Genomic DNA, 57,671 nt, shown 5'->3' with positions numbered 1-57,671 from the left:
TTTTTTGCTGATTGATGACATCATCGATCACCATTCCTCCCAAGTACGGATTAACAATGATCAGCGCTGCATTGATCACTAAAAACAGGACTGCCAATATGATTTTTCCCCGGTTCTTTTTGGCATAGCGCCAGATCCATTGTGTATTACTCATCTAATTCCCCCTCTCGTTGTTAAGCTTAGCGTTTTGAAAAGCGATTTGAATGGTTTTTCTTACTCATTTTGATGTAAAATATTAGTAAGAAGCACCATTCCCTTTTTTTACAGGAAATAAGCACCCAATTGGAGTGAATCAGCCATGAATTTAGTTAACCCTCGCACGTTTAATCCAGAAATCATCTATCTCTTTGACCCATGGACGCAATCAGAAAGTCATGGAGAAATGCACCATCATGACTTTTTAGAAATCAGCGTCTTATTAGAAGGAGAAAGTACCTATTATTTTGAAAAAGAACCAGCGAAAAAAATCCGTGCTGGCAGCGTCATGCTTTTCAATCCTGGCGTCGATCACTGCGAATTGCAGCCTAAGGGCACTCGCTCCCATCAGCTGCATATTGGTTTAAAAAATATTTCTTTGGAAGGGTTTAAACGGAATTTTTTCCCTAACAAACACCCCTTGTTGGAGCTAGGCAAATACCATCATCAAGTTTTGGAAAAAGCCTGGCAGTTGGTGAGAGAAAGCAGTGAAGAGCGGGATGAGTTTCAATTGATGCAAAAGGCTGTTTTGATGGAGATGCTCGTCTACATTTTACGTGGACTAAATGAAGACCATATCAATGTCGTGCCTTACCTTTCCAAAAGCCAACGACGACAACAACAGATCGTCAACTATACGGTCTATTACTTGGAAAATCATTACAAAGAAGAAATCACGTTAGAGAAGCTCGCACAGGATCAATTTCTCAGCCCGACGTACCTTTCAAAGATTTTTAAAGAGGCGACGGGTGTCAGTCCCATCAACTACTTGATTGAGATTCGCTTAAAGCGTGCCAAAGACATGTTAAAAAATGAAAACCTCACGATCAAAGAAGTCGCCTCTGCTGTGGGCTATCAGGATGCTTATCACTTTAGCAAGTCTTTTAAAAAACTTTATGGTGTCTCTCCTTCTGGGGTATTGCCAAAACCAAAAAATTAAAGAGCAAGCCGATGACCTTCCTTCGAATGAAGAATCATCGGCTTGCTCTTTTTTATTCATTGAATAAAATAGTTCATAAAAAGACTGGCAATGTTGAAGTAGATCAAAACACTAGTCAAATCGCTAAGGGTCGTGATAAACGGACCACTTGCCACTGCTGGATCAAAACCCAGCTTGTCCATCAGCATCGGGATCAAACTTCCCGCTAAGTTGGCTACTGTGATGGCACACATCATCGCCATCCCAATCACAAACCCTAGAATCGGATTTTGTTTCCAGACAGCTACGATAGCAAAAATCGTCAACCCCGTGATGGCACCTGTGAACAGTCCTGTCAGCACTTCACCGACCACCGTCTTCATAAAGCTGTTTTCTTTGTCGTCATTGATCGCCAGACGACGAACGGCTACGGCTAAGGATTGGGTACCAGCATTACCGGCAGTTCCGGTGATCAGTGAGATAAAGACGGCGAGAATACTTGCTTCGCTGACCAACTCTTCATAATGACTGATCAGACTGGCGGTTGCCATTCCGAGAAAGAGTAACGTGATAAGCCAAGGCAAGCGTCTCGAAGATGCTTTGATTGGGTTCTCACTGACTTCTTCCACATTGACCCCTGCCAAACCAGAGTAGTCACTGGCTGCTTCATCATCGATAACGTCGATGATATCATCGACGGTCACGATCCCTAATAGGTGATCGTCATAATCGGTGACTGGCAATGCGAGAAAGTCATAATCTCGGAAGGTCTGAGCGACATCCTCTTGGTCATCTCCAACATGGACCGACATCACCCGCTCGTTCAAAATATCCGCGATCATGGTATCTTCATCATTGATGATCAAGTCTCTTAAAGAAATAACGCCCACAAGCTTATTATCAGTATCCACGACGTAAATATAGTAAATCGTCTCGGCAACATCTGCGGCATTTTTTAAGACATACATCGCTGAACGAACCGTTTGGTTGGCAACAATGGAAACAAACTCGGTAGTCATCAGCGATCCAGCAGTTTCATCTTCATAATGCAGCAGCTCTTTGATTTCGCTAGCAGCTTCAGCGGTCATCAAACTCAAATATTTTGCTGTTTGTTTTTTATCCAAAGTATTCAGCAGGTCAACCGCATTATCGGTATACATTTGCGCCAACATATCAGCCGCATAGGCGGGGCGCATCTCTGAAAGATAGTCTACCATGTGTTCATCATCTTCTTCAATGACGTCAAACATGTCTGCCAATTCTTTCGGGGAAAGATACGTATAGACGATTTGTCGATCGGCTGCTTCTAGAGATTGGTAGAACTGACCCTGCTCGTAGATATGCAGATCCAAGAACGCCTCACGAAATCCCTGGATATCATTGTCTTTTAATGCTTGATTCAGTTGATCAAACCGTTCAGTTAATTCTTGATTTTCATCCAATCTCTTCACCTCATTTGTTATTGCCTATCCATGGCTGAGCAAACAGCGGCCATGTCTGCTGGTAAGGGCAGCTTAAAAGCCAACGGTTCATTCGTAAAGGGATGCTGAAATTGCAGCTGACAGCAGTGTAATGCTTGTCGTTTGATCCCAAGAGCCATTGTACCGCCATACATCTCGTCTCCTAATAAGGGACAACCGATTGCAGAAAAATGGACCCTTATTTGATGTGTCCTGCCTGTGTGTAACTGAATATCAACTAAAGCGCAATCTGAATTGCGTTGTTTTAGCCAATACTCCGTCCGTGCTTCTTTTCCTTCGTCACTGACCTTGCGTTTCAATAGTGACGTCAGGTCCCTAGCAATCGGCAGCTCAATCTCACCATGGGCAGAAAGTGCGGGCAGTTCACCAGCAACGAGGGCTTGATATTTTTTTACGACCTGCTTCTTTCGCAACTGGCTATCCAGCTTCGCATGGGCAAACCCATGTTTTGCAAAAAGCATCAGTCCTGATGTGTCACGGTCTAACCGCGTGACTACATGAATCACTTGATCTTCATAGTGCTGCGCTTGATAGTAGGCCTTGACGCGATTGGCCATCGTGCCAGTCGGATGATATTGCGCAGGGATCGATGAGATGCCTGCTGGCTTATTCACGACTAACAGATGGGCATCTTCATACACGACCTCAATCGGTGTCGGGTCAGCCAGCATCGTCTCATGTTCCCCTTCAGGAGGAATTACAATAGTTACCCTATCATTTTGCGCCAAAGAAAACAAGACGTTTTGCTCGTGATCGTTGACAAATATCTTTCCGCCTTGAAATTTGATTTTTGCTAACAGTCCTTTGGACACCCCTTGTTCCTTCAAAAAGTATTTGACTTGCTGTCCTTGTCCAGTATAGTGATACGTAAATTCCATGGGTTTATTCTTCTCCAATAAAGGAATCTTTGACCCGATTCCAAAAATGCATATGCCGATAAGACGCAAAATGAATCCGTTCATCGGCAATACGGTAATAGATAGCATCGATTTCTTCTTGTTCGATGGTAAACTGATCGATCGTCACTAAATAGTCGGTGCTTTGCTGCAGTTGTACTTTGACCCATTCATGGTGACCCACGACGATCGGCGAACCAAGGGTCCGAAAGACACGATTGTTCAACGAAGCAATCTCTGCCAATTGAAAGGCATTGATACTTGGGTGCAAGACTGCCCCACCAACACTCTTGTTATAAGCAGTGGAGCCGGTGGGCGTTGAGATCGATAAGCCATCGCCGCGAAACTTTTCAAAGAGGTCTTCTTTAATAGAAATATCGGCAACCATCGTTCGATTGCCGCGCTTGATCGTTGATTCATTCAATGCTAGGAAATGCTTGTCTGATTTTCCATTCGCATACGTGATACGGACATCTAATAACGGATAGCTGACGCTTTTTTGATGGTCATTGCATAATGACTCGACTAGTTCTTCCAATTCATAATCTCGCCAGTCCGTGTAAAAGCCGAGATGACCCGTATGGACGCCTAAAAACTGTACTTGATCCAACTTATGATTGTACAAGTGAAAAGCAGAAAGGAGCGTGCCGTCTCCCCCAACAGAAATCACTAATTCAGGATTGTCTTGATCGATCTTATTTTCTGATTGTTCTAAAAGCGTAGTTAAACGCTTTGTCACTTCTACCGACTTGCTTTCTTGATTATGGACGATTGCCACGCGGATACCTTTCATTCCGTTTCCCCCTTTGGCAACGGGTTCTGATCATGTCCGCCTCGCTTGCCTTTCCCATGTGAAAATAACCGTTGTGCCTCTTGGATCTCTTCACGGATATTGGACATTTCTTCGTCTAGCTGATAGGCGGCTTCTGCCGACCGACGTAGCCGTTCACTGATTTCAGCGGGAAATTCCCCTTGGTATTTGTAGTTTAATGAATGTTCGATCGTTGCCCAAAAATTCATCGCTAGTGTCCGAATTTGAATCTCAGCCAAAATAATTTTTTCCCCGTCGATCAGTTGAACGGGATATTCGATCACTAGATGGTACGAACGGTAACCACTGGCTTTTTTATTGGTGATATAGTCCCGTTCAATGATCACTTTCATGTCTTTACGTGTACGCAACAGTTCAACGACTTGGTGAATGTCTTCCACAAATTGACACATGATTCGCAAGCCAGCGATATCAGACATCTCTTCTTCTAGCCGATCCAAAGCAATCCCACGTAATTTACTTTTCGTTAAAATGCTATCCACTGGCTTGACCCGCCCAGTGACAAATTCAATGGGAACATGCTTGTTTTGTTCCCGATATTGTTTTCGTATGCCTCTTAATTTTACTTTTAATTCTGAAACCGCCTGTTCATAAGGCGCTAAGAATTCTTCCCAATCTCGAATCATTCTTCTCCCTCGATTCTGTTCATAACATACCTCTTATTCTACCATACTCTTGGAATAAAACTGAATGAACAGAAGAGCAGAAACAAAAGATTTTTTGTCTCTCCCCCAACGTCTCAGCTTTTCTTTGTTTGGTTTCTTTGACGGAATAGCTGAAACAGCGTACACTATGGTTGCAATAGAAAGAGAGTGAGAAACGATGGTCGAACAAGTAGAGATTGAATATAAAACAATGTTGACGGAAAAAGAATACCACCAGCTGCTTGCTTATTACAATTTGTCAGAAGAAGCATTTAAGATACAAACCAACTACTATTTTGATACGGTAGATCATAAGCTGCAGGAAAAGCAGTTCGGCTTGCGTATTCGCACGACTGCTACCAATGCGGAATTAACGCTAAAAACCCCCATTGAGCACGGTCTGCTAGAAACGACTGATCCTTTGACAATCGAAACCGCAGCGTCATTGATCGCGTCAGAAAAAATTTTAAAAACAGGTGTGGTTGCTCAACGTTTAAAAGCAGCGGATATCGAACCTGATTCATTACACATGATCGCAGCATTAAAAACGAAACGGGCGGAATTTCCAATCAATGAAGGATTACTTGCTTTGGATGAAAGCTGGTATGGTCAACAGCATGATTATGAGTTGGAGTTAGAAGTCAACGAGCCGATTAAAGGAAAAGATGCCTTTCACTCCTTGTTACGTCTCTTTGGCGTTCCTTACCGACCAGCGAAAAACAAGATCATCCGAGCCGTTGAAGAAAAATCATAGTAAGCTGTCCTTTTGCTTACTTTTTTCGCGTTTTTTTGCTATATTTAATAAAACATACTTATTTTGTTTTTCAAGGTACAAAAGAATCTTAATTGGGGAGAGATTCAAATGATCGAACTGTTTTTATTTATTAATCCGATTGGGCCTATTTGTTATGATATCGAAAAAGAGATTCTCAATAAATTAAACACCAGCCGCAAAAAAATCCATTTGCAGATCCTACCTTTCGTTAACTTGTTTTCCGTAGGTGTCTCAATGGACTATTTGTCCATGAATAAGACGGATTTGGTCTTGCGAAATGAACAGACCAACCAAATCTATGCTGCATCACTGGACTATAAGGCCGCTCAGTTGCAAGGGAAAAAAATTGCGCGGGATTTCTTGTTGAAACTGCAACAACGGATAGGGATCGAAAGACAAGAATATAGCGATGCCTTAGTGAAAGAATTATTTTCTGAAACGAATGGTGATTTAGAGATGTTCCTAGAAGATCGATCCTCTGAGCTAGTGAAAAAGAACTTTGCCACCGATCAGCGTGTAGCCAAAGATATGGGCATCACGATCACACCCTCTGCTGTGGTGTATGATTTTTCAAGTGAAGAAGAATATGGGGTCCTTTTAGAAGGATCAGAGGAACTGAGAAGTCTTCCGCTCGTCTGTGGTACAGCAACAGAACTCGATACATTCTTGCAAAAAGCTCAGTCTTTGAAAGCACCAAAACTTTCCACTATTCATGAAATTGATCGCGGGTTGATTCTTTTATGAAACCCTATTCAATAGCGACGCTGCGCAGCGAGCCAAACGATGATCTTGTGTTTGGCTCGCTGCGCAGCGTTTTTTATTGTGGACAAACAAAAAAACAAACCAATCCTTTACGGATTGGTTCGCTTTTCAATTATGCTTCAATTTCTTTGACGAGTTCTTCCAATTCATTCAAGCGTTGCTCAAATACTTTCATCGCGTCTTCAATATAATCTGCTTTTGTCATATCGACGCCCGCTTTTTTCATGACTTCGATTGGATAATCACTGCGTCCAGCTTTCAAATAGTTCAAATAGTTGGTTAAGGCATCTGGTTCACCTGCTAAGATTTTCTTCGCTAAAGCAGAAGCTGCCGAAAATCCGGTTGAATACTGGTAAACATAGTAATTGTAATAGAAATGCGGAATGCGTGACCACTCAAGACGAATCTCAGGATCTTTTTCAACAGAAGGTCCGTAGTATTTTGCATTTAACTCGGCATAGTTCTCGCTTAAGAACTCACTGGTCAATGGCGTTCCTTTCGCATCTTCCACGTGCATGAAGTGTTCAAACTCGGCAAATTGCGTTTGACGGAAAATCGTTCCTTTGAAGCCATCGAGAAAATGATTCAAGACATAAGCTTTGACCCGTGGATCTGTTTCAGTCTGCAGCATATACTCTGTCAAAATATTTTCATTGGTGGTTGAAGCGATTTCCGCTAAAAAGATCGAATAATCCCCATAGGCGTAAGGCTGGTTATTACGTGTAAAGTAACTATGCACACTGTGTCCCATTTCATGAACAAGAGTAAAGAGTTGATCCAATCGATCATTCCAGTTCATCAGGATATATGGCAGCGTATCATAGGCACCAGAAGAATACGCGCCACTGCGTTTGCCTTTGTTTTCAACGACATCGATCCACCGATTGCTGAAGGCTTCTTCAACCACTGCAAGGTATTCTTCACCTAATGGTTTTAACGCTTCTTTCGCTTTTTCGACCGCTTCTTCATAGGTATAACGAATAGGCGCTTCCCCTAAAATTGGCGTATAAACATCATACATATGCAACGTATCGACAGCCAATAGGCGTTTTCTTAATGCCATATAACGATGCAACAATGGCAGGTGCTGATTGACGACGTCCACTAATGTATCGTAGACACTTTCAGGAATATGGTTGGCACTCAAAGCGGCTTGCCGTGCCGAATCAAATTTGCGGGCTTTTGCTTTAAAGTTATGAGCTTTGATATTGGTGCTTAATGTTTGGGCAAAGGTATTGCGGAATTGCTCATAGACACCATAAAGACCTTTAAAGGCTGCTTCACGGACAGATCGATCCGTGCTTTCCATCAACTCACCGTATACACCATGAGATAACTGTACTTTTTCCCCGTTTTCGTCTTCAACTACTGGAAAATCCAAATCAGCATTGTTTAAAACAGAAAAAATGTTGCCAGGTGCCCCAAAAATTTCGCCAGCACCAGCTAATAACGCTTCTTGCTCCGCTGGCAAGACATGTGGACGCTCGTTGATGGTTTTTTCGATCATATGACGATAAACAGCTAGTTTCGGCTCTTGATCGAAATAGCCCCAAATCGTTTCATCAGACATTGTCAATAGCTCAGGATCAAACCAAGCAACGGCTTCACTTACTTGCGCAACCAAGTTACTTGCTTTTGCATACAAGCCTTGATACGTCGTATTGGCAGTATCTTGGTCGTTTTTCAAATGACTGTATACATAGAGTTTCTCTAAACGACGAGAAAGCGCTAAAACAAATTCTAATGCGGATAAGAAGGCTTGCGGCCCATCGGCTAAAGTGCCTTGGTAACGACTTGCTTCTTTGACTTGTGCTTGGATCTCTTGAAATTCTATGTCAAAAGCCGCATCATCGGCATAGATTTTCGTTAAGTCCCACGTTTTTTCGACTGGAATCGATTCACGTGCTGGTAATTGTTTTGTTTCTGACATTCCCTTCACTCCTTGTTCATTGGTTAAAATTATCTTATCATACTTTTCAGTGAAACCAAATCATTGGCTTAAAAAGAAACCGAATTTTCTAAATATTGGCATTCTTGAAAGAGTCCGCGCAAAATTTCCCGTTGATCCAGTAACGGGAATTGCCATTGCCAATCCAGCTGCCGTAGCCGTGCCACCCATTGATCAAAACGAAGTGGACAGTCACTTAAATAAAGAAAGCGAAAAACCAATATTCAATGCTCAAATAAAATGCCAAAGCTGCTTGCACAATAGCACCACATAGGCAGCTGGGAGACATTGCCTTTTAACGGATACAATATTTCTTGGATCATACGGATTTTTGGCAGGTTCTTTCGCAGTTTTTGTATCAACCAGACCTGATAGTCTGCAGCAAGCCACTCAGGAGGACGGTGATGGTTTGATCTTTGTCCTTTGCACAAAGGGCGAAGTGTTTCTTTATGGTAAGGCGCCCCTTTTCGAGCATCGCTTTGTTGACTGCTGACTCCTTCTTGATAGTGCCAGTTGATTTGTTCTAACTTCATTAAGGATTGATTTTGCGTATCAATCAGCCACAAACAAAAACCAGTTGCCTGATAACTACAGCAGGCTCTTGTCAAAAGTGACCATTGGCGTTTCGGATGCAATTTCTCCCCTAAGATCCACCATGGTCGATAGCCGTTTGCTAAATACGTGCTGGTTCTTTCAAGAAATCGTGAAAACTTTAGGGAAGAACACTGTACTTCAATGGCGATATTCTTATAACAAAGGTCAGGACGCTGTTGGAGTTTAGGCAAAAAAGCTTCGATCTCAATCCCTGTATCTTGAAACCATTCAAACAATAGTTGTTTGGCTTCCAAGTGTTCCTTCGTCTCCCCTTCGCTGTAAGTCTGACAATCAGCAGTTGCTTGATGGGCAAAGTGGGGCTGTCGCTTGGTTCCTTGCCGCAAAGTCACTTCTTGGTGACACCCTGGGCAATAAAAAGGACCTGATGCTTTCTTTCTCCCTTTCGCTGCAATGACTTCTTTTCTTTGGTTCAATGCTTTCAGCATCTAACTCACCTCAATAAAAGATACGCCATTTTCATCAAACACAATTGAAAAAGCCAAGAACATTAGCAACATGTTCTTGGCTGGAAATGAATTTCATTCATTAATCATTCTTGAAGTAGAAACGAGTCAATTCAAGTGCATCGTTTTCCATGATCAACTGACCATATTCAGATAAAACCTCTGGCGTCACTGATGTCCGTTGGGCAAATTCCATCAAATAAGAAAGTGCGTTCTCCACTTCAATATCAGTAACCTCTGCATCCATGAATCGAATTTCAATATAATAATGGTTACCCATTTGGTAAAGATTGGTTGCAACGGAATCCAAATATACTTCGGATGCCAATTGAATCATATCTTCGAATCGCAACAACTCGAATACAAAACGATTGCCGATGTCTTCTGCTTGCTCCGACTCTTGTAATTGAGCCGCCACATGCTTTTTCAACATGTCGGTAATGTCTTCATTCGCTTCATCGTTCATCTCATCAAAATTTTCCATTCCTTCTGGTGGAAGATTTTTGCTAATAAACAATTCTAACCCATCGCCTTTAGGCAAGACTTGGAAAGTTACAGCTTCACTGCCCTTAAATTCTTCGTCAATATCAACTTCTTCAAGAATACTGTAAAAGAAGTTTTCAATTTCATTGTGATTTCCTAGAAGGTCAAGAAAAGTGATGCCTCTCGCAGCTAAGTCTTCACTTTTGATCAATACACGAATGGTGTTCTCATTGATATGTTCCATTTCCATATTAGCTACACCTCACTTTTGCTACTCACTATAGGTTCATTGTATCGAAACCTGATAAAAAGTAAAGAGAAAACGAATATCCTCTTAAGAAAAACGTAAAAACTCAAAAAAAGACTCACTTTCAAAGAGAAAGCGAGTCGATGAAGTCAAATTTATAATCCTGCCATTAATTGCGCTTGTCTTAGTTCCAGTTGGCGAACATCCCTAGGTAAGAACCGACGAATTTCATCTTCGTTGAACCCAACTTGCAATCGTTTTTCATCAATCATGATCGGACGACGCAATAATCCTGGGTTTTCTTGAACAAGTGTCAATAAATCTTTTAGGGGCAGGTCATCTAGATCCATATTCAACTTTTGGAATACTTTGGATCTGGTGGAAATAATTTCTTCTGTGCCATCTTCTGTCATTTGTAGAATTGCCTTAAGCTCAGAAATATTTAACGGTTCTGAAAAAATATTTCTTTCAACAAAAGGGATTTCGTGCTCTTGTAACCACGCACGAGCTTTGCGACAAGATGTGCAACTTGGGGAAGTGTATAGTGTCAACAACGTGCATCTCTCCTTTTTAATTTTCAATCAAGCAAGTCCTGTTCCCTCGCTTGATTTCAATTATACAGGTTTAACTAAAAAAAATCTAGTCTAAATCTCATATTTTTTAATAAAACTCGAAAGTTATATTAAAAGCGAAACCTTTAAGGCAAAAGGTTTCCTTCAAAAAGTTTATTTTTAAATGAGAAAACTCAAATTTTTTTTTAATATTACTCCTTTTATACAACAGTGTGTCAAAGGTTTATCAAAAAGATGTCAGAATATTAAAATATTCTTTTAACAGAAGGCAACGTTTTTTAATTTTCCTCCGAAAATTACAGATGTAATCAAAAACTGAGCGAAAAACCAAGGCAGTCGCTCAATCGTTTTCAAAAGAACTTTTTCACGATCCTTCCTTTGCCGAGAAACGATCGCGCTACAAGGAAAATGATTGTTATTTTTTTGTGCTAGTAATCGCAATCACTCTCTTTCTTCTTGGTTTTATTGTATCACATTCCTTTTTAATCAGAAAACCATAGAAGCATTTCTGTCATAATCTGCTATAAAACAGCAGCAGAAATGAACATCTGCTTATAAATGAAAAGGGTTTCTCACAAAAAACTCAGTAAAAAACGATCAATCCAAGAAGCCAGCCAATTTGTTACTTGGTCACTGACAAAGCATAATAGACTGTACTATTCTTGAACTGATCGTTTACCATGTCTTTCTTCTAAGCGAGTGTTGGTTCTCGGTCACGAGCGAATTGAGCATCATGCAATGCACGATAATGCCCTCTTCTCGCCATCAACTCTTCATGGGTTCCTTCTTCTAAGATGCCCTTCTCACTAACGACAATGATTCGTGTCGCATGTTTGATCGTTGCGAGGCGATGGGCAATGATCAAGGTTGTACGCCCATCTGCCAAAGAATTCAATGATTCTTGGATCACTTGTTCCGTTTCGGTATCTAACGCTGAAGTTGCTTCATCTAAAATCAGAATCGGCGGATTTTTCAAGAACATCCGAGCAATCGCTACTCGCTGCTTTTGGCCACCGGATAATTTGACGCCTCGTTCACCGATGACCGTATCCAAGCCATCCGTCATTTGATCAATGACTTTTTCTAAGTGTGCCAATTTGACTGCCTTTAAAATCTCCTCTTCTGTTGCATCAAGTTTGCCATAAGCAATATTTTCTCGAATCGTTCCTGGGAAAAGAAAAACATCTTGCTGCACCGTACCAATCTGCTGACGTAAAGATGCCAAGGTCATCTCCTGAATATTGATGCCATCAATCGTAATGGCGCCTTCCGTGACTTCATAAAACCGCGGCAACAAGTTGCATAACGTTGTTTTCCCTGAACCACTTTGCCCAACGAAGGCGATCGTCTCACCCGCTTTGATCGACAAGTCGATGTGATTCAAGACTTTCGTCGCATCCGCATAGGAAAAAGAAACATCATGGTACACGATGTCTCCCTTTAAGGAAGTTACTGCCCGTGCGCCTGGCTTGTCTTTGATCGTCGGTTCTTTATCCAACTCTTCGGTCAAGCGTTTGAAGCCAGCGATGCCTTTCGGATAGCTTTCGATCATCGTATTAACCTTCTCGATTGGTCTAACAAAGACATTTGACAATAAAATAAACCCTACGAACTGACCGTTCGTCAGTTCACCACGAATCACGTAGTAGGCACCAAAGATCAGAGCAAACAAGTTGATCAACCGAATCAAGAAATAATTGTACGCTGAACTGATTGCCATTACCTTATAAAAAAGGATTTTAGACTGCCGATAAATCTCACTTAACCCGTCAAAACGTTTATGTTCAAACGTTTCATTGGCAAATGATTGTGTCACTCGAATGCCACTGACAGATGCTTCCACTCCGGCGTTGAACTCACCGAGATTATCATAGATCTGTGTGTTGACTTTGGTCATTTTCTTATTGAAAAAAACCAAGGCGATCGTAATCAAGGGAATCAACGCAAATGTTGCCACAGCTAATTGAACATGCATATTTAACATCAATAGGAATGAACCGACCAAAGTCATAATGGTAATAAAAACATCCTCTGGACCATGGTGAGCGACTTCAGAAATCTCAAAGAGATCCGTAGTCAATCGACTGATCAGCTTGCCAGTCTTTTGATTATCATAATATTCAAAAGATTGCGTTTGCAGATGTCGAAATAACTCTTGACGCATATCAGTTTCAATATTGACCCCAAGTTTATGACCATAAAAAACCACGATATATTGCAACACAGTATTGATCACATAAAACAAGAACAAGCCTAAGCATGCCAACAGTATTAGGCGAAAGTTGTTCTGAGGCATGATCTTATCGATTACTTGGTTGACGGCAACTGGAAAGGCTAGTTCCAATAAACCAGCAAATACCGCACAAGTAAAGTCGAGTATAAATAGTGACCGATACGGTCGATAATAACGAAAAAAACTTTTTAACACATTTCCCCCTCCTCAATAGCTTTCATTATAAGCAACTCTCAGTAGAAATGCAAAATGAGAAACATGTGAAAATGGGTAAAATTCACTATAATTTTGAAAACCTATGAAGACGCGGATTTCTAAAAACAGTAAATAAAACCTTTATTTTGCAGGGATTTTCCTCTTTTTTTTACAGAAATAATGGCTTATGATTGATTCGAAAACAAACTGAAAATTTTCACTAACTCTGAAAGGCGTGTCTTTTTTGATCACTAGTATTCTTTTTGATGTCGATGATACCTTATATGACCAGCAACAACCATTTCGTAATGCCGTAACCTCATGTTTCCCACAAATAGCCCACAAAGATTTAACTGCTCTTTACTTACGGTTTCGGGTGCACAGTGATGAGCAGTTTGGACGGGTATTGGCAAATGAATGGACGCTAGATCATTTTCGTTATTTTCGACTGACCCATTCATTAACGGATTTAGGGTACTTACCTATTACAATAGAAGAAAGCTGTAAGTTTCAGCTGTGTTATGAACAAGAACTAGATGCCATCACACTGCATCCTGAAGTTGAGTCAACTTTGAACTATTTGTCCACATTGCCAGTCAAACTAGGAATTATTACCAATGGTCCCACTGACCACCAGCAAAAAAAATTGGATCAGTTGCAACTGACTCGATGGATCAAACCAGAGCATATGATCATTTCACAAGCAACTGGTTATCAAAAGCCGCAACTAGAAATTTTCCAATTGGCAGAAACCGCCTTTGCTCTTGATCCGGAAACCACACTGTACGTTGGTGATAATTTTGATAATGACGTGGTTGGCTGTAAGAAAGCCGGTTGGCAAGCTTTGTGGTTCAATCATCGTCTCCGTCAAGCGCCTAGTGGATTGGAAGACTTACCAGATGCATCGATCACTGCTTTTTCACAGCTGCAAGACAGTATTGACACACTGATGCAAGTGCCTGCATACATGTATAACTAAAAAAAGATGGACCTTCGCTCCTGCGGCAGGTCCATCTTTTTGATTGGCTAACTTTCTTCGCCGATACTCAATATCAAGCGAATATCTTCTTCTGTCATTTGTTGAAGCTGTGTTTCATTGCCTTGGATCACTTTTTGGAAAAGCTCACGTTTTTCTTGTTGCAACGCATCCATTCGTTCTTCAATGGTTCCTTCAGCAATCATTCGCCAGACTTCGACAACATTTTTTTGACCGATCCGATGGGCTCGTCCAGCGGCTTGTTCTTCCACCGCCGGGTTCCACCACAAATCGTATAAGATCACGGTGTCTGCGCCGGTCAGATTCAGTCCTGTTCCTCCTGCTTTTAACGAGATCAAGAAGACGTCCTTTTCTCCACTATTGAAGGCATCAACCATCGTCAAACGATCTTGCGGCGGTGTGCTGCCTCGCAAGTAAAAGGACTCAAACCCTTCTTGTGCTAGCTCTTCTTCAATGATCGAAAGCATGCTAGTAAACTGAGAAAATAACAGCACACGACGCCCATTTTCTTTGGCTGCTAAGAGTAAATCTTTGACCTGTTCAAGTTTCCCAGAAGACCCTTCATAATCCTCCACGAATAATCGTGGGTCACAACAGATTTGCCGCAGTCGAGTCAAACCAGCTAAGATACTGATTCGATTTTTACGAAAAGACGTAGAATCCATTTGCGCGATTTCTTCCCGCATTTGCCGCAAGTACGCCAAATAGATTTTCTTTTGTTCTTCTGTTAAAACACTGTAATAATTTGTTTCCAATTTTTGCGGCAAATCATGCAGCACGGATTTTTTGTCTCTTCGCAAAATAAAGGGTTTGATCATTTTCGCAATTTCTTGTGTAGACAGTTCTTTAAATTTCTGCTTGTTCGGGAAAAATCCTGGCATGATCATTTGGAACAAGGACCACAATTCTTCTAAATTATTCTCGATCGGTGTGCCGCTGAGGGCGAATCGCTGTGGAACTTCCAAGGAGCGCAAGGCCTGTGCCGTTTTGGTCGCACTGTTTTTGACCATTTGCGCTTCATCTAAAATCAAACAAGTCAGATCTAGTGCTTGATAAGCATCAATGTCTTGCCGCAAGCTTGCATAAGAAGTGATGCGGACGTCCGCTGGCTGCGCCATCTGCCCTTCGCGCTCTTCTTTCGTTCCGCTGATGACAGACGCAGAAATCGTTGGCGCAAACCGTTTGATTTCTTGTTGCCAGTTGAATGTTAGACTCGCCGGTGCCACGATCAATACATTCAATTTTTGTTTCTCTTGTTTTTCTGAAAGTAAGTAGCTGATCGTCTGAACGGTCTTCCCTAACCCCATTTCATCGGCAAGGATACCGCCAAATTGATAGTGGCTCAACATTTTTAGCCAACGGAACCCAACTTCTTGGTATTGCCGCAACTCAGCATGCAAGTTTTCTGGCAGCTGCGCCTCAAAGTTTTCTGGATGGATCAAGTCTTCCGTCATTTGTTGAAAACCGGCACTAAAGCTGGCTTGATCAGCAAACTGCTCTTGCAGGAGCAGCCCTTGATTCAAAGGAACTTGGATCGCCCCATCCTTCGCTTCTAGTGAAAGACGCAATTTTTTCAGGGCAGCACTTGCTTCTTGAAACTCTTCCGATTCCAATGAAAGGACTTGCCCATTTTCTGTGGTATAAAATTGTGCAGACTGTAACAGGCTGCGCAAGACCTCATTGATCTCTGACTCTTGAATGCCGCTGACATCAAACTTGATATCCAACCAAGAACCATTTTCTTCGATAACGATTTCTGGTCGATGGTGTTGGGCGTCAAGGTAAAGTTCCCGCAGCTTCTTGCCGATACGGACTTCACCTAATTGCCTTAAAACAGGGATCTCCCTTGTAAAAAAGGTATAAAGTTGTTCCCCCGCAGGTAAGCTTTTTTGCCAATTTTTAGTGCTCGCTTGATAGCCAAAGGTTTCAATAATCGCTTCAATTCGTGCTTCTTGTTGAAAATCACGTAAAATCTCGGGATGATTTTCTGGCATATAGTGATGTTTTTCATCACTTGAAAAAACGACTTCTCCATAAGTGAAGTCTACTTGTAAATCGACTTGTCCTTTGATTTTCCGTAACGAAAAGACAGCTTTCAATTCAGACTCTTCGATTTCATTTTGAACTTCAGGTGCTACTTGGACACGCCCGATTTTTCGCAAATAAGGCAATACTTTCATAAAAAGATTCGCTAGTTCTTCTTTCGGATAGTCGATGACTGGCTGTTCAAATCGTTTAAACAACTGTTGCATCGTGACATAGATTTCCTTTTGTTCGACAGTCAGTTCATAAAAGGTTCCATCCAGCAGACCCCAATTATAATAGCTAAGTAAATGGTCAAAATCTTTCACGAATTCCAGCGGAAAATGATCCTCTTGTTTTGTGACTGAAAACGACAAAGGTTCACCGATTTGAAAATCGGCTTCATTGACTTTTGTTTCACCAATGGTTATTTGCGTATAGACTTCGTTTAACTGTAACAACAATTCTTTGCCGAACTCAACTGGTAGCAGCAAATACTTTTTGTCAAGTTTACCACTGATCTGAATGCCTGCTTGCCCGATTAACTGTTGCGTTTGCGCGATTCCTGCCAATCGATTCAACAAGGCTCGATTTTTCTCATCAAAGGCATCCGCAGATAGAAAGAAGGTCTGCTGCTTATTCGCTGCGTACTGCTTGTTTTCTTGGTACATCTGCAAAAATTTATAAATGTTTTTAACGACATAGGTCCGTGCGGTGCCACGATGGCCGACTTTGAGGGAAATCCCTAAGATATCCATTTCTTGATGGTAAGGATTGGTGGCGATGGTATCTATCCGAAATTCAACCTGTAAGGGTTGGCTCGTTTCTTTTTCGCTCCCTAAGCGGGCAAAGCCGTTGGAAAACATCTCTGAAGCAGAAAAGGCTTTTTTGATGGGGGTTTGCTCATTGATTTTTCGTGTTTTCCCTTGTTTGCGTAGATAAAGTTCGACTGCCACCGTGTGTTTGCAATAATGATGCTCTTCCCAGTACGGACATTGGCAATAATCTACCTCTTTGGCTGTAGCATCTAAGGTCACTAAATACAATTCTGTCCCCAATACTTCTGCGTGCCACACATTTTTTTCTTTGTCTGGTGTGACAGATAAGACGCGATCTTCGTTGACATACGTTCTGCCACGCTCAATTACTTTTTCTGGAATACTCCACTTCATAAGAGCCCTCCTCTCCTTATTCTTTTATTCGGATCCGGCTTTGCCCGCTGCCGTTAGTTTCTACGAAAACTTGCTGCAGGATTCTTGCCCGCAGTTCTCGAACATGACTGATGATCCCAATCATGCGCCCTTCATTTTCGATCATTTCTAATGCTTCCATCGCCATTTCCAATGATTCTTCATCAAGCGATCCAAAGCCCTCATCAATAAAGAGGGCTTCGATCTCGATCCCACCAGCTCGTTGCTGGATCACATCCGCCAAAGAGATCGCCAACGCTAAGGCAGCAATAAAGCTTTCGCCGCCTGAAAGTGTATGAGCTCTTCTGACTTGTCCCGCATTATCGTCATATATGTCAATTTCTAAGCCTGTTGAGCTTCGATAGCTCCCGACTTTATCCGCTAATTCAAATTGATAGCGGCCACGAGTCAACCGAGCCAAGCGTTCATTGGCGACTTCTAAGATCTCTGTCAGAAATTGCTGCAGTACATACCGTTCCAAGCTGGTTTTTTTGACGTTTTCGCCGTTGATGGTTTCTGCCAACTGCTGAAGTTGGCCTAATTGGGCCAGTTCTTCGACATTTTGCTGATAAATGACCTGCAGCTCGTCAAACAACCGTTGATTGACGTTGACTTTCTCCTGTTTGCGAACTGTTTCTTGCTGTAGTTCCTCCATCACGGTCTGCAACTGAAGGTAGTCAGCTTCCAAATGGTTTAAATCTATCGCAGCTTGCTCTTTTAACTGTGCATCTAACAATGCTAGCCGTTGCTGAACAAACACCGTTTCTTGCTCATAGGTTTTGATTTCTTCTGAGAGAACGGTTGTTTGAGCGGCTTGGGCAATCAATTCCCGCATCGTTTCTTCCGTCATACCAGCTTCTTGGAGTCGCTGCGTCAGTCGTTGTTCTGCTTTTGTCTTAGCCGCTTGCTTTTCTGCAAAAAATTGCTGCAGATTTTTCAGCTTCTCTGAAAGAATCGCTTGCTGCTCGTTTAGCTGCGCTTCTTGTCGGGCATCAGCCTCAATTTGTTGCGTATATTCCCTCAGTAAACCATTGGTTTTTGTTAAATCGGCTTGTAATTGTTCATACGTTGCGCCTGCAAGTTGTTCCTGTAAAGAAGCCAATTTCCCCTCCGCAAGCTGACGCGCTTCTTGGGCTTTTTTCGCTTGCTCACTGACTTGCTGAAAGGACTCATTTAACGTTGCTAATTTCTCATTTACTGCCTGATGTTTCTTCTGTGCGTCTTCATAAGAAGCGGCTTTTTGTTGATTGAAAGATTGCCGTTTCTTTAGTTCCGCTACCGTCGTTTCCTCGGTAATCGTCTCTTGGTTTTCTATCGGCTGCAAGGCAGCAAATGCCTGTTGAACTGCAGTCCAAGCGAATGCCACTTGCTTCTGCGCAGCAACACTGGTGGCTTGCCATTCGCTGATTCGCAATGTGGCTTGCTCCTGCAGCGTTTGATTTGCCGATACTTGCTGCTGGATCTTCGTCAATTTTTCTTGTGTTTGCTCAAGTCTTTGTTCACTGGCAATGATGTCTTCGATGCGATAGGTCGTGTGCTCCTGTGTATTCGGATGATCCAATGATCCGCAAACCGGACAGGGTTCATTTTCTTCCAGTAATAGACGAAGCCGAGCAATTTGCATTCGAGCATTTTGACTGGTTTCTTGTTTTAACGTTTTTTGCAGCTCCAGCAAGGATGCTGCTAATTGCTGTTGTTCAAGAACTAACTCCGAATGAATTTGTTGCTGTTCCCCTGCTTTTTGCTCGGCTTCACGAAACTGCGCTTTTGCTTGCTGCCATTTTTCGACCAGAGCCTGCGTTTCTACCAATTTCACCGCTTCTGTTTGAAACCCTCGCAAGGTTTCGATTTCTTCTACCAGATGCTGCGCTTGCGCTTTGGCACTTGCTTGCGCTTGGTTTATCTTCGTTAATTCGGTGGTCTGTTGCTGTGCGGCTTTTTCAAGTTGCGCCACTTCTTCTTGCTGCGCTTGTGTACGCTGTGCTAGCGGGATCTGCTGCTGGATTCGTTGAACTTTTTGACTAGCAGCTTCCTGTTTTTTCTTGATGCCGTCAATCAACGCTCGTTGGTCTTGCCAGCTTACTTGTTGCTGCTGAATTTCTTGCAACTGCTGCTTTGTTTCGTTGATTTGCTGAGCAGCTTGCTGTGCTTCTTTCACTCGTTCTTCTTTTTGCTGCATGATTTCTTGATGTTCAAGCGCCCACACCAACTGGTTCAACTGTGCTTTTTTCTGAGCAATCTCGGTTTTTTTAGCATGCAGCTCTCGGGCTTTTTCTTGTAGACCTTGCCATTCGATCCGTGCATTTTCAATTTCTTTTGCACGGTAAAAAGCATCTTGCGCAGCTTTCATTTCTTGGATCGCTTGGTCTTTTTTGTGCAATAATTGCTGAAGCTGCGCTTGTTGTTTTTCTAAATCCTGCGCCCACAAAGTCAGACCTTCCGCAACCGTTAAAACCTCCTGCGCTTCTTCCCATTCAAAGCGCTCCATGATTTGCGAGGCGAGCAGCTGCTGATGCTCAAGCTTTTTACTTTGTGCTTTGACTTGCTCTTTCAACCATTCATTAAATTGTTGATACATTTCCGTGCCAAATAAATTCCGTAAAACGCGTTCTTTCTCATTGCTGCTGGCAATCAGAAAATTACGAAATTCTCCTTGCGGCAACATCATGATTTGAAAAAACTGTTTGGCATCCAGCTGCAGCAGATCCTTGATAAATGCATCAACTTCTGTGCGTTTACTGATCTGCTTTTTCTCTTTGCCTTCGGCGTCAAAAATCGTCAGCTGGACTTTTGCCGTTTGGTTGGTGACCCCATCACCACGTTTTTTTGCTAAGGTCTGTTCCGGTTTCCGTTGGATCTGGTAGGTAAAACGCTGATGTTCAAAAGTAAAGGTGACGCTGGTCTCTTCGGTTGGTGAAGCAAACATCGAGCGCATTTCTTTGCCTGAGCGCAGATTCCCCGATGTTTCACCGAACAAGGCAAACGTCATGCCATCGAAAATCGTCGTTTTTCCTGCACCCGTTTTGCCGCTGATCAAAAACAAACCGCCAGCTTGCAGCTGACTAAAATCCAATTTTTCATCAATGAATGGACCAAAATTTTTCATTTGTAAAGACTTCGGTTGCATGACTATTCCCTCTTTTCCACGACAAATGCTTCATTTAATCCTTGTTCGATCCACTTGGTTTGTGCATCGAGCAATGAATCTCCCGTCATTTCTTGAAAAAAATGACTGATCAAGGTCTGCGGGTCGGTTTCTCGTGTGGTTAGCTGTCTTTTTTTCGTCTGTTCTCGTCCATTCAACCGTTCGACAGACAAAATAAATGGATAGATTTTTCGCAACTGATTCATCATATTTGGAATCACAGCACGATCCGTCAGCAGAAAATGCCAAAACGCCTCACGATTTAGATCACGGTAAAAAACCGGATCGATCAACTCCTCAAAGGAAGCCGTCAGTTGCTGGATATCCCTTTTTGGTGTGAGGGGAATAAATTCATTGGTGTCTTTTACAGTATCCACAAGATAGACCCCTTTTTGGTTCGTCCGTTCAGAAAGGGAAAATTTCAGCGGAGAGCCACTGTACCCGATTTTCGGATGTTTCAGGGCGGTATTGGCATGTAAATGCCCCAAAACGACTCGATCAAATGGCGCAAAAGCGGTGGTCGGTACGCTGTCCAATCCGCCAACTTGAATTTTTGTTTCTGAATCTGTTTGGCTAGAACCCGCCACAAAAAAATGGGTCACTAGCACTTGCTTTTTGGACGAGTCAAAGTTCTTGGTCATCTCCTCAATGACTCTTTGGACACTATCAGAAATCTTCATTAATGGTTCATCAAAAAACAAGCGCGCCTCGATCGGTTCAAAATAAGGCAGTAAAAAGAACTGTGTATCGTCAAACTCAACCGGGTGCAAACTTTGTTCGATGCTGGTGGACAGGTAAAAGCGTGTTTGTTGAAACCACTGACTACCGGTTTCTAGCCGCGTTGGGCTATCATGGTTTCCTGAGATAGCCAATAAAGGCAGTTCATTCGTTAGATTGATTTCTGCGATTTTTTCATTCAATAATTTGACTGCATCGACAGCGGGAACGGAACGATCATACAGATCACCTGCAATGACGATGGCAGCGACTTTTTCTTCTAAAGCGATCGCAATGATTTGATCGATAATTGCTCGCTGGTCCTCCAGCAAATCATAGCCATGTAGTTTTTTTCCGATGTGCCAATCAGCTGTATGTATAAAGCGCATTTCTTCACCTTCTTAAAAAATATCCTTCCAACCATTATACCACTTTCCCTGATCGTTAGACATCTCTCTGCCAGCGAAATTTCACTTACCACTCATTTTTGATAAAAAGAGCGAACACCTGACATCATTATGTTGAAATGTTTTTTCAATTATAAATTTATATCTTGAAATATAATTACACTTCATTTACAATGAGTGTGAAATCGAATTCAACAATCGCTTTCATCACTATTCTAAAAGAAAGGAGAAACGATATGCTTGCAATAGGACTCATGTCAGGAACCAGTTTGGATGGGATCGACGCTGCTTTAGTAAAAATCAATGGCAGCGGCACCGAAACTGACGTAAAGCTGATGGAAATGATCACGCTGCCCATTGGTGAAGAATTGAAGGAGCGAATAAAAACCGCTTGTGATCCGGTGGAATCAAATGTTCCCCTCATCTGCCAATTAAATACTGAATTAGGGTATGAATTTTTGAAAGCGTGTCAAATCCTCTGCCAAAAAGCTGGTATTGAAGAAAAAAGCATTGATTTTGTTGCCAGCCACGGACAAACGATCTGGCACTCCCCCGATGCTGACCCAGCGAAAAACAGCACCTTGCAAATTGGCGAACCTTCAATTATCGCTTATGGCTTACAAACGAAAGTCGTCGCCGATTTTCGAGTGATGGATATGGCTGCTGGCGGTCAAGGCGCCCCTCTTGTTCCTTATACAGACTATCTGCTCTATCAATCAGACACCAAAAATCGTTTGCTGCAAAATATTGGCGGCATCGGCAATGTTACTGTACTACCAAAAAGTGGCAGCTTAAACGAGCTGTATGCCTTTGATACAGGTCCAGGAAACATGGTCATCGATGAATTAATGGTTCAGCTATTCGGTCAGCCTTATGATGCGTTTGGTGAAACAGCCCGTGCGGGAGCAATTATACCAGCCTTGCAAAAGGAATTAAGAACTCATTTTTATTTGTCCCAGCAACCGCCGAAAAGCACCGGGCGTGAGCTTTTTGGAAAACAATTCGTGCAGCAGTTATTGACCCAGTATCCCGAAGCAGCACCTGAAGACTTGGTGAGGACTTTAACCGATTTTACCGCTTTTTCCATTGCTGACAGTTACCAACGGTTCATTTTTCCTCAGTTGGGAACAAACGATATGGAAGTGATTCTCTCGGGCGGCGGTGCCCACAATCATCTGCTGATTGAGATGATCCAAGGCTATTTACCAGAATCAGTAGCCGTTGGAACACAAGATGACATTGGCGGTTCCAACGATGCCAAAGAAGCGGTGGCTTTTGCCATATTAGGAAATGAAACCCTTCACAGCCGTGTCAACAATGCCCCTGCAGCAACCGGGGCATCCCAAGGCGTGATCTTAGGGAAAATCATTCCGAATCCATGGGAAGCAAAAATGTAAAACACCTTAGGAGGATAAACCATGTTAGATAAATTCACTCAATTCATCGAGCGCCATTTGGCAGGACCGATGGAAAAACTTGGCAGCCAGCGTCACTTGCGGGCGGTTCGTGACGGGATCGTCTCAACCTTGCCATTGATCATCGTCAGTTCGTTCTTTATGATTTTAGCCTTTCCACCGCTGCCTCAAAGTTGGGGCATCTATCAATTCTTGTCTAGTAATGCCACAACGATCTTATTGCCTTATCGAATGACGATGTACATTATGAGCTTGTATGCGGCATTCGGGATTGGATACAGTCTTTCTCGCTCTTATAAGCTTGATGGTCTTTCTGGCGGGATCCTAGCTACGACCGCCTTTTTACTGACCTTCACCCCGGTCAATATCCCAGCAGAAGCCTTGGATGCTGCTGGAACGGTCGGCTTTGTCTTGCCAATGGCCAACTTAGGGAGTGCTGGTATGTTCGTGGCGATCATCACCTCGATTCTTGCCGTTGAAATCTATCGGTTAACGGACAAATCGAAATTTAAAATCACGATGCCAGAACAAGTCCCACCTGCAGTCGCTCGCTCTTTCGAAGCCTTGACCCCTACCTTAGTCATTATTTTAGGAATGGGCGCGATCACTTACTATATCGGCTTTGACTGGCACACGATCGTGGCAAAAGTCGTCGATCCTTTAGTCAGTGCCGCAGACACCTTGCCAAGTGTGCTATTGATCACCTTCTTGACGACCTTCTTCTGGTCATTCGGGATCCATGGTGCTTCTATCGTTGGATCATTGGCTCGACCATTATGGTTGCAGTTGTTAGAAGGGAATACAACTGCGCTTGCTTCAGGAGATATGATTCCCAATATCGCAGCCGAACCATTTTATCAATGGTTTATCTGGATTGGTGGGGCTGGTTCAACGATTGGTTTGGCGATTTTGCTAGCGTTTCGCACCAAATCAGAATTCGGTTCAAAACTAGGAAAAACAGCCTTAATTCCAGCAATTTTCAACATCAATGAACCACTGATTTTCGGTACACCGATCGTCTTGAATCCAATCTTGATCCCACCATTCATCATTGCGCCTTTAATCAATGGTGTCATTGCATGGGTCGCCACCTCAGCAGGTTTAGTCAATGCCGTCACGGTCAATGCCCCTTGGACATTGCCTGGACCAATTGGTGCTTTCTTAGCGACTGGCGGCGATTGGCGTGCCATCGTGCTGAATGTTCTTTTGATTCTTTTATCGATTCTGATCTATTACCCATTCGTAAAAATCTATGACAAAAACGAATTAGAAAAAGAAAATCAACCAGTCGCACAATAATGTGTAAATAATGGTCGTACGAAGTACCCATCAAGACAACAGAAGAAGCCTTCCTCAGCAGCTTTTTCAATGCCAAGAGGTGCTTCGTGCGGTTTTTTAGAAAGAAGGAAAACCATTGAAACGAGAAATTGGCCTTTCGATTTACCCCGACCATAGCGATCCTTTACTGGATCAAGACTATTTAAAAAAAGCTGCTGCCCTTGGTTATTCGCGCTTATTTATGAGTATGCTGGAAGTCAGTGAAGGCAAAGAGCCCGTCAGAAAAAAATTCTCTTCGATTATCGGGTTTGCCAAGAACCTTGGCTTTGAAACGATATTAGATATTTCGCCAGCTGTTTTTAGTGATTTGGCGATCTCTTATGACGATCTGAGCTTCTTTGCAGAATTAGGTGCGGACGGTATCCGCTTGGATCAAGGATTTGATGGCAATAAAGAAGCCCAGCTGACCTTTAATCCATTTGGCTTGGCGATTGAATTGAATATGAGTAATGATGTGAACTATTTAGAAAATATCCTTTCTTATCAAGCAAATGAACCTTTTTTATATGGCTGCCACAATTTTTACCCCCAACGAGGCACAGGCTTAACGGAGGCTTTTTTCCGCAGCTGCAGTCAACGTTTTAAAAAATATGGGTTGAAAACAGCCGCCTTCATCACTAGTCAATCAGCCAAAATTGGCCCTTGGGAAGTCAATGATGGCTTACCGACCTTAGAATCTTGTCGAGATTTACCATTGGCGCTGCAAGGGAAGCTGCTTTTTGCTTCTGGGTTGATCGATACGGTGATTATTGGCAATGCCTATGCGTCGGATGCAGAACTGAAAGCTCTGGCGGCGATCGATCGCTACAAACTGACATTTGGCGTTTCCGTAGAAGCAGAAGCCAGCGAAATCGAACGGAGGATATTAGCTGAAACCAATCATTTTCGTCGCGGTGATAGTAATGCGTTAGTTGCTCGTTCCACACAGTCACGGGTGAAGTACCGTCCCGTCGAAAACCTCCCTCATACAAACCAAGAACCGTTTGCTTACGGGGACATCGTTATCGGCAATGATACCTTTGGTCAGTACAAAAACGAATTGCAGATCGTTTTGACCCCTCACCAAGACGTGCGAAAAAACAAAGTCGGCACTATCCCCAAAGAGGAGTTGCCTTTGTTGGAATATTTGAAACCATGGACCAAATTTGCTTTCGAATTATTGGATTAACTCTTTAGAAAAAAGCCGCTGATCACAAAAGGATCAGCGGCTTTTCTTAGGTATTAATCTTCTCTTTTGGACTCATCGATTTGATAAACAAATGACGGATCAATCGCTTGATCCAGTGTGTCAAATGCACCCTGGATGCGCCGTTCGACTTCCGCCAAGCCCTCTTTGTCCATCTTTTTGATGTCACTGATATCGATTGGCTCCCCAAAGCGGACGGTTACTCGCTTGCGTTTAAATAAATCCTTTAATGTCAGCGGTCCTTGATAAACAGAGGGAACGATCTTGACCTTAGCCATTTTTGCGATCAACGCCATGCCGCCTTTTAAAGCCGTTGCGTGTCTCGTACCACTTGGAAACATGATCAAGCTAAGATCGGTTTCCTTCAAAATTTTGACTGGCGTCTTTACCGCACTCGGTCCTGGTTTGTCCCGTTTGACTGGAAAAGCATTGGCATGAATCAAAATGAACCGTAAAATCGGGTTTTTGAACAGCTCTTCTTTCGCCATAAAACTAAATTTCTTTGGCCGAGCAGCCACTGCTAGGTACAATGGATCCCACCAGGTTCGGTGAGGAGCCACTAAAATATAGTTTTCATTTTTAGGTAAAACCTCTTTGTTTTGATAACGAGCATTGCCGTTGATCAAAAATAATACTACGCGAACCACACCGCGCATAAAGCGAAAAAACATACTCATTTTCCTTTCTATTTCTCTCCTATTCAAGTATGCAAAAAAACGGTTTAAATGACAAGCATTTTTTAGCGTTTCCCATTATTCTTAATCGTAGTATAATACATTGAAATGAATTTAGAACAGGAGTATGCTTCATGTTGCAACCGAACGAACGCATCGACCAATTGTATGCCGATGACATCAAGATCATTCAAAGTTCCGAAGTTTTTTCTTTTTCATTAGATGCTGTCTTATTAGCCAATTACGCTAGAGTGCCAAAAAGAGGTGTGGTCGTTGACCTTTGTGCAGGGAATGGTGCAGTCGGTTTATTTATCAGCAGAAAAACGACCGCTCATATTTATCAGGTCGAATTGCAGGAACGTCTAGCGGATATGGCGCAACGCAGTATCGAATTAAACGACTTGCAAGACCAGCTGACGGTCTATCCTATGGACTTGAAGAACCTCTTTCAAAAAATCAAACCTGATTCCGTCGATCTTTTGGTCTGCAATCCGCCTTATTTTAAAAATGTACCGACGGCGATCAAAAACCCGAATCCCTATTTAGCGATCGCCCGTCACGAGATCACCACAAATTTAGATGAAGTGATCCAAACCGCCAGTAAAGCGTTAAAAATGAACGGACGGTTTGCGATGGTTCATCGACCGGATCGCTTTCTCGATATTTTGGACCATATGCGTGCCCATCGAATCGCCCCAAAACGCGTCCGCTTCGTCTATCCGAAAGTAGGCAAAGAGGCAAATATTTTATTGATTGAAGGAATCAAGGATGGTAAGGCGGATGGCTTTAAAATTGATTCCCCTCTCATTACCTATGATGAAACAGGTGCCTATAGTTCAGAAGTGAAGGCGATGCTCTATGGCTGCTGAGAATCATTATTTTTATGTCTTGCGTTGCAACGATCAGTCCTTCTACGGTGGTTATACCACTGATTTGAGTCGCCGCTTATTAGAGCACAACAAAGGGATTGGGGCAAAATATACCCGTCCTGCTAGTCGCAGACCTTTGCAAATGATTCATGCAGAAAGCTTTTCCACTCGCAGTGAAGCCACTCAAGCAGAAGCCGCCTTCAAAAAATTGTCTCGCAAAAAGAAAGAGGACTACCTAATCAGTCATAGGAAAAGCAATGTTATCTGACTAAGCATACAAAAAAACTACCTGCGCACGGAAGATTCCCTCTTGAGAGAACTTTCTTTCGTTACTTAGGTAGTTTTCTTTTATGGTTATTCATTCCTATTCGGTAACGCCCATTGGGTTTGACTTTTCCCAAATTCTTGCGGGATCACAGAATCGACGGATTGATATTCGAGGGTTTCTTGAGTATTTGGAATCGTAATTGCCGTCAAATAGTTGTTGGTTTCGGAATAGAAGCCGATCGTTTCAAAGGAAGGATCAGTCAAATGGTATTGAACCCCCTGCAGTTTAGCGGTTGTTTCCTCTTCCACAAATGTCGGTTGATAGCGAGCATAGTAAACCTGGGCGCCCATTTTAAAATATACGGAGTTATGAGCAGATCCAAGAAATTCAATCGCCCGTTCCACTGGTACTGCTTGATAGATCCCTAAAGTTTCAATCGCTTCATTGCTTTGGATGCGCTGATAAACTGCTGTAGTATCAGATTCGTAATATTTATAGCCTAAAAACATTTTTTCGCGGTCACGGATATTCGGTGTGATCAGCGCATTATACGTTTTGAATTCACCATACACTTGATCTCCAATAAAAAAGCCTAGCAGACACGCAACGACTATGCCGCCAAGCAATAGCGTCACTTTTGGGTTGCGGTTTTCTCGATAAAGCAAAACCATCAGGAACCCTAATAACGCAATTAGACCAACCACCATGAGAATTGGTAGGATCACGTAATAAAAACGCTCACTTTGCAGCCATTTTTCGATCGTCATAAATGCAACCATTCTTTCTTCCCCTTCGATTCCTCACTACCTACTGTTTTTCCCTTGGTCAACCAGTAGAAGGATCGTCCTTTCATCCCTTTTCTTGCCATTGACTCTTCCGACGCTCAATTCACATGTAAATTCTTATGAAATTAATTTTACCATAAGTATGTATAAAAGATAAGTATTAGATGGACTGCTTTTCGCGACCAGCATCCATTGACAAAACGAGGGTTTTATCAGATAATATTGATGCTAATAGGGAATGAATGTCTCCCTCAGTTCTTACTGAAACCGCAATTTTGCTAATGACTTCTACCACTTTTTTAGTGTGTAGTAGTCATTTTTTATTTTCACTCGTTCGTCATAGTTGCAAGAGCATTATTCCTATATTTTTTAAAGGATCGTGATAGAAATGAAGAAACAAAAAACAACGTATTTTGAACTGACTACATTAGGTTTGCTCAGTCTGGTGATTGGGGTGCTTGCTGGAGCCGTTGACACTTTCTTTGGTAAAATTTTGCTGTTCTTAAGTGCCTTTCGTGAAAGTCATTTTTTGCCATTGATTCTCTTCTTACCAATTATCGGTATTTGCTTTACTTACCTTTTCCAAAAGTATGGCGATCGGAGTCCTCAAGGAATGAACTTAGTGTTTTTAGTCGGGCAGGAAGAAGAAAAAGATATTCCGCTGCGTTTGATTCCTTTTGTAATGGTGGGAACCTGGCTGACGCATTTATTTGGAGGAAGCGCCGGCAGAGAAGGAGTTGCGGTTCAGTTAGGTGCCACCATCGCCAATCGTTTAGGAAAATGGCTGCGAATAGAAAAGTACGCCAGCACCCTGATCATGATTGGGATGGCTGCGGGATTTGCTGGTTTATTTGAAACCCCCATCGCTGCGACGTTCTTTGCATTGGAAGTGCTTGTCATCGGTAAATTCAGTCATCATGCCCTCTTACCTGCTTTGCTGGCTGCTTTCACTGCTAGTACGACTTCTCAATGGTTAGGCTTAGAAAAATTTAGTCTTATGTTGCCTCAATCCGTCGATTTGACGATACCTGTTTTTCTGAAATTACTTGTGATTGGGTTGATTTTTGGTATGGTTGGCGGTAGCTTTGCGGGCTGTTTAGAAACGATGAAACGCATCATGAAGCGGCGCTTCCCGAATCCACTGTGGCGTATTGGGATTGGCGCATTGGCGTTAGTCTTGCTTTTTGTTTTGTTGTATCAAGGGCGTTATTCAGGCTTAGGAACAAATTTGATCAGCGCGAGTTTCACGAATCAACCGATCTATTCTTATGATTGGCTGCTTAAGTTGGTGTTGACCGTATTGACCATCAGCATTGGTTTTTTGGGTGGAGAAGTCACCCCTTTGTTTGCGATTGGCTCTTCTTTGGGGGTCGTGTTGGCGCCACTGTTCGGACTGCCTATCGAACTGGTAGCAGCACTAGGCTATGCCAGTGTTTTTGGCAGCGCCACTAGCACCTTATTTGCACCGATCTTTATTGGTGGAGAAGTCTTTGGCTTTCAAAATCTACCCTTCTTTGTGATCGTCTGCTCCGTCGCCTACTTTATCAGTAAACCTTATAGTATCTATCCTTTACAAAAAACATCGGCAATGGGACAATGAGCCACTTCTGAACACAACAAGAGCAAAGAAAAAACCGCGAACAAGTCGCGGTTTTTTGCTATTTTGCACGTTTTAAATAGGTACCTTCAGCTGTATTGATTTCTAGCATTTCGCCTTCTTCAACAAAGTCAGGAACATTGACAACTAAGCCCGTTTCCATCGTTGCTGGCTTACCAGAACCAGTCACAGTTGCCCCTTTGATCGATGGCTGTGTTTCAACAACTTTCAAGATTACGCTTGAAGGTAATTGCACGCCAATCACTTCGCTGCCGAAGAATTGGATTTTTACTTCCATGTTTTCTAGAATGAACTTCATTTCTTCTTCAACCACTTCAACTGGAATTTCATATTGTTCATAGGTTTCCAGATCCATAAAGAATGCGGTATCGTCCATTGTATATAGGTATTGTACAGCTTTCGTATCGATATGCGCTTTTTCAAATTTTTCTTCTGGACGGAAGGTTGTATCGTAAGTCGAACCAGTCCGAACGTCACGTAATTTCATACGCATAACCGTATTTCCTTTACCTGGTTTGTGGTGGCTGGCATCTAATACTTTGATAAGTTTGCCGTCTTGAACAAACGTCATTCCAGCTCTTAAGTCACTTGCATTGATCATAATTTTGAAATCTCCTTCACTATGTGATAATCCTTGTCTATTGTATCAAAAAAAACAGCTTTATTCTAGCTAAATCAGTGGGAAGGTCGCACAAGTTTGCGCCGCTTCTCCATGTAGTGAGGATCGTACTCATCCGTTTCAATATAAATATAGACTTTTTTATCTGCCATTTGATGTCGGATCTCGGCTTCGATATCATTAATGATCTCATAGCCGACCTCTTCTTGTTTTGCGGCAATATCGACTTTCGCTGCAATCAAAATTTCTGCTGGCCCTAAATGGACTGTTTTCACATCGATCAAGCGATCAACATCGGGACGTTCAAACGCTTGTTTGATCACCGCTAAATCACGTTTGGTAACACTTTCCCCAATCAGTAGACTGTAAAATTCGCGGGCTAAGAAGATCGCTGCTACCATCAATAAAAGACCAATCAATAAGCCGCTGAAGGCATCAAAAAATGCGTTCCCGGTAATCATTGTTAAAACCGTTCCGATCAGTGCGATCATCAGACCGATCACCGCACAAAAGTCTTCTGTGAAAATGATCAAAATCTCACTATGCCGACTTTCTTTCAAAAAACGATAGATTGGTTGACGTTCGACGTTTAGCTCGCGGATCTCCTTGATTGCGATCCACAACGAACTTCCTTCAACGATCATCCCGAAAATCAAGATAGCGATCACTAACCAGGTATTGCCGACTTCATGGGCGGGATGCAGCAGCTTTTCCACTGCTTCCATCACGCCTAGTGCGCCCCCACCAAAGAAGAGCATCATCGCAACGATCGTGCTGAAAAAATATTTCGCCCGACCTTCACCAAACTGATGCAGTTCACTTTGTCCCTTTGTTGCCCGTTTATCACCGATCAATAAAAAGATCTGATTGCTGCAATCTACGACACTATGAATGCTTTCATTCAGCATGGCCGCACTACCGCTCAAGGCATAACCGACAAACTTACTGATCGCCACCAAAATGTTTGAGATCAGTGCAGCGATGACCGCCATCATGCCATTTGCTTTCTTTTCCACACCTAACGCTTCCTCTCATCAATAAACTCCCTGCTTATTATGCAACTATTCTTCACGAATGAATCAAGCTGCCTCTAGTTCCTCAATCAACAGGTGCTTGCTTTTTCAACTTCGCCTCTCTACGACTGATTTTTTTGGTCCAAAAACCACCCGAGATATACTTGGGTTCATAGCTGATGATAAACGCTCGCTCTTCCACCGCTTTGATCGTTTGATAGAGCTTTTTCTCACTTTTTCTTTGGGAAAGAATCTCTAAAATCAGTCGCGGGCCTTCCAATCCTTCACCAAAGCTTTGTGTCACACCATAGCCCTCTTGTCGCAAAATCTTCGGCAAACTCTTTTCTTCATCTGTATTACTAGGTAGGATCACTGTGACCATTGTATAGCCCAGAGCCAGCTTATCTTCGATTTTGATCCCGATACTGACTCCTGCAGCATAACCTAATGCATAGAACAAGAGATTCAGTGGGTTATCCAAACGATCCAATACCATAGATAAGCCTAAAATATAGATCGTGATTTCGATCATACTCACTAATGGGGCAATCACGCGATACCCTTTCATTGTCAATAAAAATCGCAGTGTGTTCAATGTAACATAGGCGAGATTGATAAAGAAAATCATCGCCAGCATTTGTAGATCAACTTCCATCTTTGATTCCCCCTTGTTCTTAGCATATCAAAACGCAAGCGAAAATTAAAATATTTGAGCAGGATTTAATTACTAAAATAACTAAATTAAATTTATTCTGCAGAAGGCAAAGTGCTTAGGTGATTTCGTTGATGACTACCGTGTCATGATTTTGCTCATCGATCCATTGCCTGTGGTTTCACTCACTTCTATTGATTGAAAAGCGTATCCACCAAAGTGGGAAAAGTAGTGTAAACCACTACTCGTTTGTTTCAGACAAAAAAAGAAGCCCAATGGCAAATGGACTTCTTTTTGTCTGATCAACTTTTACAGTGTTCGATCATATTCACGATTGCAGAACATATTTACTTGTTTTCCAAGGGGTTATTCGTCAGCACCAGGTACGAAACTCAGCTCCCAATGGATGGTTCCTTGATAACTTGTTGCTTGTGGCCTCGCGCCAATAGGGATTTCCAGCTCGACACTTTTTTGCATGGTATGCTCGTTTCCATAGCGTTGAATCCAAGTTCCCGCCCCTTGCTTTTCATTGGCACGTGCAATCACTTGGTTCTGCGGTCCCAGCTCAATTGCTTCAAAGTAGTCTGGTGCTTCAGAGGGATTTTCTCTAGAGGTAACCATTTCAATATTATTCAAATGCACACTCGCTCCTTTTAAGTTGTGCTTAAACGCATCCGTGCTAACGAACCCTTCCTCAGATAAACGGGCACTCAAGGTCCAGCCATTTGGGAGAAATCGACGATCGGAAACCTGAATATAGTTTGGTCGTTCGGTTGATTCATAATCATCCACTGAAGAAATTCGTTGCGAACGCGCCGGATAGCGGCTTGTCGACGAGCGAATCGGTACTGTACCAAAATCGAATTGTGAAACAAAGTCTATGCTGACAAACCCGCGATTTTCTGGTATCAATGGTGGATTTTCAGGAAGAATCGGTTGATCAGGATCAAGGGGATCTTTTGGGTCAACGTCACCAATGGGTTCCACAGTGGTTGATGCTTCTGCCCATTTACCATCAAGAAATGCCTGTGCGGTGACCACCTCACCTTGTGTAAAATACTGGAAAGGTTCTAAATCAGATAGATCAAGTAAATAGTGCCCGTTTTCATCCGCTTGTGTGTGAAAATACCCGCTATTGCCAGCACTATCGACTGTCGTTTCAAGCGTCGGTTCTGGCATCAGCCCCTCTCTTTGAAATCGAAGGTAGCTACCAGGATTGGCAGTTCCCGAAATCGTATAGGCATTAGGTAAGGTTCTATCTTCTGTCAAAGGATCGATGGTCACCGTGATGTCTGGTATTCTCTCAAATAATAGACGTTGTGAACGAGAAGCAAACTGCGCGGCAACCCCTCGACTTGTGTCCTCATTCAGTGAAGATACATTGGTCACATTGGTATTGGTTCCTGAAATCGCCGCAGTCATGGACAGAATCGGTTGCCACTGAAAATCAGATGGGTCTCCTGTATTTCCATGCCGCCACTGGCGAATCGCCTGGTTCTTTGCAGTGATTCCTCCCCCTTCAATTAGACCATTTGTTGTGGTCGTTATTGGGCGGGTTCTTTGCAAATTGACACGCTTGGCATCGTCGATCGTCAATCTTGCGGGATTGTTGGCACCACTAAAGAAAAGTAGGCGTTGGACAGGTTGAGGGCTGTCCGAACGAATATCTAAGGTAGCATCTTTGCCAACATTGAGATTGCCAGTCGTGCCAGAGAAGTGGAAGATATTTGCGGTTGTATTTTGATTTGTTGCTTCAACCTCTAAGGTGCTGCTGTCTTCTAAGGTTACATGAGTATTGGCACTCAACCAGAAAATATGACTATACAATGTTCGGTTTGCAGCAGTAACCGACAAGCGACTTTTTTCCATTAAGCGAATATCATGAGGCGTGCCTGATGTGATGACTGCCGGACTGTTGTTTTGTGTATTTAATGCCAATTCCGCACCTTTTCCTAACTCAATGCGTCCATTGCCAGCGACAAACCGAATATTGGCACCACCTGCTTCACCAGCTGAACCGTTGGCATTTAATGAGAGTCGGGCATTATCCCCTAGTACGAGACGCGCATTCGTATTATAAAAATCAAGATTTCCTGAGCTGATCGTCGACATTTCGACGTTTGCTCCCTCACGAAGTTCTATTTGGTTGATTTCAAAATTCGCTTGGATGTTCGAGTGAATCATCCAAGAAGCATTGAAGTCTGATGTATATCTAGGCGTTTGGTGTGAAACCGAATGTCCAGAAAAGCTTGCTCGAGAGTGCAAACCGTAAAACAACTGATTGCCAGTATGGTTGAGATTGTGGTACCGAATGATTGAACGCTGCTGATTTGTCATGTTCAAATCATGGTATTCAATTGCCCCCCAAAAGTTTCCATGGTAGAGTTCCAAATTTTGCAAGGTAATGTCCCATGGGGAATCAGGATTGACACTCGAATCGCGGAAACAGATCGCAACGGCTCTAAGATCCATCTGATAGGTGTCGAGACCATCAATGATTAACGTTCTTGAAACTCTCGAGGCATTGATATAAACATAGGCTAATCCGCCATTAGGATTGGCGCTGCTGCTCCAGCCGTCAATTCCCGTAATACCTAAACGAGGATTATCGTTCGTTTGAAAACTGGCTGTCAAATAAATATAATTGACCGTCGGATCGACCATTGCAGCCATAAATTCGACCCAGTTAGCAACCCCTCTCTTTTTTACGTCGTCGCCTAAAAGATACAGATTGCCAGGATCAGAATCTGATGCCTCAGGAAGCTGGCTTTCTATTTCCTTCTCTTCTGCTACTTGATCCTCTTGATCCAATTGATCAGTGGAGTCACTCGAATCAGTTTGGTCATCCTCTTGTGTATCCGTAGGGTTTGTCTCCCGTGCTTCTTTTATCTCAAGTATTATCATTGATTCTGCTACCTCAAATGGAAACGACCCTGCTGTATCAACTACCACTGGAACCAAGAAATCACTTCTAGGGGTATCGGTCGTTAGTTTCCACCCATTCTCTTCAGTGGTTGGTGTAATTTTGACTCCCTTTGGCAACTCCTCTTCAGCAATAACCGCAGATTGCGGCAATCGGATCGCTATTTCATTAATGGGACGGTCCGTATGAAATGCGACTAGCAACATGTCTCCTACAGTCCCAGCTTTCGTTGATTCATCAAAATAAATGGCAACTCTTTCCTCGGCTTCTTTCTCTCGTATCGGTTCAAATGCTTCACTCGCAACCGTGTCTTCCTCCAGCTGAGCAGCAAAGAAAATGTTTGAAGAAAACACACTCATGGTTGAAAAAAAGTAGAGTCCTCCAAGTAAGCCAATAATGATAGTGAAATATACCTTTCTCTTTTTCTTGTTCATTTGTTGATGCCCCACCTTTCAGCGTATCTTTCCCTTGAAATCGATCATGGATCAGTCCTTCCCAAAGAGCAGCTTTAGCCATCAGGACGCTTGCTTCCCTTTTTCAATTACAGCTGATTAGAAAACCACAATCCTGTTACCGTTTGACCTGCCATCGATTTTAAATGACAAAAGAAATCGCCAATTAAAATAACAAACATTATAAATAACGATGGTTTTGATCGTTTCACTTTATTCTATAGCCCACGCTATCGCTTAGTAAAATCAGAATATTCCTCAGCCGGTGAAAAATGTAATTCGACTAAGCATTTTGTGAAATCGGCAGTTTCGGCACACAAAAAAAACAGCTAGATGTTAGCCATCTAGCTGAAATCATTCATCGTTATGATCAAAGGACCACTTCTATTAAGAGTAACTGTCACTACTATTTAGAACGAAAATAGCCATTTGAAGATTCTTCTTGTTGATCGTCTTCAATCATTCCTTTTAATGATCGATCTAAAACGGAACGTTTTTTCTCACCATTTTTTTTGTTATTGGCGCGAAACTCACTGCGCGTCATCCCAACAGAGGGATGGCGATTGAATTTTTTGACGGTTGGATCATTTTCTTCTTTGACTTGATAAGCTGCTGGTTCCGTATCAAACAACAAATAACTTTCTTGTTTTTTTGCCATTGCATCCATCAAATCGTTCGGCGTAATTTCAGGTTTTTGCTCATCTGGAATAATTGATGCAGGAATATATTTAGGTACGAAGTAAGAGCGCCCCGAATATTCTTTTTTCGAAGAAACAGGAACCTCAGCTTTTTCCTTCTTACTGGTCACTTGATAAGAAGAATGGTTCGCCTCTTTGCCAAAAAAATTGGTTTTTCCTGTTGGCATCTGTTCTTTCACCGGACGTTTTCCGTACTGAGGCAAGTTGGCACGGTGATTGGCAAGCTCTTCTTTTTGACGAACATTGTGCCCCCGATCGCGTTGGCTGGACTGCACTTTACGCTGCAAAGATTGATTTTCTTCCTTGTGAGAATGACTCACGGAATCTTTGATTTCGGTTAAAATCCAATCATCTGCTTTACTGAATGCGGGGCGATGCTCGGATTGCAGCTTCACACCATCTGTATCATCATAAGCAGGAAAACGGAAGTGTTTTCGTTTCACATCTAAATAATTTGCCACTGTACTCATCCTCTTACATGCATTTTTTTCATCATACCATAAATTAAGGAGAATTTCACGAAAGACTACACCATTTCAGATGAGGACACTTCAGCTAAATTCGGCTGGAGGCACCGTCTCAGTCAAGCTTGCTGCATTCGGTTCTTTGACATGGGCAAATAATGGATCGATCTGCCAAATATCTGCAGCATAATTTCGCACCGTTTCATCTGCCGAAAATTTGCCTGCATTCGCAATATTCATTAGGCTGACTTTACGCCAGCGCTGCGTATCCTGATAGGCACTATCTACCCGATGCTGCGCGTCACAATAGGCATGAAAATCCTTTAATAAAAAGTATTCATCATTGTATTTCAAAAGGGAATCAAAGATTTCTCGACCTTCTACTTGAATATTGGGGATCGTCCCATCAATAAAGGCATTGACCACCCGTTGCAAGACTGGATCTGACTCATAGTAGGTGTAAGCAGAATAATTATGCTGGGCGTAATACTGATACACTTCTTCTTCCGTCAACCCAAAGATCGCAATGTTTTCATCACCGATCGCATCTCGAATCTCAATATTGGCACCATCTAAAGTCGCAATCGTTACTGCCCCATTTAGCATCAACTTCATATTGCTTGTCCCTGACGCTTCCTTAGAGGCCAATGAGATTTGTTCACTGACATCCGCTGCTGGAATGATTTTTTCTGCTAATGAAACGTTGTAATTTTCTAAAAATACAACCTTGATTTTATCATTGATGGTTTCATCATGATTGATCAGATTCGCCACTTCATTGATTACTTTAATGATCGATTTTGCGTAGTGATAGCTTGGTGCGGCTTTGGCACCAAAAATAAAGACTCTTGGATGAAACGCTGCAGTCGGATCTTCTTTAACCTCAAAGTAGAGCTTCAAGATATGCATTAGATTCAGCAGTTGTCGTTTGTACGCATGCAGGCGTTTGATCTGCACATCAAAAATTGCCGTTGGATCTACTGTAATGCCCGTTGCTTTTTGAATGTACTTTGCCAGTGCACGCTTGTTACTCATTTTTGCGTCGGCAATTTGTTGCAGAACGGTTTCGTCCTCATAATAATTTTTGAGCAACTGCAGATCCAAGGGGTCATTGCGCCAACTCGTGCCGATCGACTGATCCAGCACTTTGGCTAATGGTTGATTGGCTAGCTGAAGCCAGCGCCGTTGTGCGATACCGTTGGTCTTATTGTTGAAACGGGCAGGATAAATGAGATAGAAGTCATGGAGTACCACTGATTTTAGTAAATCAGAATGGAGCTTGGCTACCCCATTGACACTATGGCTGCCGATGATGGCGAGATGTGCCATATGGACTTGATCATCAATAATGATTTGCGTCCGATCCAGTAAGGCTTGCGGATGGACCCCTTGCATTCCTTCGACAAAGCGCCGATCAATTTCTTTAATGATCTGATCCATTCTCGGCAAAACTTCTTCAATCATGCGAACTGGCCATTTTTCTAAGGCTTCCGCCATGATCGTATGGTTCGTATAACTCATGACTTTCACGGTGATCGCCCACGCTTGTTCCCAAGCAAGGCCTTCTTCATCAACTAAAATACGCATCAGTTCTGGGACACAAAGTGCTGGGTGCGTGTCGTTGATATGGATTGCTACTCGTTCACTGAGCATTGCTAAAGGCAGATTCGATTTTTTATAATAGCGAATGATACTTTGAATGCCTGCAGAAACAAAAAAGTATTCTTGCATCAATCGTGTGCGTTTGCCGATCTCGTTTGAGTCATCTGGATATAAAACAGCAGTCAAATTTTCTAAAGCTTGCCGTGATTCCAATGTCGCATAATGCGCCTCATCTTCAGCAGGTACTTCGACACTCCACAAGCGCAGTGTGTTGATGTGTTGATTCTGATAGCCAACCATCGCGGTGTCATACGGAACTGCCCGCCAGGTAAAGCCACCTTCATAGACCGGTGCTAGTTTTCCGTCCTCTCCCGTAACGAGATAGACCTGCCCACCAAATCGAATAGGCACCGCTTTGCTTTCTTTGCGGACTTCCCAGACATTCCCAGAGCGTAACCAATCATCTGGTAATTCTACTTGATGGCCGTCAATAAATTTTTGTTTAAATAATCCATAGCGATAGCGAATCCCGTTCCCATTTCCCGGCAAGCTTAATGAAGCCAGGGAATCCATAAAACAAGATGCCAAACGACCGAGGCCCCCGTTGCCTAAAGCCATGTCTTTTTCTGTATCCGCAACGTCATCAAGGGAAACGCCTAACTCTTCAAAAACGGCTTTGGCCTGCTCCAACAGCTGCATATTCAACAAATTGCTTTTTAACATTTTGCCAGGCAAAAATTCGATTGAAAAATAGTACGCTTGTTTTTGATCCTCCAACAAGAGATTTTTTCTGGTTTGACGCCAGTCTTCTGAATACATTTGCTTCACCACATTGGCTAGTGCTTGAAACAATTCCTGCGGTGAAGCTTCATCCATTTCAATCGCAAAGAGTTCATGAACACTGATTTCTAGCAGTTCACGCAATCGTTCTTTTGTCATAGGGTTACACTCCTTTTTGCATTCAATTTATAAAAAAGAAGAATCCTTGCCGCCAAAATTGCTAGTCATACAACTAGCAGTTCTGTTGCAGACAAGGATTCTTCTGTCTTAAAACAATCAAACTTTGATAGTATTATACAACTGGATATAAAGATCTGAACTTTGATTCCAGCTGAAATCTTTTTCCATTGCTTGCTTGACCAATACGGTCCACGTTTCCTGATCGGATTGATACAATTCGATCCCTTGTTTCAAAGCATTCATCAAGTAGAATGGTGAAAACTCTTGAAAGCCAAAGCCGGTACCTTGTTTCGTGATCGGATTATAGGAATCTACCGTATCTTTCAAGCCACCGATTTCGTGAACGACCGGTAATGTACCATAACGCATCGCGATCATCTGTGACAGTCCGCATGGTTCGAAGGCGGAAGGCATCAAGAAAAGATCCGCTGCTGCGTATAACTTTTGCGCCAATGCAATATCAAAAGAAATCGCAGCAGCACATTTATCAGGATATTTCTGAGCAAAATAGCGAAAACCTTCTTCAAAATCATGTTCGCCAGTCCCTAGTAAGATGAACTGAACATCAAATTGCAAGAGATTTTCCATTTCTTCAAGGACCAAATGGAACCCTTTTTGAGTGGTCAAACGGCTAACAACAGAAATCAATGGGACATCTTTACGGGTAGGCAAACCAAACTGTTCTTGTAGCGCTCGCTTGTTTTGCGCTTTACCAGACAAGTCCTCTTGATTGAAAGAGTAGTCCAAATGAGGATCGGTTTCTGGATCGTTCATTTCATAATCAATTCCGTTTAAGATGCCACTGAGTTTGCCGCTTTCCATGCGTAAAATGACTTCAAGCCCACAGCCGAACTCAGAGGTTTTGATTTCTTCACTATAGGAAGGACTGACCGTCGTGATACGGTCAGCATACAAGATTCCAGCTTTCATAAAGTTCAAACAATCGTTTAAACGTAGCGTGCCATCATCGTATCTCTCAGTCCCCATCCCAAAAAGATCTGGTAAAATATCGCGACTATACCACCCTTGAAACCCAATGTTATGGATCGTCAAAACGGTGCGTATGTTTTGATACGCTTGAATCCAATGATATTTCTCTTTGATCAAGAAGGGAATCATCGCCGTATGGTAATCATTGACATGCACGATGTCTGGAATAAATTCAATGCGTTCCATCATTTCGATCACGGCTAATTGGAAGAAAGCAAAGCGTTCCCCATCATCATAAAAATCATAGAGCCGTTCGCGACCAAAATAATAGAGATTGTCTATGAAATAATAGGTCACAGAGCCTAGAACTAATTTTTTGATCCCACAATATTGCTTGCGCCAGCCGACCGCTACTTCAAAGGAAAAACAATCTTCCATTTGCTCTTGGTATTCAGCAGGCATTTTCGTGAAATAGGGTAAGACGACCACTGTCTCGACGCCTTTTTTGACCAACTCTTTTGGCAATGCCCCTGCAACATCCCCTAATCCGCCTGTTTTAAAAAATGGGGCGCATTCCGCTGCTGTAAACAGAACCTTCATGCGCTTGCCCCTCCAATAACGTCTTGGGTGACATGAGAATTTTTCTTAATGACGATTGGCGTTTCTTTGGTTCCTTGCACTTTGACACCTTCTGCGATGGTCACATTTTTATCTAGGATCGCATAAGAGACTTCGGCACCTGCTTTGATCTCATTATTTCCGAAGATGATCGCTCCTTTGACTTTTGCTTCGGGATGGATCTTCGTGCGGCGGGCAACCAGTGACTGTTCGACCGTTCCTTCCACGATGCAGCCAGAAGCAAAGTGGCTATTTTTCACGTCAGATGTTTCCGAATAATACGTTGGCACTTCGTTTTTCAGTTTGGTATAGATCTTTTGATTCGAATAAAGCAACGACGTAAATTTATGCACATCGAGCATGTCCATATTTGTTTGATAATAAGAAGAGATATCATAAATGTTACTTAAGTAACCAGTGTATTCATATAGACCGGTATTTTCAACAGCGATCATTTCTCGTAAAAATTGACCGAGGTCTGCCGTTGCGCCAACTTTTTGCCCCTCTTTAAGAGCCGTGATCAGGCGATCTGTTTGAATGATAAAAATATCCGTACATAAGTTGACAAGGTCACTGACCTCACCTTTTTTCGCTTGGATCGCTTCTTCTAAGTGACCTTCACTGTCTACATTGAACAACAGATCACTTTCGCAAATATTGTCACTGCTGATGCGTTTGTACACAACGGTCATTTCATTGCCTTGTAGCTGATGGATTTTCAGCAAGGCACGTAAATCAATGTTGCATAAGACTTTGCTGCCCATAAATACGGTATGATCCGATTTGGATTTTTCCAAATAGTCGATGACATTATAGTAATACTCTTGTCCTTCTGCTTGCTTTTTCAATGAGTCTTGGAACAGGTGAATAAAGAAACGGTTTTGTACGCCGTCCAAGTTCCACTCTTTTCCGCCACCGATATGATCGAAGACCGACTGCGTTTCTCCTTCATTGAAAATCATATAGACTTGTTTGATATTGGCATTTTCGATACTTGAAAGATTGAAATCTAACAAGCGATACTTGCAGTCAAACAATAAGGTCGACAGCGGACGGTTTTCTGTTAATGGCATCAAGTCTTGGTATCGTTGCAGATTCCCTAAAATCGCACACATTTTATTAGTTCTCATCAATCGTCACCCCTAAAATTTCAGAATAGCCGACTACGGCAATTTCGTCTGTTCCATCGATCTCTGCGTCGTCACCGATCACTGCATTTTCCCCAACGATCACTCGGTTTAATTTAACATTTCTACCGATCACCGCTCCAGGCATGATCACGCTGTCCTTGATCGTCGATCCTTCTTTCACCTGTACGTTTTCTGATAAAATACTGTGCTCGATTTCCCCTGCAACATAACAGCCATCCATCACGAGAGAGTTTCTCGCAGCCCCAGTCTCAGTCACAAAATGTGGTGGTGCGATTGGGTTTTTAGAAAATACTTGCCAACTTTTATCCCGAATATTCAACTCCATTGCTGGATCAATAAATTCCATATTGGCTTCCCACAATGAATCGATCGTTCCTACGTCTTTCCAATAGCCAGAGAAGCGATAGGCAAAAACGTTGTCGCCGCTTTCGAGATAAGAAGGAATGACATGTTTCCCAAAATCGACCATTTCGCCGTCTTTTGTATAGTTACTCAACAGCATACTGCGCAGACGACTCCAATCGAAAATATAGATCCCCATTGAAGCGAGATTGCTCTTTGGTTCGGCTGGTTTTTCATCAAATTCGATGATACGGTCATTTTTATCGGTGTTCATGATTCCGAAACGCGAGGCATCTTTCATCGGTACTTCGAGAACTGCAACCGTCAATGAAGCATCATTTTCTTTGTGTTTTTCCAGCATTTCTTCATAATCCATTTTGTAGATATGGTCGCCTGATAAAATCAAGACATATTGCGGGTCCATCTCATCGATATAAGCGATGTTTTGATAGATCGCATGGGCAGTTCCTTCAAACCATTTTTCGCCTTCTGAATTTGAATATGGTTGTAAGATCGTCACACCGGTACTGATTCCATCCAATCCCCAGCTCGCACCATTTCCGATATGGTTGTTTAGTGCTAATGGCTGGTACTGAGTGACAACACCCACATTTTTGATTCCTGAATTGACACAATTACTCAACGTGAAATCGATGATCCGATATCTACCACCAAATGGAACCGCTGGTTTAGCAATATTCTTTGTTAATTTTCCTAATCGAGTCCCTTGTCCCCCTGCGAGGATCATTGCTAACATCTCTGTTTTCATTTTGTTTGGTGATCTACTCACCGTTCCCCCTCTACTCTTTTTTTTGTACTTTCTTTACTGCTTTTTTTCGAGTCATTTTGATTTTTTCTGGTTTGATGATTAAAGCCCCAAGTGCAGGCAAAATTGTTTTGATTTGATAGTCGTATTGCTTAAAAGGGGTATTACTGGTCTGACAGTCTGGGTTATTCGCCACCCAAGTTCCGCCAAATACATCCCGTTCCGTGTTTAAAATCTCGCGATACGTTCCTTCGTATGGCACGCCGATCGCAAAATCGTGACGCTCCACTGGTGTCAGATTGACAACCACGATCAAGAAGTCTTTTTTCGTTTTTCCTTGTCGTAAGAAAGTCAATGTCGTTTCATCTAAGTTGTCTGCATCGATCACCATCAATGAATCTTCTTGATCATCCAATTCCCAAAGGGCTCGTTCTTCTTTGTATAATTCATTCAAGGTCTGGGTGAAGAACTGCATTTTTGCATTGAATGCGTCGTTTAAATCGACCCATTCAAGACCATGATCATATTTCCATTCTAAAAACTGTCCCCATTCACTACCCATGAATAACAGTTTTTTCCCTGGATGCATCATCATGTACGTATAGAGATTTCGTAGTTGTGAAAACTGTTTGTAGCGGTCTCCCCACATTTTGTGCATCAAACTTTTTTTGCCATGAACCACTTCGTCATGGGAGAGTGGCAAGATATAATTTTCTTGCATCCGATACATGAAAGAAAAAGATAAAAGACTTAGATGATCTTTACGGAAAATCGGGTCCATTTCGTAAAAACGCAGGACATCATTCATCCAGCCCATATTCCATTTGTAGTCAAACCCGAGAGCGCCTCCTTCGACCATTCCTGTTATTTTGGTCTCGGAAGTACTTTCCTCTGCAATCATGACAACTGCAGGATGGGCTAACTTGATGACTGAATTGAGCTTTTGTAAGAAATAGTACCCTTCAAAATTCCGATTGCCCCCTTCGTGATTCGGTTCCCATGGACCTTCATCATAATCGCGATAGATCATGTTGGAAACGGCATCTACCCGAATACCATCAATGTGGTAAAATTCGATCCAGAACAATGCACTTGAGATCAGAAAGCTTTGGACTTGCGGTTTGCCTAGATCAAAGTTGATCGCACCCCAGCGAACATTTTTCGCACGGTTTTCATCCATGTATTCAAAGGTCGGCGTGCCATCATAATAGGCAAGACTGTCATCATTGACACAAAAATGTCCTGGCACCCAATCAACGAAGACACCTATATTTTCCAAATGACAAGCCTCTACAAAGTCTTGAAACTCTTCTGGTGTCCCATAATAGGAGCTAAGTGCAAAGTAACCAGTCAATTGATAGCCCCAGGAGGTTCCTAAGGGATGTTCCATCAAAGGCATAAATTCGATATGGGTGTAGCCCATTTTTTTCACGTAAGGAATAAGTTCATCTTTTAATTTGGAGAAGCGATAAGGGGTGCCATCTTCGTGGTGCTTCCAGGAGCTGGCATGAACTTCATAAATATTAAGAGGTCGATTAAAAGTTTTTTGTCTTTTTTTCCGTCCTTGCCATAACCCATCCCGCCATTTTTTTTGTGGGATCGAATGCAACACGGCAGCAGTTCCTGGTCGAGCTTCGAAATGGACAGCAAAAGGATCGATCTTCAATACTTCTCGTCCATTTGCTTGTTTTACTTTGTATTTGTAAAGCTGTCCTTCTTTTACTTGATTGGTCTCAATTTCCCAAACACCGGATTCTGCCCTTTTGTTCATCGGCAAGGTGTCCGTCCATTGGTTGAAGTCGCCAACAAGCCAAACTTGCTGAGCATTTGGTGCCCAAACGCGAAACACGTAGCCATCATCTACTTGATGGGCGCCTAAGAAATGCTGTACATAAAAATTTTCACCACTCAGAAAGTCTTTTTCCGCAGTCAGTACCTGTTGTTTGGTAACCACTCTCTCATCAGTCCTCCTCAAATTCATTTTGATCGCTGACTGAAATGCCAACGACCTTGTTACGCTCTTTCATCTTTTAGAAATCGTTTCAAATCAACTACATCTCTCTATCTAGCATAGCATAAAACACTGCGCTAGTAACGCAATAACCCTAGTTGCCAACAAATAATCTTTGACAGAAAAAAACAGCTTGAACGTATCTGTTCAACCTGTTTCAGCTCTACTTTTTAGCTTTTGGAAAATGAAGTATGTGACTACACTTAACTGAAACAAACTTGCCAAAAACAGGATGAAAACAACCATCACCGGAAGTGTCTCAGTTAATTCAACATATGCCAGCAGTGTCCCAAATGCAGAAGAGGCGGAGCAAAAACACCAGAATCGAAACCCATAAAAACTCGTCACTACGGTATAAAGACTAATGATCCCCAGTAAGAAAAACTGAGTAAACCGGTCAAATACCGTGTCGGTATAATAAATTTCACCTAACATGACTTGGATCGTACCAAAACTAGTTGGTACTTTATAAAGCGTCAGCAATGCACCGATCAAACTGAATGCACCAATCAAAAGATGACTGCCAGCTAAGCTGATTCGAATGTTTAGTTTCACGCGTCCTTCACAACCTTCAATCTTCGATCCTTTTATGAAAACAACTGCTTCAACAGCCGTTTTCTTTCTTCGCTAGAGCCGAAATCATCTTCTATTATTTTGCCTGCCAAAGCACTTTTACTTGTCCGTCAGTGTAAACTTTATAGGCTTTATTTACAGCAAATGATTTACCAGTGTGACCAATCAAGTAATAATTCCCATCACAGTCAAACTCAGTCTCACTCAATAGTTTATAACTCGTTACAGGACCATCAGCCATTTTCTTTGCTAAGTAACGCATGGCATGAGCTGGATTCACTAGATAGTTTTGCTTGACTAGCCAATCAATGATCACGGAAACGATCGTATTTGCCCCAAACCGTTCCTTTTGTTTTAACGCAAGAATGAGATCGCCATCAGAAAAACGCGTTTCATCGATCCCCGCTTTTGTAATTGCTTGTCGAGCAGCTTCTATTTCTGACATTGATACGAACGTAATCATTTCTGCTTTCGTTTTGTTTTGTTCCAACTGTTCAAAATCAACCGTTTTATATCCTTCCATTTTTATATCCCCTTTCAAAGTTCTAGAATCATCATATCATCAAGAAATCAAAACTCCAAACAAAACGATTGTTGTTTTTTAATTTTTATTCATCAAATTATCATTTGAAGAAATAAAAAAAAAGCTGCTAGAATCGAATCTAGCAGCTTTTAAATAGTTAGAAAATTTAAAACAAATAACATAATTATTAGAAATTCTAATTATTATTGAAATAAAGCGCATTGTATGAACCTGATTTTTTTGCCAAGTGAGCAATCACAAGCCGTTGGACGAACAGATCCTTTTCAGAAGTCTGATAACGACCGTTTTTTAGATTATCACAATTTATTTCTTCCAGCAAGAAATCTACCTCGGAACTAACGATTTTCAACTGTTGAAGTGATTCCAGAAAAATACTCGGACGGACTTTTTTGTTTTTACGAATGCGTTCAAGGATCACACTCACTTGGTCTAAGTAATAGACTGGATCGACATCACCGATCAAATCCATTAATTCATCATAGATCGCAAGAGTACGCAACTGTTCATTCGCTTCAAAAAAAGCCGGCAGTGTCGGTGGCCACTGTGTTTCTGAGTAAGAGATCAACTGAAACTGTTCATGGCTCAATGCATAGACCGCTCCTTGTTCAACCCCTTGCAGACAACCATAAAAGTATTTATTTTCAACACTTGACGAAGCAAAGCTTTTGATAAACCCAGCGATTTCTTGTGTTGACCAATTGCGCGCAGCTTGATAGAAATCATCACTTACTTGTATCTGCTGTTGATCATGTTCAGTATAGATGGGAAAGCCTAAATAATAGCGTCGTTCTTGACGGATGATCAACTTTTCTGCGATCAAGCGGTCAAGAATTTTATCAAATGAACCATCTGTAAACTTCGCTTTTAACGCTCGTAGTGTCGGCGGCTCTTGGCTATTTAATAGCTCCTCTACCAATTCATGGAATTTCGAAGATTCCAGTATCGGTTGCAATGAGCGAAAGTGGGGACTATAAAAAAATTTCACTGCGTGTACTCCTTATCCAAACAATCATGAAAAATGCTGGCTTGATCTACCAAAACAGATCTCACCAGCATTCAGACAGTTAGCTTAATTATCCTTCAAAAACCTCTGTTAATTGAGGTACGATTTGTTTTTTACGAGAAACGACACCAGGTAAAAACGCACGATTGTTGGTTAATGTCGTTTTAAAGGCTGCTTCTACCGGGGCAGTTGGTTCACCAACGACTAGCAGCTCAGAATTACTATCTAAGATATCAGTGGCAACCAGCAAGAACAGATCATAGCCATTTGCTGCCATTGAATCCTTCATAGCCGCTTCCAACTCTGCTTGACGGTCAAAGACTTCTTTTAGATCAACCGTGTTGACTTGTCCGATACGGATGTTTTTAGCACCCATTGGGAAGCTTTTGGCATCTAGGTCCAGCAATTCTGCTGCTGATTTCGTTCCAAGATTCGTACCAGCTTTTAACATATCTAATCCATAGACTTCCAGTTCTACATCTGCTATAACGGCTAGTTCTTTGGCTGCTGTTACGTCTTCGTCGGTACATGTTGGTGATTTAAACAACAATGTATCAGAGATGATCGCTGAGAGCATGATTCCTGCGATCGCTTTTGGAATTTCCACTTGATTTTCTTTGTATATTTTCAACACGATCGTACTTGTACAACCGACCGGCTCTGCACGATAATACAGTGGATTTGCCGTTTCAAAGTTAGCGATACGATGATGATCAACTACTGCCAATACAGTGACATCCGTAATATCCGCTGCACTTTGTTGAAATTCATTATGATCCACTAACATTACTTCTTGGGTTTCCTTTGCCACTGAATCGATCACCCGAGGGGCAGTTAGGCCAAAGGTATCTAACGCAAATTGTGTCTCTTCATTCGGTGTACCAAGCGCTACTGCTTCACAATCTTTTCCAAGTTGATTTTGTAAATTTGCAAAGGCAATTGCTGCACCAATGGCGTCGGTATCAGGATTTTGATGACCGAATACTAATATTTTCGACATTTCTTCATCGCTCCTATTTCAATTGATATTCACTTTCTAATCATAGTAAAAAAACAGGAAAGAAGCAATAGCAATCTCTTCTTTCCTGTTTTGATCAACGGGTTAAGTAACCTTTATAGTCGTCTACATGAAGCAAACGCTTGGCATTTTTCACCCGATCTTCTGTTGGTGGTTCGATCCCTTCAAGGGGATATTTCAAACCAAGCTCATCCCACTTGTATTTCCCCATCGTGTGATAAGGCAAGATCTCTACTTTGTCGACATTCTTCAGTGTTTTGATAAACTCATCCAAACGGATCAAAAATTCATCATAGTCGCTTCTAAAAGGAACCAGCACGTGACGAATCCAGACAGGTTGATTGATCTCTGAAAGATAATTCGCCATATCCAAAATATTATCATTGGATTGAGTAGTTAGCTCTTTATGGGCTTTGTTATCGATGTGCTTGATATCAAACAATAACAAGTCAGTAACGGTCATCAGCTCTTGAAACTTGCTAAAAAATGGTTCTTCCCGTGTAAATGGTTTTCCACAAGTATCTAATGTCGTGCTGACACCTTCTGCTTTGGCTTTACGAAACAGATCGATCAGAAAGTCCATCTGAAGCAATGGTTCCCCACCACTGACGGTGATCCCACCTTTTTGTCCCCAGAATTCGCGATATTTCAATGCCTCTTCTAAGACATCATCAGTCGTTCGTTCGACACCGGTGCCAATCTTCCATGTATCTGGATTATGACAAAACTGGCAACGCATGCGGCATCCTTGCATGAATACAATAAAACGGATACCTGGTCCATCTACTGATCCAAAACTTTCTGTTGAATGTACTTGTCCTGTTACTGCCATAATGCTCTTCCTTTCTTCGAAACGACGGATGACCACGCTCCGTCTGATACTTTCAAAACAAGAGGCGGCGGATTTTCCCGTCCGCCGCCTGAAGTTGTTGCTTATTACATTGCTTCGTGCATTGTACGAGCAATCACGTCATCTTGTTGTTCTTTTGTTAATTTAATGAAGTTTACTGCATAGCCAGATACCCGAATCGTTAATTGTGGGTATTTTTCTGGGTGAGCTTGCGCATCAAGCAATGTGTCACGGTTAAATACGTTGATATTTAAGTGGTGACCACCTTTTGCTGCATAGCCATCTAGCATTGTTGCTAGGTTTTCTTGTTGTGTTTCGTCGTCACGTCCTAATGCTTTAGGTACGATTGAGAAGGTGTTTGAAATACCATCTAATGAGTAATCATATGGTAATTTCGCAACTGATGAAAGACTTGCCAAAGCACCATGCGTATCGCGACCATGCATTGGGTTTGCACCTGGAGCAAATGGTGCGCCTGCACGACGTCCATCAGGAGTGTTCCCTGTTTTCTTACCATAAACCACGTTAGAAGTGATAGTAAGGATCGACGTTGTGTGTTTTGAATCACGGTATGTTTTCGTGCGTTTTACTTTTTTCATGAAGGCTTTCAACAAGTTGACTGCGATATCATCTACGCGGTCATCATTGTTTCCGTATTTCGGATAATCGCCTTCGATTTCGTAATCTTCAACAATGCCGTTTTCATCACGGATCGTACGAACTTTGGCATATTTGATCGCTGATAATGAGTCAACTGCAACAGAGAAACCAGCGATACCAGTAGCCATCGTACGTAAAATGTCTGTATCTTGTAGCGCCATTTCAATGCGTTCATAAGAATATTTGTCGTGCATGTAATGAATGATGTTCAATGTGTTCACATACAGATCACAAATCCAGTCCATCATTGTGTCATATTTTTCCATTACTTCGTTGTAATCCAAGTATTCAGAAGTAATTGGTTGGAATTTTGGTCCAACTTGTGCTTTTGATTTTTCATCGACCCCACCGTTGATTGCATACAACAATGTTTTCGCTAAGTTGGCACGAGCACCAAAGAATTGCATTTGTTTCCCGATGCGCATTGCGGATACACAACAAGCGATTCCGTAGTCGTCGCCCCAATGTCCACGCATCACATCATCATTTTCATATTGAATCGCTGATGTTTGGATCGACATTTTCGCACAGAATGTTTTGAAGTTATGAGGCAAACGTGTTGACCATAAAACAGTCAAGTTTGGTTCTGGCGCTGGACCTAAGTTTGCTAAAGTGTGTAAGAAACGGAAGCTGTTTTTCGTTACCATGTGACGTCCGTCTTCACCCATACCAGCGATTGATTCAGTTACCCAAGTTGGGTCACCAGAGAACAGTGCGTTGTAATCAGGCGTCCGAGCAAATTTCACAAGACGTAGTTTCATGACGAAATGGTCAACGATTTCTTGTGCTTCTTCTTCAGTGATCACGCCATTTTTCAAATCGCGTTCAACATAAATATCAAGGAAAGTTGACGTACGTCCCAATGACATTGCTGCACCATTTTGCTCTTTGATAGCTGCTAAGTAACCAAGATATAACCATTGGAATGCTTCTTTCGCCGTTTGAGCAGGTTTAGAGATATCAAATCCGTAAATGTTTCCTAATTCTTTCAATTCGCTTAAAGCACGAATTTGTTCACTCAATTCTTCACGTTGGCGGATAATGTCTTCAGACATCGTTCCGTTTCCGCAATACAATAGGTCTTGTTGTTTTTCTTTGATCAAGAAGTCCACACCGTATAATGCCACACGACGGTAGTCACCAATGATTCGGCCACGGCCATAAGCATCAGGAAGACCTGTGATTACACCAGAACGGCGCGCTGCTCTGATTTCAGGTGTATAAGCATCAAAAACTCCTTGGTTATGTGTTTTACGGTAGTCACGGAAAATATGTGAGACTTCCGCATCAATTTCATAGCCGTAAGATTCTGCTGCTTGTTCTGACATGCGGATGCCGCCAAATGGTTGCAAGCTGCGTTTAAATGGTTTTTCCGTTTGGAAACCAACAACTGTTTCTAAGTCTTTGTCTAAGTAGCCAGGTCCATGAGAAGTGATCGTTGAAACGACTTTTGTATCCATATCCAATACGCCGCCAGCTTCACGCTCTTGCTTGTTCAGTTCCATGACTTGATCCCATAGCTTCGTCGTTGCTTCAGTAGCATCTGCTAGGAATTCATCTGTTCCGTCATAAGGTGTGTAGTTTTCTTGGATGAAGTCGCGTACGTTTACTTCTTCTTTCCAAGTTTTTCCTTTAAATCCATTCCATTGTTCCATTTGATGGACCTCCTTAAATTTTCTGTTCACTAATGTAACAGCTTTACGTGAACAGTATAACACACACCTTAATGATTGCAAGCATTTTCAAGAATTATTTTTAACAATTTATTCTTTTTTAAGATATTATTTACTAAAAACGTTGATTTATAAGTATTTATCAAATGTGAACCTTTTATTAAAGTACCTTTTTCGCGAATGTGAAAGATTAATTATAAGACAAAAAGCAACCATTCTGTACTGGTACAGAATGGTTGCTTTGTTATAATTTATAGTACAGAATCCTCTGCGATTGCAGGACTGATTTGAGTTTTCACTTCGTAGATTTGTCCCCCTGTTTTCTCATCCATGATAAATGAGCCGTTGGAGGTCCGATCATTGATCGGGATTTGATTGGTGATCACTTCAAAGGATTGTCCTTTTTGATTCGTCACTAGCAGTTGCTGATTTTCCCCACTGCCCATATAGACGACGCGATGAGGATTTTTCTTCAATTCCCGCAAGACCATCAATCCGCGCTTCGCCCGACCTAATTGGTTGATTTCTTGAGCCAACATTCGTTTTGCTGCGCCACGTTGGGTGATCAAAACGATCGGTGTATCCCCTTCTGAATAAACGAGCAACCCATTGATAAGATAATCATCCGCTTTAAGGTTCATCGCTTTGACCCCAGCTGCTTTTGGTCCCACAACAGGCACTTCATTAAGCGGGTAGCGTAAGCCAAAGGCAAGATGACTGACTAAGAATACATCCATTTCTTCCGTTTGATCCGTCAAAAAGACGTTGACCAATTCATCTGATTCATCTTTCAGCTTCATGATCGTCATCGGCCGTGTTTTATAGGTGCGCCAAGGTTCAAATTCCGTCATTCGTGTCTGTTTGATCATACCGTTTTTACTGATCAGTACGAAATTTTTCAATGGATCGATCTCTTTGTAGGCAAAGACCCCAATGATCATTTCATCTTGCGCCAGTGTCATGACTGTTTGCGAAATATGTTCCCCTAAATCTTTCCATTTTAAATCAGGTAATTCATGAACCGGTCGATAGATCGTGTTCCCTTTATTAGTAACCAACAATAGGTGATCCAACGTGTTCATTTGGTTACTGTAAAGTAAAGAGTCGCCTTCTTTCATGCCGATCTCTTCTGGTTTTGAAGCACCGTAAGAACGCAAGCTGCTGCGTTTGACATAGCCGTCTCTTGTGACCGTCACGACGACTTCTTCTTGCGCGACCAAGACTTGGGTTTCGATCTTGATTTCTTGAATTTCTGCTTCGATTTCAGTCAACCGAGGCGTCGTATATTTTTTCTTGATCTCTCGCAGTTCTTTCTTGATCACTTTCAGCAATTCATTTTCTTCATTCAGAATCGTTGTCAATTCAGCAATCGTTTCTGCAAGTTCTTTTGCTTCTGCTTGCAATTGAGTAATGTCCGTATTGGTCAAGCGGTACAACTGTAAGTTCACAATGGCTTCTGCTTGCTCTTCCGTAAAACCGTGCTGAACAACCAGATTGTTTTTGGCATCTTTTTTGTCTTTACTGCCGCGAATGGTGGCGATCACTTCATCAAGAATCGATAAAGCTTTGATTAACCCATCGACGATATGCTGTCTCTTTTGGGCTTTTTGCAGTTCAAAACGACTGCGTTTTTCGATTACTTCACGCCGATGCTTGATGTAGCTTTCTAAAATCCGTTTCAAACCGACTTGTTGGGGGCGCATATTGTCGATAGCCACCATGTTGAAGTTGTAGTTGATCTGCAATTCGGTATTCTTAAATAAATAATTTAAAATCCCTTGCGCATTTGCTTCTTTTTTCAGCTCGACAACAATCTGTAGTCCAGTACGATCTGTTTCATCTCGTACTTCAGCAATCCCATCAATGCGTTTATTCAAACGGATCTCATCCATTTTTTTGACTAAGTTGGCTTTATTGACCTCATATGGGATCTCATTGATGACGATTTGCTGTTTGCCGCCTTTGATGTCTTCGATCTTGGTTTTCGAACGCAGAATCACTTTGCCCTTGCCTGTTTCATACGCTTTTTTGATTTCTTCTTTCCCTTGTAAAATGCCCCCTGTTGGAAAATCAGGGCCAGGAATGTACTTCATCAGCTGATCCAAAGAAGCTTGCGGATGGTCGATCAAATAGATCGTTCCATCGATGATTTCCCCTAAATTGTGGGTAGGGATCTCTGTTGCATAGCCAGCTGAGATCCCAGTTGAGCCATTGACTAACAGATTCGGGTATTTTGCTGGTAGAACAGTTGGTTCTTTTTCAGTATCATCAAAGTTCCAAACCAATTCGACGGTGTTTTTTTCAATATCTTTTAATAGCTCACCACTTAATTCTGAAAGCCGTGCTTCCGTATAACGCATGGCAGCTGGCGGATCACCATCCATACTCCCGTTGTTCCCGTGCATTTCAATCAAAATCTGACGTAGCTTCCAGTCTTGACTCATGCGGACCATTGCTTCATAGATACTCGAGTCGCCATGGGGGTGAAAATTCCCCATGATATTTCCGACAGATTTTGCTGATTTGCGGAAGCCTTTGTCATACGTATTGCCGTCTTGGTTCATGGCAAATAAAATCCGCCGCTGAACCGGTTTTAACCCATCACGAATATCTGGCAATGCCCGTTCTTGAATAATGTATTTGGAATATCGACCGAAGCGATCTCCCATCACTTCTTCCAATGTCAATTCTTGTATATTGCTTCTGTGTTCCAAGAGACCACCTCCTATTCCTTAACTAACTGTTTGCTGTCTGCTTGTTCGGTATCCATTAACTTTTCATCAACTAATTCCGGTACCGTATCTTCTTTTTTATCCAAAATACTGCCATCTTCTTCTAAACTGAATTGAACATGGCTTTCAATCCACTTCCGTCGAGGTTCTACCTTGTCCCCCATCAAAGTGGTGACGCGACGTTCTGCTTGGGCAGCATCATCGATCCGTACCCGAATCAGCGTCCGCGTTTCTGGATCCATCGTCGTTTCCCACAATTGATCGGCATTCATTTCCCCTAACCCTTTGTAGCGCTGAAGCATATAGCCTTTGCCGATTTTTTGGGTCAGTTTGCTTAGTTCATCATCGGTCCAAGCGTATTCGACTACTGCTTTTTTCCCTAACCCTTTTGACACTTTGTACAGAGGCGGCAAAGCAATGTATACTTTCCCCGCTTCGATCAAAGGTTTCATATACCGGTAGAAAAAGGTTAAAAGCAGCACTTGGATGTGCGCCCCATCGGTATCCGCATCGGTCATGATGATCACTTTATCATAGTTGCAGTCTTCAATTGAAAACTCTGGGCCAACACCGGCACCGATAGTATAGATCATCGTATTGATCTCTTCATTTTTCAAAATATCCTGCATCTTGGCTTTTTCAGTATTGATGACTTTGCCTCGCAATGGCAAGATGGCTTGGAACTTGCGGTCTCGTCCTTGCTTTGCTGAACCACCCGCAGAATCCCCCTCCACCAAATACAATTCATTCTTCTTAGGATTACGAGACTGAGCAGGTGTTAATTTACCAGAAAGCAGTGACTCGCCTTTTTTGCGTTTCTTTCCAGTACGGCTTTCTTCTCTCGCCTTTCTGGCAGCTTCACGGGCCTCTCTTGCCTTGATCGCTTTACGAACCAGCATTTGACTCATTTCACTGTTTTCTTGTAGATAATAGCCTAGCTGCTCACCAATCACATTGTCTACCGCATTTCTTGCTAAGGGTGTCCCTAATTTCCCTTTGGTCTGTCCTTCAAATTGCAAAAGATTTTCTGGCACGCGGATCGACAGAACTGCCGCTAACCCTTCACGGAAATCACTGCCTTCAAGGTTCTTATCTTTTTCCTTCAACAAATTGACCTTGCGGGCATACTCATTGAAGGCTTTGGTCATTGACGTCTTCATCCCAACTTCATGGGTACCGCCATCTTTGGTACGTACATTGTTGACAAAGGACAAGACGTTTTCTGAATACCCATCATTGTATTGAAAGGCAAGCTCTACTTCGATGGCTTCTTTCGTGCCAGAAAAATAAACCACTTGGGTCAAGGTATCTTTTTCTTCATTTAAATAATCAACAAATTCTTTGATGCCTTCCTCATATAAAAAGACTTCATGAATCGGTTCTTCCCCACGTTCGTCCGTCAGGGAGATTTTGACCCCTTTCAACAAGAACGCTGATTCTCTCAAACGTTCAGCGAGAATCTCATAGGAGAATTTGGTTGCAGAAAAGATTGTATCGTCTGGTTTGAACGTAACGGTTGTTCCCGTTGGTTTACGGGTTTTGCCGATTTTTTTCAAAGTACCTGCTGGTTTCCCGCCGTCTTTGAAGCTCTGTTTGTATTCGATACCGTCTCGAACGATGACCACTTCTAGCCAGCTGGATAAGGCATTTACAACACTGGCACCAACCCCATGAAGGCCGCCAGAAGTTTTGTAGCCGCCTTGGCCAAACTTTCCGCCAGCATGTAACACGGTGAAGATCACTTCAACAGTTGGGATTCCAGATGCATGTGTCCCGACCGGCATTCCCCGACCATTGTCTCGAACACTGATACTATTGTCTTTATGGATCGTAACATCGATTTCATTGCCGTATCCTGAGAGTGCCTCATCAACCGCATTATCGACGATTTCATACACTAAGTGGTGCAAGCCGCGGCTATCGGTCGAGCCGATATACATTCCTGGTCGTTTTCTTACTGCTTCCAGACCCTCTAAGACCTGAATGGAAGCATCATTATATTCTGTGGTTTTCTTTGCCAAACCCACCGCTCCTTTAATCTTGATCAGTCCTTTTCTAATGCTGAAAGGACTGCAAAAAAAATCTTAACACAAAATACGCTTTTTTCAAGCGAACATTTTTCTAAACTATCTTATCCTTTTTCCTTTGTTTGCACAAGCTAGAGTCGCAAAATGGCTTGTTTGTGTTTCACAGCTCTGAGAAAAGCTGTTTTTCTTCTTTGTCTGACCAGCGAAAGATTTTCTTATTGTTGGAAAGGCGTTTTCATGCTAAAATTGCCATAGCCTTGCAAAGAAAGTTGGTTATTATGAATACGATTCTTTTATTTATTGTTGCTTACCTTTTAGGTTCGATCCCCTCTGGTGTTTGGATTGGCCAACTGTTTTTCAAAAAAGATATTCGCCAATTCGGCAGCGGCAATACGGGAACGACCAATACATTTCGCGTCTTAGGAAAAAAAGCCGGCATCGTTGTTTTATTGATGGATATCTTAAAAGGAACTTTGGCGACCAGCTTGCCAGTCATCTTTGGTCTCCATACTGTCAATCCGCTCTGGTTTGGGGTCTGTGCGATCTTAGGTCATACCTTCCCGATCTTTGCCAAATTTAAAGGCGGCAAAGCAGTGGCGACAAGTGCTGGGATGCTCTTAGGATACAATCCGCTCTTTTTCATTTATTCTTCATTGATTTTCGTTATCTGTCTTTATGTGACAAGTATGGTGAGCCTGACCAGTATGATCGCGGCGTGTTTGATCACCTTATCGACGATCGTCTTGCCTTTTATCGCACCTGCGATCTTGCCTGAGCAAAATTGGCTGCTGACCTTCATTGCGATCGGCGTAACGATTTTTATCTTTATTCGCCATCGTGAAAACATTACCCGCATCAAAGATGGGACCGAAAGTCGGGTACCCTTTGGACTGAATAAGGGTCAAACGAACAAATAAGCAGAAGCTGAGAAAAGTCATTGCGCTTTTCCCAGCTTCTTTTTTCATACGTTTATTTAACTGTAATGGAATACTTTGTTTCAAATAGTTCGTCAGGTGGAAGTGCTTGAATCCCCAGCTTTTCTGACAGCTCACCGGAGGCTTCTAGCGTATCTGCGATGCCGCACCATGGTTCAATACATAGAAATGGCGATTTCACTGGATACGTGGACCAAAAACCGACATACGGCATATTATTGTAGCTTAACGTGACACTATGAGGCGATTTTTCACTGCGAATCGAGTAGGAATGTAATCCTTTCGTTTCATAAACTAACGCATCATTTGCAAACATGTCATGGGTCAAGCGTAGATCCGTATTCGTTTGACCGAGTGTGCGTTGCTCATAATCAATATAATTGCCTTTTAACGGCAATTTCACCCGTGATTTCTTTGGAGAAAAAGAAAGATAATAGTCTTCAAAAGTCAGCCCTTTTTCAAGTGGGACGTTGAATGCAGGGTGTCCACCAATGGAGAAATAGAGTTCTTTTTGACCGCTATTCTTCACTTGGTATTTGACGACTAAGCCATCACCGCCTAATTCATAACTGACATACAGCTGA

Annotated in this window: 46 protein-coding genes and 1 riboswitch (2 of these 47 cut by a window edge); of the genes, 11 read left to right on the top strand and 35 right to left on the bottom strand. The window is 42.3% G+C overall.

The window, feature by feature from the left end:
* A protein-coding gene (locus ECA1_RS08620; RefSeq protein ID WP_060792245.1) for an ABC transporter ATP-binding protein crosses the window boundary here: on the bottom strand, positions 1 to 154 show its 5' end (the start). It extends 1,598 nt beyond the left edge of the window; the window shows 154 of its 1,752 coding nt (coding positions 1-154); it begins with the start codon at positions 152 to 154; its stop codon lies off the left edge, out of view.
* A 144-nt stretch (positions 155 to 298) separates the two neighbouring features.
* Between ECA1_RS08620 and ECA1_RS08615 the strand changes: the two genes are divergently transcribed.
* Positions 299 to 1,135 (top strand): AraC family transcriptional regulator, encoded by an 837-nt coding sequence (locus ECA1_RS08615; RefSeq protein ID WP_010749431.1) that lies wholly within the window; start codon positions 299 to 301, stop codon positions 1,133 to 1,135.
* Between the two features lie 56 nt (positions 1,136 to 1,191).
* Here ECA1_RS08615 and mgtE read toward each other — a convergent pair whose 3' ends face one another.
* Genes mgtE through yjbM form a run of 4 tightly spaced genes read right to left on the bottom strand, consistent with a single transcriptional unit; the run spans position 1,192 to position 4,949 of the window.
* A complete protein-coding gene (mgtE, locus tag ECA1_RS08610) occupies positions 1,192 to 2,556 on the bottom strand; it encodes a magnesium transporter (protein ID WP_010749430.1) in 1,365 nt (454 codons plus the stop codon).
* Positions 2,557 to 2,573: 17 nt separating this feature from the next.
* Positions 2,574 to 3,473, bottom strand: coding sequence for an RluA family pseudouridine synthase (locus ECA1_RS08605; protein WP_060792244.1), 900 nt, complete (start codon positions 3,471 to 3,473; stop codon positions 2,574 to 2,576).
* A 4-nt stretch (positions 3,474 to 3,477) separates the two neighbouring features.
* Positions 3,478 to 4,275: an NAD kinase gene (locus ECA1_RS08600; RefSeq protein ID WP_026008090.1), complete on the bottom strand. Its 798-nt coding sequence runs from the start codon at positions 4,273 to 4,275 to the stop codon at positions 3,478 to 3,480.
* Positions 4,276 to 4,280: 5 nt separating this feature from the next.
* Positions 4,281 to 4,949 carry a GTP diphosphokinase gene (yjbM, locus tag ECA1_RS08595; RefSeq protein WP_005229708.1) on the bottom strand — a complete coding sequence of 223 codons (669 nt, stop codon included), beginning with the start codon at positions 4,947 to 4,949 and terminating at the stop codon, positions 4,281 to 4,283.
* A 196-nt stretch (positions 4,950 to 5,145) separates the two neighbouring features.
* On the opposite strand from yjbM, the gene ECA1_RS08590 reads away from it, so the two are divergent.
* Positions 5,146 to 5,721, top strand: a complete 576-nt coding sequence (locus tag ECA1_RS08590) for a CYTH domain-containing protein (RefSeq protein WP_060792243.1) — start codon at positions 5,146 to 5,148, stop codon at positions 5,719 to 5,721.
* Between the two features lie 108 nt (positions 5,722 to 5,829).
* Complete coding sequence (locus ECA1_RS08585) at positions 5,830 to 6,486, top strand: ClpXP adapter SpxH family protein (protein ID WP_005229705.1); 657 nt, start codon at positions 5,830 to 5,832, stop codon at positions 6,484 to 6,486.
* A 130-nt stretch (positions 6,487 to 6,616) separates the two neighbouring features.
* Here ECA1_RS08585 and pepF read toward each other — a convergent pair whose 3' ends face one another.
* The 6 genes from pepF to ECA1_RS08560 form a co-directional block, all read right to left on the bottom strand.
* Positions 6,617 to 8,434: an oligoendopeptidase F gene (gene pepF / locus ECA1_RS08580; protein ID WP_016610833.1), complete on the bottom strand. Its 1,818-nt coding sequence runs from the start codon at positions 8,432 to 8,434 to the stop codon at positions 6,617 to 6,619.
* Between the two features lie 68 nt (positions 8,435 to 8,502).
* Complete coding sequence (locus ECA1_RS17820; protein ID WP_236596039.1) at positions 8,503 to 8,673, bottom strand: hypothetical protein; 171 nt, start codon at positions 8,671 to 8,673, stop codon at positions 8,503 to 8,505.
* Between the two features lie 3 nt (positions 8,674 to 8,676).
* Positions 8,677 to 9,492 carry a competence protein CoiA gene (locus ECA1_RS08575; RefSeq protein WP_236596038.1) on the bottom strand — a complete coding sequence of 272 codons (816 nt, stop codon included), beginning with the start codon at positions 9,490 to 9,492 and terminating at the stop codon, positions 8,677 to 8,679.
* 100 nt (positions 9,493 to 9,592) lie between these two features.
* Positions 9,593 to 10,243: an adaptor protein MecA gene (locus ECA1_RS08570; protein ID WP_005229698.1), complete on the bottom strand. Its 651-nt coding sequence runs from the start codon at positions 10,241 to 10,243 to the stop codon at positions 9,593 to 9,595.
* A 152-nt stretch (positions 10,244 to 10,395) separates the two neighbouring features.
* Positions 10,396 to 10,794 (bottom strand): transcriptional regulator SpxA, encoded by a 399-nt coding sequence (spxA, locus tag ECA1_RS08565; protein ID WP_003127030.1) that lies wholly within the window; start codon positions 10,792 to 10,794, stop codon positions 10,396 to 10,398.
* Between the two features lie 709 nt (positions 10,795 to 11,503).
* Positions 11,504 to 13,240: an ABC transporter ATP-binding protein gene (locus ECA1_RS08560; RefSeq protein WP_060792242.1), complete on the bottom strand. Its 1,737-nt coding sequence runs from the start codon at positions 13,238 to 13,240 to the stop codon at positions 11,504 to 11,506.
* Positions 13,241 to 13,484: 244 nt separating this feature from the next.
* Between ECA1_RS08560 and ECA1_RS08555 the strand changes: the two genes are divergently transcribed.
* The gene (locus ECA1_RS08555) at positions 13,485 to 14,219 is read left to right on the top strand and encodes an HAD family hydrolase (protein WP_060792241.1); all 735 of its coding nucleotides are present in this window, start codon (positions 13,485 to 13,487) and stop codon (positions 14,217 to 14,219) included.
* 47 nt (positions 14,220 to 14,266) lie between these two features.
* Here ECA1_RS08555 and ECA1_RS08550 read toward each other — a convergent pair whose 3' ends face one another.
* The 3 genes from ECA1_RS08550 to ECA1_RS08540 are packed head-to-tail and all read right to left on the bottom strand — an operon-like array spanning position 14,267 to position 21,700.
* Positions 14,267 to 17,431: a DEAD/DEAH box helicase gene (locus ECA1_RS08550; protein ID WP_060792240.1), complete on the bottom strand. Its 3,165-nt coding sequence runs from the start codon at positions 17,429 to 17,431 to the stop codon at positions 14,267 to 14,269.
* A gap of 16 nt (positions 17,432 to 17,447) precedes the next feature.
* The gene (locus ECA1_RS08545; RefSeq protein ID WP_060792239.1) at positions 17,448 to 20,576 is read right to left on the bottom strand and encodes an AAA family ATPase; all 3,129 of its coding nucleotides are present in this window, start codon (positions 20,574 to 20,576) and stop codon (positions 17,448 to 17,450) included.
* Between the two features lie 2 nt (positions 20,577 to 20,578).
* Complete coding sequence (locus ECA1_RS08540) at positions 20,579 to 21,700, bottom strand: exonuclease SbcCD subunit D (RefSeq protein WP_060792238.1); 1,122 nt, start codon at positions 21,698 to 21,700, stop codon at positions 20,579 to 20,581.
* Positions 21,701 to 21,954: 254 nt separating this feature from the next.
* On the opposite strand from ECA1_RS08540, the gene anmK reads away from it, so the two are divergent.
* The 3 genes from anmK to ECA1_RS08525 all read left to right on the top strand — a co-directional run bounded on the left by anmK (position 21,955) and on the right by ECA1_RS08525 (position 25,639).
* On the top strand, positions 21,955 to 23,115 hold the full coding sequence (gene anmK, locus ECA1_RS08535) for an anhydro-N-acetylmuramic acid kinase AnmK (RefSeq protein ID WP_060792237.1): 1,161 nt from the start codon (positions 21,955 to 21,957) through the stop codon (positions 23,113 to 23,115).
* Positions 23,116 to 23,136: 21 nt separating this feature from the next.
* Entirely contained in the window at positions 23,137 to 24,432 is a 1,296-nt protein-coding gene (locus tag ECA1_RS08530; protein ID WP_005229683.1) for a PTS sugar transporter subunit IIC, read from the top strand.
* Between the two features lie 115 nt (positions 24,433 to 24,547).
* Positions 24,548 to 25,639, top strand: a complete 1,092-nt coding sequence (locus ECA1_RS08525; RefSeq protein WP_060792236.1) for a DUF871 domain-containing protein — start codon at positions 24,548 to 24,550, stop codon at positions 25,637 to 25,639.
* Between the two features lie 53 nt (positions 25,640 to 25,692).
* Here ECA1_RS08525 and ECA1_RS08520 read toward each other — a convergent pair whose 3' ends face one another.
* Positions 25,693 to 26,328 (bottom strand): lysophospholipid acyltransferase family protein, encoded by a 636-nt coding sequence (locus ECA1_RS08520; RefSeq protein ID WP_005229679.1) that lies wholly within the window; start codon positions 26,326 to 26,328, stop codon positions 25,693 to 25,695.
* Positions 26,329 to 26,465: 137 nt separating this feature from the next.
* Here ECA1_RS08520 and ECA1_RS08515 point away from each other — a divergent pair, with 137 nt between their 5' ends.
* A complete protein-coding gene (locus tag ECA1_RS08515; RefSeq protein ID WP_060792235.1) occupies positions 26,466 to 27,200 on the top strand; it encodes a tRNA1(Val) (adenine(37)-N6)-methyltransferase in 735 nt (244 codons plus the stop codon).
* Positions 27,190 to 27,468, top strand: coding sequence for a GIY-YIG nuclease family protein (locus ECA1_RS08510; RefSeq protein ID WP_060792234.1), 279 nt, complete (start codon positions 27,190 to 27,192; stop codon positions 27,466 to 27,468). Before ECA1_RS08515 ends, ECA1_RS08510 begins: the two co-directional genes overlap by 11 nt.
* 86 nt (positions 27,469 to 27,554) lie before the next feature.
* Here the strand turns inward: ECA1_RS08510 and ECA1_RS08505 are convergent, their stop codons facing one another.
* On the bottom strand, positions 27,555 to 28,247 hold the full coding sequence (locus ECA1_RS08505) for a hypothetical protein (RefSeq protein WP_060792233.1): 693 nt from the start codon (positions 28,245 to 28,247) through the stop codon (positions 27,555 to 27,557).
* 231 nt (positions 28,248 to 28,478) lie between these two features.
* Positions 28,479 to 28,551, top strand: a riboswitch (Fluoride riboswitch).
* A 90-nt stretch (positions 28,552 to 28,641) separates the two neighbouring features.
* On the opposite strand from ECA1_RS08505, the gene ECA1_RS08500 reads away from it, so the two are divergent.
* On the top strand, positions 28,642 to 29,853 hold the full coding sequence (locus ECA1_RS08500; protein ID WP_060792232.1) for a chloride channel protein: 1,212 nt from the start codon (positions 28,642 to 28,644) through the stop codon (positions 29,851 to 29,853).
* Positions 29,854 to 29,911: 58 nt separating this feature from the next.
* Here ECA1_RS08500 and efp read toward each other — a convergent pair whose 3' ends face one another.
* The 18 genes from efp to parE form a co-directional block, all read right to left on the bottom strand.
* Positions 29,912 to 30,472, bottom strand: a complete 561-nt coding sequence (gene efp, locus ECA1_RS08495; RefSeq protein WP_005229668.1) for an elongation factor P — start codon at positions 30,470 to 30,472, stop codon at positions 29,912 to 29,914.
* Positions 30,473 to 30,546: 74 nt separating this feature from the next.
* Complete coding sequence (locus tag ECA1_RS08490; RefSeq protein ID WP_060792265.1) at positions 30,547 to 31,485, bottom strand: cation diffusion facilitator family transporter; 939 nt, start codon at positions 31,483 to 31,485, stop codon at positions 30,547 to 30,549.
* Positions 31,486 to 31,588: 103 nt separating this feature from the next.
* Positions 31,589 to 32,158, bottom strand: coding sequence for a DUF2179 domain-containing protein (locus ECA1_RS08485; RefSeq protein ID WP_005229664.1), 570 nt, complete (start codon positions 32,156 to 32,158; stop codon positions 31,589 to 31,591).
* A 363-nt stretch (positions 32,159 to 32,521) separates the two neighbouring features.
* A complete protein-coding gene (locus ECA1_RS08480; protein ID WP_060792231.1) occupies positions 32,522 to 35,512 on the bottom strand; it encodes a WxL domain-containing protein in 2,991 nt (996 codons plus the stop codon).
* 424 nt (positions 35,513 to 35,936) lie between these two features.
* The gene (locus ECA1_RS08475; protein ID WP_005229660.1) at positions 35,937 to 36,698 is read right to left on the bottom strand and encodes a hypothetical protein; all 762 of its coding nucleotides are present in this window, start codon (positions 36,696 to 36,698) and stop codon (positions 35,937 to 35,939) included.
* Between the two features lie 81 nt (positions 36,699 to 36,779).
* Positions 36,780 to 39,233, bottom strand: coding sequence for a glycogen/starch/alpha-glucan phosphorylase (locus ECA1_RS08470; protein ID WP_060792230.1), 2,454 nt, complete (start codon positions 39,231 to 39,233; stop codon positions 36,780 to 36,782).
* 117 nt (positions 39,234 to 39,350) lie between these two features.
* Complete coding sequence (gene glgA, locus ECA1_RS08465; protein WP_060792229.1) at positions 39,351 to 40,784, bottom strand: glycogen synthase GlgA; 1,434 nt, start codon at positions 40,782 to 40,784, stop codon at positions 39,351 to 39,353.
* A complete protein-coding gene (gene glgD, locus ECA1_RS08460; RefSeq protein WP_060792228.1) occupies positions 40,781 to 41,932 on the bottom strand; it encodes a glucose-1-phosphate adenylyltransferase subunit GlgD in 1,152 nt (383 codons plus the stop codon). Before glgD ends, glgA begins: the two co-directional genes overlap by 4 nt.
* The gene (locus ECA1_RS08455; RefSeq protein WP_016610807.1) at positions 41,922 to 43,064 is read right to left on the bottom strand and encodes a glucose-1-phosphate adenylyltransferase; all 1,143 of its coding nucleotides are present in this window, start codon (positions 43,062 to 43,064) and stop codon (positions 41,922 to 41,924) included. The genes glgD and ECA1_RS08455 overlap by 11 nt, the downstream gene beginning before the upstream one ends.
* 31 nt (positions 43,065 to 43,095) lie before the next feature.
* Positions 43,096 to 45,042, bottom strand: a complete 1,947-nt coding sequence (gene glgB, locus ECA1_RS08450) for a 1,4-alpha-glucan branching protein GlgB (RefSeq protein ID WP_060792264.1) — start codon at positions 45,040 to 45,042, stop codon at positions 43,096 to 43,098.
* 177 nt (positions 45,043 to 45,219) lie between these two features.
* Positions 45,220 to 45,627 carry a hypothetical protein gene (locus ECA1_RS08445; RefSeq protein WP_060792227.1) on the bottom strand — a complete coding sequence of 136 codons (408 nt, stop codon included), beginning with the start codon at positions 45,625 to 45,627 and terminating at the stop codon, positions 45,220 to 45,222.
* A gap of 94 nt (positions 45,628 to 45,721) precedes the next feature.
* The gene (locus ECA1_RS08440) at positions 45,722 to 46,168 is read right to left on the bottom strand and encodes a hypothetical protein (RefSeq protein ID WP_060792226.1); all 447 of its coding nucleotides are present in this window, start codon (positions 46,166 to 46,168) and stop codon (positions 45,722 to 45,724) included.
* Positions 46,169 to 46,364: 196 nt separating this feature from the next.
* Positions 46,365 to 47,174 carry a DUF1803 domain-containing protein gene (locus ECA1_RS08435; protein WP_060792225.1) on the bottom strand — a complete coding sequence of 270 codons (810 nt, stop codon included), beginning with the start codon at positions 47,172 to 47,174 and terminating at the stop codon, positions 46,365 to 46,367.
* Between the two features lie 88 nt (positions 47,175 to 47,262).
* Positions 47,263 to 48,192 carry a manganese-dependent inorganic pyrophosphatase gene (locus ECA1_RS08430; protein WP_060792224.1) on the bottom strand — a complete coding sequence of 310 codons (930 nt, stop codon included), beginning with the start codon at positions 48,190 to 48,192 and terminating at the stop codon, positions 47,263 to 47,265.
* Positions 48,193 to 48,286: 94 nt separating this feature from the next.
* The gene (gene pflA, locus ECA1_RS08425; RefSeq protein ID WP_010749400.1) at positions 48,287 to 49,042 is read right to left on the bottom strand and encodes a pyruvate formate-lyase-activating protein; all 756 of its coding nucleotides are present in this window, start codon (positions 49,040 to 49,042) and stop codon (positions 48,287 to 48,289) included.
* Between the two features lie 104 nt (positions 49,043 to 49,146).
* Positions 49,147 to 51,375, bottom strand: a complete 2,229-nt coding sequence (pflB, locus tag ECA1_RS08420; protein ID WP_010749399.1) for a formate C-acetyltransferase — start codon at positions 51,373 to 51,375, stop codon at positions 49,147 to 49,149.
* Positions 51,376 to 51,644: 269 nt separating this feature from the next.
* Positions 51,645 to 54,107 carry a DNA topoisomerase IV subunit A gene (parC, locus tag ECA1_RS08415; protein ID WP_060792223.1) on the bottom strand — a complete coding sequence of 821 codons (2,463 nt, stop codon included), beginning with the start codon at positions 54,105 to 54,107 and terminating at the stop codon, positions 51,645 to 51,647.
* A gap of 11 nt (positions 54,108 to 54,118) precedes the next feature.
* The gene (gene parE / locus ECA1_RS08410) at positions 54,119 to 56,146 is read right to left on the bottom strand and encodes a DNA topoisomerase IV subunit B (RefSeq protein WP_010749397.1); all 2,028 of its coding nucleotides are present in this window, start codon (positions 56,144 to 56,146) and stop codon (positions 54,119 to 54,121) included.
* Positions 56,147 to 56,430: 284 nt separating this feature from the next.
* On the opposite strand from parE, the gene plsY reads away from it, so the two are divergent.
* The gene (gene plsY, locus ECA1_RS08405) at positions 56,431 to 57,069 is read left to right on the top strand and encodes a glycerol-3-phosphate 1-O-acyltransferase PlsY (RefSeq protein WP_015510003.1); all 639 of its coding nucleotides are present in this window, start codon (positions 56,431 to 56,433) and stop codon (positions 57,067 to 57,069) included.
* Positions 57,070 to 57,121: 52 nt separating this feature from the next.
* Here the strand turns inward: plsY and ECA1_RS08400 are convergent, their stop codons facing one another.
* Positions 57,122 to 57,671: the 3' portion of an aldose 1-epimerase family protein gene (locus ECA1_RS08400; RefSeq protein WP_060792222.1), read on the bottom strand. The gene runs 326 nt beyond the window's last position; 550 of the gene's 876 nt are visible here — the last part of the coding sequence; its start codon lies off the right edge, out of view — the gene reads right to left on this strand; it ends in the stop codon at positions 57,122 to 57,124.

Origin of the sequence: Enterococcus casseliflavus NBRC 100478 (assembly GCF_001544095.1) — a bacterium.
Taxonomy (GTDB): Bacteria; Bacillota; Bacilli; order Lactobacillales; family Enterococcaceae; genus Enterococcus_D; species Enterococcus_D casseliflavus.
This window is presented reverse-complemented; position numbering and strand designations above follow the sequence as displayed.

Excerpts from the sequence above, each read along its gene's own strand:
- ECA1_RS08615 (WP_010749431.1), top strand. The coding sequence starts at position 299 with ATGAATTTAGTTAACCCTCGCACGTTTAATCCAGAAATCATCTATCTC.
- ECA1_RS08605 (WP_060792244.1), bottom strand. The coding sequence starts at position 3,473 with ATGGAATTTACGTATCACTATACTGGACAAGGACAGCAAGTCAAATAC.
- yjbM (WP_005229708.1), bottom strand. The coding sequence starts at position 4,949 with ATGATTCGAGATTGGGAAGAATTCTTAGCGCCTTATGAACAGGCGGTT.
- ECA1_RS08590 (WP_060792243.1), top strand. The coding sequence starts at position 5,146 with ATGGTCGAACAAGTAGAGATTGAATATAAAACAATGTTGACGGAAAAA.
- ECA1_RS08585 (WP_005229705.1), top strand. The coding sequence starts at position 5,830 with ATGATCGAACTGTTTTTATTTATTAATCCGATTGGGCCTATTTGTTAT.
- pepF (WP_016610833.1), bottom strand. The coding sequence starts at position 8,434 with ATGTCAGAAACAAAACAATTACCAGCACGTGAATCGATTCCAGTCGAA.
- ECA1_RS08575 (WP_236596038.1), bottom strand. The coding sequence starts at position 9,492 with ATGCTGAAAGCATTGAACCAAAGAAAAGAAGTCATTGCAGCGAAAGGG.
- ECA1_RS08570 (WP_005229698.1), bottom strand. The coding sequence starts at position 10,243 with ATGGAAATGGAACATATCAATGAGAACACCATTCGTGTATTGATCAAA.
- ECA1_RS08550 (WP_060792240.1), bottom strand. The coding sequence starts at position 17,431 with ATGAAGTGGAGTATTCCAGAAAAAGTAATTGAGCGTGGCAGAACGTAT.
- ECA1_RS08545 (WP_060792239.1), bottom strand. The coding sequence starts at position 20,576 with ATGCAACCGAAGTCTTTACAAATGAAAAATTTTGGTCCATTCATTGAT.
- ECA1_RS08540 (WP_060792238.1), bottom strand. The coding sequence starts at position 21,700 with ATGCGCTTTATACATACAGCTGATTGGCACATCGGAAAAAAACTACAT.
- anmK (WP_060792237.1), top strand. The coding sequence starts at position 21,955 with ATGCTTGCAATAGGACTCATGTCAGGAACCAGTTTGGATGGGATCGAC.
- ECA1_RS08530 (WP_005229683.1), top strand. The coding sequence starts at position 23,137 with ATGTTAGATAAATTCACTCAATTCATCGAGCGCCATTTGGCAGGACCG.
- ECA1_RS08520 (WP_005229679.1), bottom strand. The coding sequence starts at position 26,328 with ATGTTTTTTCGCTTTATGCGCGGTGTGGTTCGCGTAGTATTATTTTTG.
- ECA1_RS08515 (WP_060792235.1), top strand. The coding sequence starts at position 26,466 with ATGTTGCAACCGAACGAACGCATCGACCAATTGTATGCCGATGACATC.
- ECA1_RS08510 (WP_060792234.1), top strand. The coding sequence starts at position 27,190 with ATGGCTGCTGAGAATCATTATTTTTATGTCTTGCGTTGCAACGATCAG.
- ECA1_RS08505 (WP_060792233.1), bottom strand. The coding sequence starts at position 28,247 with ATGGTTGCATTTATGACGATCGAAAAATGGCTGCAAAGTGAGCGTTTT.
- ECA1_RS08500 (WP_060792232.1), top strand. The coding sequence starts at position 28,642 with ATGAAGAAACAAAAAACAACGTATTTTGAACTGACTACATTAGGTTTG.
- efp (WP_005229668.1), bottom strand. The coding sequence starts at position 30,472 with ATGATCAATGCAAGTGACTTAAGAGCTGGAATGACGTTTGTTCAAGAC.
- ECA1_RS08490 (WP_060792265.1), bottom strand. The coding sequence starts at position 31,485 with ATGATGGCGGTCATCGCTGCACTGATCTCAAACATTTTGGTGGCGATC.
- ECA1_RS08485 (WP_005229664.1), bottom strand. The coding sequence starts at position 32,158 with ATGGAAGTTGATCTACAAATGCTGGCGATGATTTTCTTTATCAATCTC.
- ECA1_RS08480 (WP_060792231.1), bottom strand. The coding sequence starts at position 35,512 with ATGAACAAGAAAAAGAGAAAGGTATATTTCACTATCATTATTGGCTTA.
- ECA1_RS08475 (WP_005229660.1), bottom strand. The coding sequence starts at position 36,698 with ATGAGTACAGTGGCAAATTATTTAGATGTGAAACGAAAACACTTCCGT.
- ECA1_RS08470 (WP_060792230.1), bottom strand. The coding sequence starts at position 39,233 with ATGACAAAAGAACGATTGCGTGAACTGCTAGAAATCAGTGTTCATGAA.
- glgA (WP_060792229.1), bottom strand. The coding sequence starts at position 40,784 with ATGAAGGTTCTGTTTACAGCAGCGGAATGCGCCCCATTTTTTAAAACA.
- glgD (WP_060792228.1), bottom strand. The coding sequence starts at position 41,932 with ATGAGAACTAATAAAATGTGTGCGATTTTAGGGAATCTGCAACGATAC.
- ECA1_RS08455 (WP_016610807.1), bottom strand. The coding sequence starts at position 43,064 with ATGAAAACAGAGATGTTAGCAATGATCCTCGCAGGGGGACAAGGGACT.
- glgB (WP_060792264.1), bottom strand. The coding sequence starts at position 45,042 with ATGAATTTGAGGAGGACTGATGAGAGAGTGGTTACCAAACAACAGGTA.
- ECA1_RS08440 (WP_060792226.1), bottom strand. The coding sequence starts at position 46,168 with ATGGAAGGATATAAAACGGTTGATTTTGAACAGTTGGAACAAAACAAA.
- ECA1_RS08430 (WP_060792224.1), bottom strand. The coding sequence starts at position 48,192 with ATGTCGAAAATATTAGTATTCGGTCATCAAAATCCTGATACCGACGCC.
- pflA (WP_010749400.1), bottom strand. The coding sequence starts at position 49,042 with ATGGCAGTAACAGGACAAGTACATTCAACAGAAAGTTTTGGATCAGTA.
- pflB (WP_010749399.1), bottom strand. The coding sequence starts at position 51,375 with ATGGAACAATGGAATGGATTTAAAGGAAAAACTTGGAAAGAAGAAGTA.
- plsY (WP_015510003.1), top strand. The coding sequence starts at position 56,431 with ATGAATACGATTCTTTTATTTATTGTTGCTTACCTTTTAGGTTCGATC.